Source organism: Rugamonas sp. FW305-51 (genome assembly GCF_058786935.1).
The window spans coordinates 1-55,265 of record NZ_JBYSZG010000037.1; the positions used below are offsets into that span (position 1 = coordinate 1).

Genomic DNA, 55,265 nt, shown 5'->3' on the forward strand with positions numbered 1-55,265 from the left:
CCCTGTGCCACGCCAGCACGGAAGCCTTAATTCGTCCCTTGACAGCGGGCGGCTAATGGGCGTCCCCATTTTCACGAAAAGGGGTACGTCCCCAAAAAAGGGGTACGTCCCCATTTTTGTTCTCGAAGCCGGCTTAGAGGTCCTTTAACTTGACGGCATTACCGTCAGGCCGCCACTTGCACGCGCGGCGCGCCGGCTACCATCTCGCCGATCACGGCCGCCTCGCCGAAGCCTTCGTTGCGGAACAGGGCCAGCACCGCGTCCACGCTGGACGGATCGCACGATACCAGCAGGCCGCCCGACGTTTGCGGGTCCGTCAGCAGCATGTGCTGGGCCTGGGTGATGGACGGCGACAGCTGCACGTCCTTGCCGTAGGCATCCCAGTTGCGGCCCGAGGCGCCCGTGAAGTAACCGTCGTGGGCCAGCTGCTGCACGCCCGGTAGCAGGGGGATCTGCGCCATGTTCAGTTGCGCCGTGAGCTGGGCGCCGCGGCAGATTTCCAGCAGGTGGCCCAGCAGGCCGAAGCCGGTGACGTCCGTCAGCGCGTGCACGCCGGCCAGTTCCGACAGCGCCTTGCCCGGCTTGTTAAGCTTGGTGGTGTTGGCGATCATGGCCGCGTAGCCGGCCGCATCGAGCTTGTCCTTTTTCAGCGCGGCCGACAGCACGCCCACGCCCAGCGGTTTACCCAGGATGAGCACGTCGCCGGCGCGGGCGTCCGCGTTGCGCTTGACCTTGGACGGGTGGACCAGGCCCAGTACCACCAGGCCGTAGATCGGTTCCACCGAATCGATGGTGTGGCCGCCCGCGATGGGAATGCCCGCTTCGGCGCAAATGGCTTCGCCGCCCTTGATGATCTGGCCGATGGTTTCCAGCGGCAGCTTGTTGACCGGCATGCCGACCAGGGCCAGCGCCATGATGGGCGTGCCGCCCATGGCATACACGTCGGAGATGGCGTTGGTGGCGGCGATGCGGCCGAAGTCGAACGGGTCGTCGACGATGGGCATGAAGAAGTCGGTGGTGGCGATCAGGGCCTGCTCGTCATTGAGCTTGTAGACGGCGGCGTCGTCGGCCGTCTCGATGCCCACCATCAGTTCCTTGGGCACAGGGAAGCCGGACGAATTTTTCAGGATCTCCGACAGCACGCCGGGCGCGATCTTGCAGCCGCAGCCGCCGCCGTGCGAAAAGGAGGTGAGTTTGATGGGAGCGTCGCTCATGATGGTTTCCTCAAGGTGATCCGGCCGCCGTCGCTGCGGCCGTGGGTGTATGCGTCTGGAGCAGATTATCCACTAACTTGAGCAGGGCCGCCTGCTCGGCCGCCGGCGCGAACAGGGCGGCGCGCGCCGCGCACTGCCGCTGCAGGTGTGCGTAAAAGGCGGGATCGGCGGCGCAGCGTCCGATCAGGGCCGCCAGCGCGGCGTCGTCGCCGGTCGGGAAATAGCCGGCATAATCTTCGCCCAGCATGCCGCGGTTGCCGCTGATGTCGCTGGCCAGCACCGGCACGCCGCTGGTGACGGCTTCGATGATGACGTTGGCGCCGCCCTCCATGCGCGAGGTGATCGCCATCAGGAAGCTGCGCTTGAGGCGCTGGCGGGTGGCGCCATGAGGCAGGGCGCCCAGCCAGCGGTAGCACGGATGGTCGCGCGCCGTCGCCTCGGCCAGCTGGCCCAGGGCCGGATCGAGCGCGCCGCCGATATGCAGCAGGCGCACCCGCGCGTCCTGCACGCGGGCGGCCGCGCGCATGAAGGTGGCCGGGTCCTTTTCCTCGCGCAGGTGGCCCACCATGCACACGTCCAGCTGGCGGCGCGGGCCGGTGGCGGGGCGCAGCGTGTCGGCCGACTGGTAGATCACGCTGGCCTTGGCGCGCAGGGGCGCCGGCAGTTCGGCCAGGCCGGCCGGCTGCAGCACCACCAGCGCGTCGGCCTGGCGCAGCGACGCCTGGGCGCTGGCGTCGTGGGCGATGTCGCGATACAGGTCGGTGCCCGTCAGCAGCAGGATGGTGGGGCGCCGCGGGCAAGCGTTGACATAGGCGTCCAGCGAGGCGGCCGAACGGCGCGCATGGAGCGCGATGAGCAGGGCCGGCGCCTGCTCCGGCGTGGGGGCGGGGGCGTCCGGATCGGGCCACTGTTGCGCGATCGTCACGCGGTAGCGCGTGCGCAGGAAGCGCGCCCAGCGCCTTGCGCTTTGCCAGTTGCCGTTGTTGGCCTTGGCCGAAGCCGGGCTGATGATCCAGATGTGGGGTCGTTTCACTGCCGCCTGTCGTCGTGGTTGGTTGCCGTGCGCCGCGGCTTGATCGGGGCCCTGTATTTCAGCGCAAAAGCCGTTACAATCGAACGATGAGTGCTATCCATGCTTCGTTCCGCCACGCCCGCCCGATGCAACTGGCCGAGGCGCTCCATTCAGCGCGTGATTATACGCTGCGCCTGTTCGACTGTTTTGCCGCCGCGGGACTGGACGCGCCGGCGCGCGTGCCGCAGCTGGTGACCGTCAATCCGCCGTTGTGGGAGCTGGGCCACACGGCCTGGTTCGCCGAATGGTTCATCCTGCGCGAGGCCGCGTCCAGCCATCCGGCCGACGCCCTGTACAACTCGCTGCTCACGCGCGGCGACGACTGGTTCGATTCCAACACGGTGCCGCACCGCAGCCGCTGGAACCTGGACCTGCCCAGCACGGGCGCGCTCAAGACCTACTGCCACGAAGTGCTGGACCGCGTGCTAGACAAGCTGGCGCGCGAGCCGAATACGGACGCGGCCCTGTATCCGTACCGGCTGGCGCTGGCCCACGAGGACATGCACGGCGAAGCCTTCCTGTACACGCTGCAGACGCTGGGTCTGACGGCGCCGTCGCAGCTCACGCACGACGAACAGACCCTGTTTTCCCCGTCCGAGATCAGCTTCCCCGGCGGCACCATCCAGTTGGGCAGCGCGCAGGAGGGCGGCTTTGTGTTCGATAACGAGCGCGAGGCGCACCCCGTCTTCGTGGCGCCGTTCACCATCGACAGCACGCTGGTGAGCAACGCCCAGTATGCCGACTTCGTGGCCGACGGCGGCTACGACAACCGCCAGTACTGGAGCGCGGCCGGCAGCGCGTGGCTGATGCGCCAGGAACGCTGCGCGCCCCGCTACTGGCAGCGCGACGGCGCGCAGTGGCGCACCATGCGCTTCGGCCAGTTGCACACGCTGGCCGGGGCCGAGCCGGTCCGCCACATCAACCTGTACGAAGCGCAAGCTTATTGCGCCTGGGCCGGGCGGCGGCTGGCCACCGAGGCCGAGTGGGAATATGCGGCCCTGTCGGGCCATCCCGCGTTCCGCTGGGGCCAGCTGTGGGAGTGGACGGCCTCGCCGTTCGAACCGTATCCCGGCTTCCAGGCCGACCGCTACCGCGAGTATTCGGCGCCGTGGTTCGGCACCCACCAGACGCTGCGCGGCGCCTCGTTCGCCACGCCGGAGCGGCTGGGATCGGCCAAGTTCCGCAACTTCTACCGGCCCGAACGGGACGATATCTTCGCCGGCCTGCGTACCTGCGCCTGGCCCGGCTGAACGGCGGGCGGCCGCCGCGCCGCCTGTCGCGTCAACGGCATGGTTTGCCGCAAAGAATGGTATGTTAATATTGCTCAATTGGCATCTTGCTGGCGATGGCTTGATTGATAACCTTTGCGAAAGAAAGCGAAACATGAGTACATTCACCGACCTGTCCCCCATTCTGATCCCCGTAATTGCTCTGCTTATTCCGATCGTCGGCATTATCGCGTCGACCGTGCTGAAAGTGACCCGCCTGAATTTGCTGCATGAGACGGTCCGCACGCTGAGCGCGAATGGCCAGTCGATTCCGCCGGAGTTATTGAGCCAAATCGTGGACAAGGCAAAGTGAGCGGCAACGGCTTTTTCAAAATTGATGATTCGGCAATTGGGAGGGTAAATGAAAAAAATCATTGCGCTGTCATTGGTGCTGCTATCCGGTGCCTTGCATGCGGCACCGGTTCACCCTTGCGCGGCAGCGGCCAGCAAGCAAGCGCAACGCCTGTTGACGTTTCATTTTGGCCCGGATGAGCGTATCGAGATAGACAAGACGGTCAAGGTGTTGGCGCCGATGAAGAATCCTGCGAACAAGAACCAGATGTTCGATGTCCTTGAAGTCTGGGGGAATATTTACAAAGGGCAGTATCGTATGCACTTGATCTATGCCCAGGTGAAGGACGACTGCCTGTTGATGGGGCAGGAGTTGTTGGAGTATGCCAGCCTGTGAGGCAGTGCACGTGAATTGGATGCAAATGCAAGCTATGCTCTTCATCTGCAACGCAGATGGCGGGGCCGTAACCGGCCACAAGCAGTCCTCCCGGAATAGAGTGCTCAACTGCCTATGAATTTGATTCTTGAAAAGACAGACCAGGTTCGTTTCTTCACAGATATGAAGGAAGTATTTGCGGCAGCGGGAATCGCACCTCAGGATTACGACTGGTACGTCAGCGACATCGAAACCAATTTCACACCCGAAGAGCTTGGTGTGGGCGACCAATGGATGCGCGGTGAAGAACTGGCGTCTCTCATCAACAAGCAAGAAATTCAGTTCATTTGGGCCGTCTTTAGCGCAGTTCCTAAAGGTTCTCGTCCCACGGTATCGGAGCCGCCATACGTCGAAGGGAATCCAGACTATTGGAATGGTAAAGACCCTGAACCTCAATTGGAGGGGGCCTTATTTGAAATTGCTTGCTGGGATAGTAGCGCAACAATACTTATCAATCTTCCCGAGTATGCACAGCGTGCATTTATGGCCAATTACTCGGACACGCAGCCTCTTAGTAAAGCTGCGCGGGCGTAGGTCAATGAAGCGAACTTCCGCAATGCGGCGTTAGCCGCCCCTCACAGCCCCCATCAGATCGTTGCGGCCGTGAAAGATATGTCATGCACCTACCTGGTGGCCCGATCCGCTCCTTCCGGCAACGCCTCTCGTTTGCCCTGCCAGAGTTGTCTGGTTCTGTCTCGTTTTGTCTTTTTCGCTAGCGCAATTCAGGCCGAGGCAAAACCAGACAAAACGAGACAAAACGAGACAGGCAAACGAGACACGTTGCCAGAAGGAGCCCTCCGGGCACACCCCACCCTCTATGCGATGGACCAAGGACCATGGACTGCTGCGCGCCGTTTGCCGGTCGCGCCCGCCTCGCGCGCCGGCTCAGTTCCTGGCCGGATCGTACGACAGCACCACCTTGTAGCCTTCCGGCGCGATCGAGGTGTCGAACGGGTAGTTGGCGAAATTGAGCTGGTCGACCAGCCCCAGCTTGATCAGGATGGTGTGCGGCAGTTCCTTGTTACGTCCTTCGAGCGTGTTGACGGCCGCGTTGATGGCCACCCTGGCCTGGCTCACCCCCTTGGTGTCGGCGGCGGCGTAGATTTCCTTGTTGCGGATCAGGTGGGCGATGTCGCCCGTCAGGTCGTAGGCGACGATGCGGATCTTGCCGCCCAACCCGGCATCGCGCACCGGCGCCACGGCAGCGGGCGCGCAGCCGGTGCAGCCGATCAGGTAATCGAGCTTGGCGCCGTATTTGGCCAGCATCTGGGTGGCCAGCTGGGTCTGCCCAGCAAAATCGCTGTCGCCATAGCGGATGTCGATGATGTTGACCTGGATGGGCGCTTCCTGGGCGGCGATGCGGCTGCCATCGACTTCGCCCTTGACCCAGCCCGCGCCCATGGGGCCGGGCAGCAGGCCGATGTTGATCGATTTCAGGCCGCGCTGCTGGGCGTCGCGGATCACCCAGCGCGTCGCTTCCAGCCCCATCGCGCGCAGCGAAGTGGTGACTTTGATGGTCAGGTCGTCGCTGCGGCTGTCGTTGGCCAGTTCGAACACGGGGATGCCGGCCGCGCGCGCCTTGGCGATCGAGGCGTTATTGGCCGTCATGCCGATCGGCGACAGCACGATGGCGTCATATTTGGCGGCGATGGCCTGGTCCATCTGGCGCAGCTGGCCTGGCAGGTCGTCGTAGCCGTCGGCCGCCAGGATGTCGGCCGCCACGCCCAGCCGGTGCGCTTCGCTGATGACGCCGTAGGCGCAGCCGGTCCAGTACGGATCTTTCAGGTGCGGGAACAGGAAGGCAATGCGCCAGTGCTTGCTGGCCCGGGCCGCCATCGGGTAATGGCCGGCCACCACGCGCCCGCTGGCGATGGCGTCGTCGGCCGTGCCGTTGGCCTGCAGCGGACGGAAAATGGACAGCACCGGCACCGGCGCGAACTTTACCGGCGCCGGCACCGGCGGCGTCGGCTGGGCGCCGGCCGTGGCCATGCCCAGCGCCAGTGCGCCCACAGCGGCCAGTTGTCGTACGCGTGTGATCAGCATCCTGTCATTCTTCTTCCATGGCGTCAGTCGCTTGCGCCAGCGCAAGGGTGATGGAGGTTCCTGATTGCAATTCTACCCGGAGCGGGGCGATGCGCGCGCGTACCGTCGCATGGACGGCGGTGCCGGCTGTTGTGACGAGGCGACAGGCGGCCTGCAGGCCGCTTCCCGCTGCGCCGGCGGCGGCCGGGCGTCGCCCGCACCGGGCGGCGGGGTGGCGCGAATGCCGCATCGGCCCCTGGCGATTCTGCTATCCTTGCCGCCGGGGAAGTTTTTCGATCAAAAACCGGCACCCCCGGCCTCATACCAAGAAAGAGCGCATTCATGAAATTCAAGCATCTCGTCGTTACCGCCACGGCCCTGGGCATCCTGGGCGCGGCGGCGCCGTCGTTCGCCGCGGCGGTGCAGGCAAAAGTGCTGGCCATCCGGGCCGGCAAGCTGGTCGATGTGGCGGCGGGCACCGTGCTGGCCGACCAGACCATCATCGTCACGGGCGAGCGCATCACGTCGGTCGGCCCCACGGCCGCCGCCAAGGTGCCGGCCGGCGCCGAAGTGATCGACCTGTCGGGCCAGACGGTGCTGCCCGGCCTGATCGACATGCACACCCACCTGACGGCGGACCCCATGCAAAGCGGCTATGCGGCGCTGGGCGTGTCCGACATCCGCGCCGCCCTGTACGGCGCCCGCGCGGCCCGGCTCACGCTGGAGGCGGGCTTTACCACCGTGCGCAACGTGGGCGCGGGCGGCTTTGGCGACGTGGCCCTGCGCGACGCCATCAACGAGGGCGATGTGGTCGGCCCGCGCATGCGCACGGCCGGCCACGCGATCGGCATCAAGGGCGGCCATTGCGACAACAACCTGCTGCCGGCCGAGATGAACTTCACGGACCGCGGCGTGGCCGACGGCCCGTGGGCAGCCCGCGCCAAGGTGCGCGAGATGGCCAAGTACGGCGCCGACGTGATCAAGATCTGCGCCTCGGGCGGCGTGCTGTCCAAGGGCGACGAGCCGGGCGCCCAGCAGTACACGCTGGAGGAAATGGCCGCCATCGTCGACGAGGCCCACAAGCTGGGGCGCAAGGTGGCGGCCCACGCGCATGGCGCCAGCAGCATCCGCGCCGCCATCACGGCCGGCGTCGATTCGGTCGAACACGCCAGCCTGATCGACGAGCAGGGCATGCGCCTGGCGCGCGAGAAGGGCACCTACCTGGTGATGGACATCTACGACGACGACTTCATCCTGCAGGAAGGGGCCAAGGCCGGCATGCTGCCGGAGTCGATCGAGAAGGAGAGGGCGCTGGGCCAGCAGCAACGCGATAACTTCCGCAAGGCGTGGAAGGCCGGCGACCGGATGGCCTTCGGCACCGACGCCGGCGTCTACCCGCACGGCGACAATGCGCGCCAGTTCGCCTACATGGTGCAGTACGGGATGACGGCCATGCAGGCCATCCAGTCGGCCACGGTGCAGGCGGCCGACCTGCTGGGCTGGCAGGACCGGGTGGGCGCCATCGCGGCCGGCAAGTTCGCCGACATCATCGCCGTGCGCGGCGACCCGCTGGCCGACGTGGCCGAGCTGACCCGGGTGTCGTTCGTGATGAAGGGCGGCGCCGTCATCCGCCGCTGATGGCGCGGGCACGATGGCAAGCTGCCATTCCCGTGGCCTGCCTTCCGCGCTAGAATGGCCTCTTATCGTGCACGGGAAGTGGGGCGACATGGAGCGCATACTCGCATCGCTGGCAAGCACCGACAACATCCTGCGGCTGGGCCTGCCTAGCCGCTCGGCCTTGCTGGTGGCCACGCTGCGCGCGGCCCACCAGCTGCTCGACCATCCTCCCGTGTTTGCCGATCCGCTGGCCCTGCCCATCCTGGGGCCGGAACTGGAGCAGCAGCTGCGCGCCCACCTGGACCGCTATGCCAGCGGGCCGGCGCGCCAGCTGCGCGGCGCCACGGCCGTGCGCAGCCGCCTGGCCGAGGAGGAGCTGGCCTGCGCCATGGCGTGCGGCGTGGCCCAATACGTGGTGCTGGGCGCCGGCCTCGATACTTTTGCCTACCGTTCTGCCGGCGCGCCGCTGCGCGTGTTCGAGGTGGACCATCCGGCCACCCAGCAGTGGAAACGCGCGCAGTTGCGCGACGCCGGCATCGCCGCGCCGTCGTCGCTGACCTTCGTGCCGTTCGACTTTGAGCGCGACGCGCTGGACACGGCGCTGGCCGCGGCCGGCTGCCGGCTCGACCTGCCCGTGTTCCTGTCCTGGCTGGGTGTAACCCTATACCTGAGCGACGACGCCGTGTTCGACACACTGCGCGTGGTGGCGGGGCTGCCGGCCGGCAGCGCCATCGTGTTCGACTACGGCGTGGTGCCGGAACGGCTCGACCTGTTCGACCGCATGGGCATGGCTTATTTCGCCGCCAGGTTCGCGGCGGCCGGCGAGCCGTGGAAGTCGCTGTTCGCGCCCGAGGTGCTGCAAAGCGAGTTGCGCGCGCTGGGCTTCGGCGCCGTGACCGACTATGCGGCCGACGCGCTGCGCACCCATTATCTGGGCGGGCGCGGCGATGGCTGGCACCTGGGCGGCGCCATGCGGCTGGTGGTGGCCCGCACGGGGGCGCGCGCCACCTGAGGCGGCGCGATGCCCGGCCCTGGCCCGGCGTGGACTGCCGGGTCACGGCGATGGCTCCTGAGGCCATGTCGCCGCCGGCTGGCGCAAGTTGTCATCCTCTATACTCATTCCTTCATCACAGAATGCCGGGAATTCGTATGCGCCACCGCTTCAAGATCACATTCGCCGCCTTACTGGCCGCGCTGGCCCTGGCCGGCTGCGGTGGTGGCGGGGGCGGCGGCAGCAGCGCCAGCGTGGCCGGCGGCACGGTGGTCGATACGGGCGGCGACAAGGCCACCGTGGTCATCACCGTGGGCTTGCGGCAGGAAGTGCGGGCGGTGTCGCCCGATCCGGGCCAGACGGCCGGCGTGCCGTTGAGCCGCATGCGCGAAGCGACCGTGGTGGGCGACCACATCATGCTGCGCTCCGATTCGGCCGCCACCATCCAGGTCGACAACAACCTGATCCACCCCGGTACCCGCGTCTCGGTGCTGGACGCGCAAGGCAAGTTCGTGGCCAGCCACGATTACGGCAACACCCTGGCCAAGGATTATCTGGGCGAATGGACGCTGCTGCCCATGGCCGACGGCGTAGCCATGGTGCAGACGGGCGCCGGCTCCAAGCTGTTCCGCCTCGACAGCCAGGGGGCCATGGCCGGCGCGGCCGCCGGCATCGACCTGTACACGGTGCAGCCGTTCGAGTCGCCCCTGCCCACCGTGGTGGCCAGCGCGGCGGTCGTCGACGGCGGCGGCTTCTGGTACGCCACCACGCTGGTCGAACGGCCCATCCCCAACAGTGAAAAGAATGCCATCTACAGCCTGATGCTCGTCAAGCTCGACATCAACGGCAAGGAGCAGACGCCGCCGTTCAAGCTGACCATGTCCACCAAGCCCATACAGCCGCGCATCGTCGCCTCGGGCGGCGCCGTGCTGGTGACGTGGCTCGACAGCGGCACGCCCATGCAAGCCTATTGGCCCTATGGCACGGGCCGGCCGCTGGTGCATTCCGTGGCCGGCACGGGCGGCGGCGTGCCGGACCTGCTGCCGGTGACCATGGCCAGCACGGGCAAGGTGGGGATGCTGTGGAATTTGAAGGTGGGCCTGAGCAGCAAGCTGCTGGGCGTGGCGTTGAATGACAGCGGCTATCCGGTGCTCGAGGCCGGGCGCGCGGACTTGACGCAGGAATCGCTGTCGGACAAATGGAATTACCCCCGCCGCGACCGCGTCAACTTCGACGCACGCACGGCCGCCAACGGTTCGCTGCTGATCGCCGACGTGGTCACGGGGCGGCTCAAGGACAGCGACCCGCTGGGCGACCTGGTGCTGCTGGCCGATTACAGCTACGGCGCGGCACCCCTGTCGTCGGCCACCTTGAACGTGCTGCGCACGCGCGACACGGGTGCGCCGGCGCTGGGGCAGGCGCCCATCGTGCGCCAGATGCTGTTCGCCGACCACGCGGTGCTGCTGATCGGCGACGAAACCCACCTGGAAACGGCCATCGTCACCCGCCACTGAGCCCCGCCGTTACAGCAGCGAGGCGCCCAGTTCTTCCAGGTCGGCTGCGTATTCCGATTCGTCGAGCCGCTTGCGGGCCACGCCGCTGCGCACGGCGGCCGCCGCGATCTTGGGTGTGACGCCGCTCAGCAGGCGCGGATCGAGCAGGCCCGGCACCACATAGTCGTTGCCGAAGCGGGCGTCGGTGCGGGCCATCTCGGCCAGCGCCATCACGCAGGCGCGCTTCATGTCCTGGTTGATGGTCGAGGCGCCGCAGTCGAGCGCCGCGCGGAACAGGTAGGGGAAGCACAGCGCGTTGTTGATCTGGTTCGGATAGTCCGAGCGACCGGTGGCGATGATGGCGTCCGGCGCCACTTCGCGCACCAGTTCGGGCCGCAGCTCCGGTTCCGGATTGGCCAGCGTAAACACGATGGGCGACTTGCCCATCTTTTCCACGTCCAGCGGCGACAGCACGCCGGGACCGGACACGCCCAGGAACACGTCGGCGCCGGCCATCACGTCCGACAGCGTGCGCGCCGTGGTGTCCTGCGCCCACCGGGCCTTTTCGCCGTCCAGCGCGCGCGCCGTGGTCAGCACGCCCTTGCTGTCGCAGACGAAGATGTTCTCGCGCCGCGCGCCCAGGTCCACCAGCAGTTCCAGGCAGGCCATGGCCGCCGCGCCGGCGCCCGAGCACACCACCTTGGCGCTGGCGATATCGCGCCCGGTCAGGGCCAGCGCGTTGAGCATGCCGGCGCCGACCACGATGGCCGTGCCATGCTGGTCGTCGTGGAACACGGGAATGGCCAGCCGCTCGCGCAGCTTGCGCTCGATGTAGAAGCACTCGGGCGCCTTGATGTCTTCCAGGTTGATGCCGCCAAAGGTAGGGTGCAGCGCGGCGATGATCTCGACCAGTTTGTCCGGATCGCTCTCGTCGATCTCGATGTCGAAGGCATCGATGCCGGCGAACTTCTTGAACAGCACCACCTTGCCCTCCATCACGGGCTTGCCGGCCAGGGCGCCGATGTTGCCCAGTCCGAGCACGGCGCTGCCGTTGGTGATCACGCCCACCAGGTTACCCTTGGCCGTGTATTCGTAGGCCTTGGCCGGATCGCGTTCGATTTCCACGCAGGGTGCGGCCACGCCGGGCGAATAGGCCAGCGCCAGGTCTTCCTGGGTGCTTACGCTCTTGGTCACTTCGATGGCGATCTTGCCGGCGCCGCCGGCCTTGTGATAGGCCAGCGCCTTTTGTTCCATCGTGCTCATGCTAGCTCCTTGTCTGTCTCCGTGAATGCAAAAAAACCTGCACAAGCGTCGCTTGTGCAGGCACTTACTTATCGGGCCTGAACCCGTATTATGGGTACAAGCCGCGTACTTCGCGCGCCTGCAGCACGCGGGTGCAGGCCAGGATGAAGGTGGCCGTGCGCAGCGTGACCTTCTTCTCTTGCGCCACGTTCCATACCGCGTTGAACGCTTCCTGCATGATGCGGGTCAGGCGGGCGTTGATCTCGTCCTCGCTCCAGAAGAAGCTCGAGAAGTCCTGCACCCACTCGAAGTAGGACACGGTCACGCCGCCGGCGTTGGCCAGCACGTCCGGCACGATCAGCACATCCTTGTCGGTCAGGATGTCGTCCGCTTCCGGCGTGGTCGGGCCGTTGGCGCCTTCCAGGATGATCTTGGTGCGGATGCGCGGCGCGTTCTGGGCCGTGATCTGCTGTTCCAGCGCGGCCGGAATCAGGATGTCGGACTCGATGTCCCAGAACGCATCGCGCTCCAGGAACGCTTCGGCGCCGGGGAAGCCGGTGACGCTGCCGCATTCAGCCACATGCTGGTGCAGGCGGGCAATATCGAGCCCACCCTGGTGGACCACGGTGCCGGTATGGTCCTGCACCGCGATCACTTTGGAACCGGCTTCTGCGAACATCGTTGCTGCGACGCCGCCTACGTTGCCGAAACCCTGGACGGCGACACGCGCCCCCTCAATCTTGACGCCGCGCTTGACGGCTGCCTCGCGGCCCACCACGAACACGCCGCGGCCGGTCGCTTCGCGGCGGCCCAGCGAGCCACCCAGCGAGATCGGTTTGCCGGTCACCACGCCGGTCGACAGGTTACCTTCGATCATGGCGTAGGAGTCCATCATCCATGCCATCACCTGTTCGTTGGTGTTCACGTCCGGCGCCGGGATATCCTTGGTGGGGCCGATGATCAGGCTGATCTCGCTGGTGTAGCGGCGGGTCAGGCGCTGCAGCTCGCCCTTGGACAGGGTCTTGGGATCGACGCGGATGCCGCCCTTGGCGCCGCCGTACGGCACGTTCACGGCCGCGTTTTTCACCGTCATCCAGGCCGACAGCGCCATCACTTCCGACAGCGTCACGTCCTGGTGGAAGCGCACGCCGCCCTTGCCGGGACCGCGCGACATGTTGTGCTGCACGCGGTAGCCTTCGTAGTGGGCGATCGAGCCGTCGTCACGTTCGATCGGCACGTCCACGGTCAGGATGCGCTTGGGGCGCTTGAGCGTTTCGACCCAGCGCGACAGGTTGCCCAGGTGCGGGGTAACGCGCTCGATCTGTTGCAGGTAGACGCCCCAAGGACCGAGATCATCGGGATTGAGGTAGGAAGGCAGTGCGTGTTGGGTGGTCATGCTCGTAGCTCCTATGGATTCGTAAGTGACGCGGCGGTCGGCTGCGTTCAAGTGGAACGAATCATAGGCCCGGACGAGTTAGCCCGGCCAATGCTGTATGCGCATCCGATTATGCAAAATTTGCATAGTTATGCACTGTAACGGTGCATGGACGAACGTACTTTTCCGGGGTGGGATTTGCGGCGAATCCGCCCCGAAAGCGACGCAAAATCAACGCTCTACCGGCGCCGGGCCGGCGTCGCGTGCGGCCCGCAAGTCAGCGCTCCGAGACGGGGACGCGGCGCTTGCGATTGGCCTTTTTCTGCTGCGTTTCGAGGAACTCCCACAGCCGTTCGACGATCGGTTTGCCGCGCCGCTGCGGCGACGGGCGTTCGCGGTAGAGCCGAATTTCCATCTCGATTTCCCAGCCGCCGCTGCCGCCGTCGGCGCACGCCAGCTGCTTTTGCTTGAGCTCGCGCGTGACGGCCGACTCGGGCAGGAAGGCCATGCCGCGGCCTTCGAGCACCATCATCTTCAAGCCTTCGGCCATGTCGGTCTCGTAGCGCGGATCGAGGTAGGGATGCTGTTTGGCGTCGCCCAGGATCAGGTCCACCATGCGGCCCAGGTAGGCGTTGTTGGTGTAGGACAGGAAGGGCAGCGGCGCATCCGGCGCGCCGGGCAGCGCGTAGGCCGGCGCGCGCGTCTTGTCGCAGCGCGCGTACGGGCGCAGCGCTTCGCGGCCCATCACCAGCATGTCGTAGCGGCCCGGATCGAGCTGCACCGGCTGGCGTGGATGGTGGTAGCACAGCAGCAGGTCGCAACCGCCTTCGACCAGCTGCAGCACGGCGTCGTGCACGTTGAGCGCCATCAGGCGGCTCTTGATCGGCGCGAAGTCATGCTCCAGCGCCGACAGCCATTTCGGCACGAAGGTCAGCGACAGCGTGTGCGGCACGGCCAGGTCGATGCTGGTCATGGCGGCCGCGCGCTTGTTGCGCAACATGTCGCGCGCGCCGTTGATCTGGGCCAGCATTTCCAGCGCCTGCTCGTAGAACACGATGCCGGCCGACGTCAGCCGGGTGGGGTAGGACGTACGGTCGATCAGGTCCGTGCCGAGCCAGTTTTCCAGCGACTGGATGCGGCGCGAGAAGGCCGGCTGCGTCACATGCCGCAGCGCCGCCGAGCGGCTGAAGTTATTGGTTTCCACCAGCGAGATAAAGTCTTCCAGCCATTTGGTTTCCATCGTATTGCTCCTTGATGTTGGTGGGCCGGCGCGGCCACGGTGCTCGCCTCAGGAATTGGATGGCACCATGCCGGCGATCTGGCCCAGCGCGGACGACAGGGCGGCCAGCTGTTCGGGCGGGCAGCTGCGCAGCAGTTCGGCGCTGGTCTGCTGGGCGATGACGGTGGCGTTGGCCAGCAGTTCGCGGCCCGTGGCCGTGATGGCGGCATAGCCCACGCGCGCGTCGCGCGGGTCTTGCTGGCGGTCGATCAGGCCGATTTTTTCCAGCGGCAGCAGGGTGCGGGTGACGCCGGATGCCGTCAGGCCCTGACGCTCGGCCAGGTCGACCCGGCGCAGGCGGCCGCCCGGCGCGCGGCTCAGGTAGAACAGCAGCATGAAGTCGCTGAAACTGATGCCGTGGTGGCCGCCCAGCGTGGTGTCGAGCCGGCGCACCATCATCGCCTGCGCGCGCGCCAGCCGCAGGGCGACGTCCAGCTGTGGACTGATGCGGTCGGAAGTATCGCTGTTGTGTTCACTCATGATGTGCCTCGTCTGTTCTGGATACTTGCGGATTGTTTGATTTATTGTTGAATAATGCTTGAGTGCGCAAGTATATGCGATATGAAACGATTTGCAAGTATTTTTTCGCGTCATGTGCCGGGGCACGGCGGGCCGCATGCGCGCATTGTGAATTGAATCATCTTGATAAAAAAATATTTCGTGCCATCATATCCGTGCCGTCCCATCCGGGCCGGCGCCACCGCCAACCTGAAGGGAAACACGACCATGTCCCAACCCCGACATACCTGGTTCATCACGGGAGCATCGTCCGGCTTTGGCCGGGCATTTGCCGCGCACGCACTGGCGCGCGGCCACAACGTCGTCGCCACCGCGCGCAATGTGTCCAAACTGGCCGACCTGGCGGCGCAGGCGCCCGAGCGCGTCCAGGTGCTGCGGCTCGACGTCGACCAGGCCGGCGACGCGCAGGCGGCCATCGATGCCGCCGTGGCCCGCTTCGGCCGCATCGATGTGCTGGTCAACAACGCCGGCTATGGCATCGTGGGCGCGCTGGAGGAGACGCCCGAGGCGGAATTGCGGGCGCAAATGGAAACCAACTTCTTCGGCGCGATGGCGCTTACGCGGGCCGCCTTGCCCACTTTGCGCGCGCAGCGCAGCGGTGCCATCGTCAACATGTCGAGCATGGGCGGACAGATGTCGTTTGCCGGATTCGGCGCCTATTCGGCCTCCAAGTTCGCGCTCGAGGGGGCGTCCGAAGCGCTGGCGCTGGAGCTGGCTCCGTTCGGGGTGAAGGTGATGATCGTCGAGCCGGGGCAGTTCCGCACCGACTTTGCGGCCGGCGCGCTGCGCCACATGCCCCAGCTGGACGCCTATCGCGACGTGGTGGGGCCGACGCGCGCCTTCGCCGGCGAGATGCATAACACGCAGCAGGGCGACCCGCGCAAGGCGGCCGCCGCCATCGAGCAGGCGCTGCTGGCCGAGCACCCGCCGTTGCGGCTGCAGCTCGGCGCCGATGCTGTCGATGCGGTACGGGCCCACGCGCAGATGCTGCTGGCCGACCTGGCGCAGTGGGAGGCGGCTGCGCGCGCCACGGCGTTCGACGCGCGCGGCTGACGTGGCGACGGCGGGCGTGGCCGGGGCGCCGTAACGGCGACTGGCGCCGGAGTAGCCGGGCCGCGCGCCATCCCCGCCGGGGCCTGCCTTGGCCTAGCCCAGTTGCGCGGCAACAATCTTCGCCGCCGCCGCGAAAGACGTGCCCTGTGGCGGCATTGCGGCCGCGCCGCAAAAGAAATGGGGTACGTCCCCATTTTTGAAAAAGGGGTACGTCCCCATTTCTTGAAATTGGTAAGCATCGGGTTTTTTCGCGCCTTGCACTGCGCCCGATTCGGGCTAGACTGACCATGGGCAGCACATGTGCATATTGGAGCGGGAGTGCATTATGACAACGGTGACGGAACGCATACCTGTGCTGGTGACGAAGCAGGAGAAGGCCCGCATTACCCGGATGGCGCGCGACGCCGGCCTGTCGGTCGGTGAATATTTGCGCCGGGCCGCCGCCGCATTCCGGCCGGACGAGGATGAGCGGGTAGTGTTGGGGATGATAGATCAAGTGGTCAAGACGACGCTGCGGGCCAGTGCCGCCGTGGACGAGGCATTGCAGTTCGTCGAGGCGTCCAACCAGCGCATGGCCGCGCTCGAGGCCCGCCTGGCGCGGGAGCCATGATGGGCGTCACGGACAAAATGTGGGACGCCATTGCCACTGTCATCCGGATGAACGACAAGGTGGAACGCATGGCCGACACCATGAAATCGCAGCAGCAGAAGATAGAGCAATTGAACGAGCGCTTGCTGCGCCTGGAGCTGGCGGTGCAGTTCGGCATTGTCAGGGAAAGTATGCCGGAAGTGCGGGCCATCGCCGGCGCGGACAGTGGGCCGCCGGCGCCATCCGACGGTGCTGGCAGTTGAAGGTCATCCCGGCCCGGCCGGGGCGGCGGGCTCAACGCCAGCATTCATGCGCGAACTGAGCGGGATGTCGGCCGAGTCTGTACATGGATGCCGGCACGCGACCCCGTTGACTGGAAAATAGAAAAAGGGTACGTCCCCATTTTTGGCCCCATTTTCTCGGGACGTAAAAAAACCACCGGTCCGCGAGGACAGGTGGTTTTTTTGTAGTCGCTGCGGCCGTCAGGCCGGGCGATTAACGGTCGCCGTAGCTGCGGCGGGCGCCGTCGGTGCTGCGCGGGTTGCTGCCCTTGTAGCCACCGCCGGTGCCGGCACCGGCGCCGTCACGGCGTGGGTTGGCGTTCGGCTTGCTGAAGGTGCGCTGGCCTGGCTTGGCGCCGCCGCGGTTGTCGCCCGGCTTCCAGCCGCCCGGACGGGAGGTGGAACGGGGTGCGGAACCGGTTTTCTTCGGCTCATAGCCTTCGATCACGTTGACCGGGATCAGCTGCTTGGTGAAACGCTCGATGCGCTTGACGTTCATGCCTTCGGCGTGGTTCACCAGCGAGATCGCCAGACCGTTGCGGCCGGCGCGGCCGGTACGGCCGATGCGGTGCACGTAGTCCTCGGGGAACTTGGGCAGGTCGTAGTTGAACACGTGGGTGATGGTGGGCACGTCAATGCCGCGCGCTGCCACGTCGGTGGCGATCAGGATCTTCACCTGGCCGCGGCGCAGGCTGTCCAGGGTGCGGTTGCGCGCGCCCTGGTGCATGTCGCCGTGCAGGGCGGCAGCGGAGAAACCGGCGATGTTCAGGCGGTCGGCGATGGTGTCGGCGTCGCGCTTGGTGGCGGTAAACACCACGGCCTGGTCCAGCGAGTCGTCGCGCAGCAGGTGGTCCAGCAGGCGGTTCTTGTGCGACAGGTCGTCCACGAAGTGTACGCGCTGGGTGATGTTCTCGTGCTTGTTGGCGGCGCTGACGATCTGGATCACTTGCGGGTTCTTGGTGATGCGGCGGGCCATGTTGCCCACCACGCCGTCCAGCGTGGCCGAGAACAGCATGGTCTGGCGGCTGTCAGGGGTGGCGGCGACGATTTTTTCGATGTCGTCGATGAAGCCCATGTCCAGCATGCGGTCCGCTTCGTCCAGCACCAGGATTTCCAGCTGCGAGAAGTCGATCTTGCCCGACTCCATGTGGTCGATCAGGCGGCCGGGGGTGGCGACCAGGATCTCGGGATTCTTGGCCAGCAGTTGCATCTGCTTGGGGTAAGGCATACCGCCCAGGATCGACACGGCCTTGATGCGGCGCAGGTTGACGCTGTACTTGTCGGTATTGGTGGTCACTTGCAGGGCCAGTTCGCGGGTCGGGGTCAACACCAGCATCTTCGGCTGTGCAGCTTTGAAACGTGGGCGCTCGCCGCGGGCACGGGCGGCTTGCATTTCTTGATTGGGCGTCTTGCCGGCGGCGGCCGGGTCGATCGCGGACAAACGGTGCAGCGAAGGCAGCATGAATGCTGCCGTCTTGCCGGAACCGGTTTGCGAGGAAACCAACAGGTCCTTGCCTTCGATGGCGGCAGGGATGGCCTGCTGCTGGACCGGGGTCGGCGCGGTATAGCCGGCGTCGGTCAGGGCTTTGATGATGGACGTGTTGAGACCAAGTGCTTCAAATGTCATTCTTTTCTTTCGTAAAAATCAGCGTTCGTGCAAAAAAGCAGAACGCAAAATAGCAACGCCAACCAAAACGAAATGACTCAATCTAAATCGAAAGAAATTTCGGCACAAAAGCTTTGCGCCGGGACGGTGTCAGGTGCGACACACAAGGCGGGAGGGCTTTATAAGCGACATCAGTTTGATGCGCTAAGGCTTGCGAAGCTGCTAATTATTTTTCAGGCGACTGCTATGGTGCAGCGCAGAAGCAGAACTATACCTTATTTTCACTGATCCTGCACGTTTAAATATGAATCCGATTATGGATGTGCGCTTCTAATTTTCAAAAAGATAAGCCTGGCATTTCATAGTAAGATGCAATCTTACCAATTATTGCATTTTCACCATGGCAACTTATCGCGTACTTCTCGGTAGTGTGGCAATGCTGGTGCTGGCCGCTTGCGGCGGCGGCGCGGGCGTGCCCAGCGGGCCCATCGTCGTGGCGCCCGTCGTCACGGCGCCCGAAACCAGCCAGGGCGGGGTGCAGGTCATCCCGGCCGGCGGCAGTCACACCATGACGGCCGGCGAAAAAGTGCTGGTGCCGGCCGGCACCAGCGTCGTCTCCAACGGCAGCAGTGTTATCCTCAACGGCTCGGGCAACACGGTCAATGTGGCGCCGGGCGCGGTGGTGCGGGTACCCAGCTCGGCCACCGGCAAGGCTGACAATACCGTCGTGGCCAGCGCGGCGGCGCCCGGCCTGACCCTGAACGCCCAGGCCATCGCCGGCCCGTCCGCCATGGGTGCCTACGACCCCGTGGACGGCACGGGTGACCAGGCCCGTTTCGGCGCCATTTATCAGCTGGCGCTGGACGGCACCGGCAACCTGCTCGCTGCCGACCGGGGCCGGGTGCGCAGCATCACGCCCGATGGTGTCGTCAGCACGCTGGCGGCGTCGGTGACGCTGACGTTCGCCGGACTGGCTGCTGATGGCCAGGCCAATATCTACGGCAGCGACAGCGTGAGCAACGTGCTGTATCGCCGCAGCCCCGACGGCACCGTCCAGCCCTGGGGGCCGGACTGGAGCAAGCAGGTGGTGAGCAAGGGCGGCAAGCTGGTCGTTGATGGCGCGGGCACCGTGTACCGTGCCGACTTCGAGAACCGGCGCATCCTGAAGATCACGGCGGCCGGTGTGCTGAGCGTGCTGGCCGGCGGCGGTTCCGGCGACGGCAACGATGGCGTGGGCGTCAACGCCGCTTTCCACGGCCCGTGCGCGCTGGCGCTCGACCCCAGCGGCGCGCTGCTGGTCAACGACAGCGATGCCGTCCGCAAGATCTTGCCCGATGGGACGGTGACGACGCTGGCCAAGATCCCCAAGCGCATCATCCCCGTCGACGGTTCGATCGCCGTCGACCATGACTACATCTATGTGGCCACCGACAGCGCCATCGTGCGGGTGGCGCCCGATCACTCCACCGCGAACATGTATTTCGCCAATGGTTCCGTGCCTTACATCCTGGCGCTGGTGGCCGATGGTCGCGGCACCCTGTATGCCGGCACGGGCTGGGCCTCGCCGGCCCAGGTATGGAAGATTGCGCTGTGATGCGGCCCCGCGTGTAGATTGGAGAGAAACAAACCCGCCCGCCTCGCTATACTTTATAAAAAGGATAAGGTTTGTAACTTTACAAATGCTAGCCAGATCGGACTGGCGCGAGGGGGCATCATGCTTGGTAGACAATTACCGCATTTGATGATCGTAGGCGGGCTGGCGTTGGGCGCCGCCCTGGGCGCGATGCAGGTGATGCGCGATATGGCGGCGCCCAGGCCGGCGCTGGAGCAGGTCAGCGAAGTCCAGCCGGCAGTGCGCCAGGCCGTCGTCAAGAAGCGCGCCAAAGTCAGGCAGGTGATCGCGGAAGCGTCGCAAACGGACAAGATCACCCGCGCGCTGGGCGGCTCGGACTAGGCGGCTGGTGCGGTTGGCCGGCGGCGGGGCCGCAGGCGGGCCGTGGCCGTCCCGGGCCGGGCCGGCGCGGGCACGGGATCAGGCATCGGCCCCGCAGCATTTCTTGTATTTCTTGCCGCTGCCGCAAGGGCAGGGGTCGTTGCGCCCGACCTTGGGCGTGGCGCGCTGGACGGGACGGGAGGCACCAGTCCCGCTGGCGCCCTGTTGCTGCAGGCGCACTGCGTTGATCGCGATCACGGCCGGCGCCACGGCATCCATCCACCGTTGTGTTTCCTCGTCCGTCATGGCGGGCTGGCGCTGTTCCGACGCGGCCAGTTGCTGCATGGGCGCGAACCAGTCCGCTTGCGTGGCCAGCAGCGGTGCCCAGCCGCCGGCGTCCAGTTCCATCGCCGCCAGGAAGCCCTGGCACCAGGCCGCGATGCCCCATTCCGGGCCGCAGTGGAAGATGGGCTCGAAACTGGCGGCGTCTTCCATCAGCCATTGCGCCAGGTGGTTGTAGTGGCGCAGGATCAGTCCCAGGGCCCGCTCCGTGTCGGCCGCGCCGGCCGCGTCGTCCCACATGCGCGGCAGCCAGGTGCTGGGCGGGGTCAGGCCGGGGGCGACGACAAGCGCCGTCAGGAAGCCTTCCAGGGTGGACACGTCGGGCACGCGGGCGCCGGCCGTGGCCAGCAGCGCGCCGAGCGCCTCGTATTCATCGTCGGACAGTGGGGTGGCGAACGGGGGAGTGGTCATGGCAGTGAGGGGCGGTGAGCCGGGATCAGGTGGGCCGGCCGCAGCCGGGCCCGGATGTAAAAAAGCCGCCCGGCAGGGGCGGCCCGTGGGATGCGCCGCGCCGGCGATCAGGTGTAGTCTTCGGCGTTCAGGCCCATGACGTGCGAGAAGCCGCCGTCCACATAGGTGATCTCGCCGGTGATGCCGGAGGCCAGGTCCGACAGCATGAAGGCGGCCGTGTTGCCCACTTCTTCGATGGTGACGTTGCGGCGCAGCGGCGCGTGCGACGAGGCAAAGCCCAGCAGCTTGCCGAAGTCCTTGATGCCGGACGCGGCCAGGGTCTTGATGGGGCCGGCCGAAATGCCGTTGGCGCGGATGCCCAGCTTGCCCAGGTTTTCTGCCAGGTAGCGTACCGACGCTTCCAGCGACGCCTTGGCCAGGCCCATGGTGTTGTAGTAGGGGATGGCGCGGATGGCGCCCAGGTACGACAGGGTCAGCAGGGCCGAACCTTCCTTGAGCAGGGGCAGGGCGGCCTTGGCCATGGCCGGGAAGCTGTAGGCGGAAATGTCGTGGGCGATGCGGAAGTTCTCGCGGGTCAGGCCGTCCAGGAAGTCGCCGGCGATCGCTTCGCGCGGCGCGAAGCCGATCGCGTGCACCAGGCCGTCCAGCTGCGACCAGCTCTTGGCCAGGTCGGTGAACAGGGCGGCGATCTGCTCGTCGCTCGAGACGTCGCAATCGTAGACCAGCGAGCTGCCGAATTCGGCGGCGAACTCGGTGATGCGGTCCTTGAAGCGCTCGCCGACGTAGGTGAAGGCCAGCTCGGCGCCTTCGCGGTGGCAAGCCTTGGCGATGCCGTAAGCGATGGAGCGGTTCGACAGCAAACCGGTGATGAGGATTTTTTTGCCTTGCAAGAACGCCATATAGACTCCGATTGCTACTGCTGCGCCGCTACGCCGCCCCGTAGGCGGCGACGACGACAGTATGGGTTGTTTGGTAGTGGTGGCCAGGCCGGCGTAGATACAGGCGCCGTCCTGGAACGCAACTTTGCGCGCTCCCGGTCTGGCTGCCGCAAGACCGAGATTGTAGGGCGTGTGGGCCGTGCTGGCAACTTTTCATCATTGCCATCGCGGTGTTCAGTCCTCGCTGCGGTGCCGGGATTTGTGCTGGTAGCGGGTCACGTGGGCCTTGACCAGCTTGACGGGCGCGTCGTCCTCGTCCGCGTCGTGGCGGCGGGCCGCCTTGTAGCCGCGGGCCCGCTTGTTGCCGCGGTCCGCTTCCAGCGCGACGACGGCGTTGTCGGCCACTTCCGGCGCGATATCGACGTTGGCCGAGGTGGCCAGCTTGGGCACCAGGATGGTGGAGCCGGCCTTGAGCACCGTCTTTTGCGGGATGTTGTTGGCCTGGCGTATCACTTCCGGCGTGGTGTGGAACCTGGAAGCCAGCGTTTCGATCCGTTCGCGGGCGGTGGTGATCTTGTGCGTGGTCCAGGTCGACAGGGCGCGGCCCCACTGGGCCAGGTTCAGGTGGAACTTTTCCGCGTTCTCCTGCGGCAGCAATATCTTGGTGTGCTCGCCGCCCGTGATGACGGGGCGGTTGAACTGCGGGTTCAGGGCCTTGAATTCATCGACCGACAGTTCGGCCAGGTGGGCGGCGATGGTCAGGTCGATGTCGCTGGTCTTGTCGACGGCCGTGAAATAGGGCTGGTTGTCGATCAGCGGCAGGGTCAGCCCGTACTGGCCTGGATTGGCGATGATGTTCTTGACGGCCTGCAGCTTGGGCACGTAGTTGCGGGTCTCGGCCGGCATCAGCTCGGCCAGGCTTTCGAAGTCGGTCGGCTTGCCCAGCGCGCGGTTGCGCTGGATCGCCTTCTGCACCGAGCCTTCGCCCCAGTTGTAGGCGGCCAGCGCCAGTTGCCAGTCGCCGAACATGTCATACAGGCGCTGCAGGTAGGTCAGGGCGGCGTCGGTCGAGGCTACGATGCCGCGCCGCTCGTCCTTGAACACGTTCTGTTTCAGGTTGAAGTCGCGCCCCGTGCCGGGCACGAACTGCCACATGCCGGCCGCGTTGGCGCTCGACAGTGCTTGCGGGTTGAAGGCCGATTCGATAAACGGCAGCAGCGCCAGTTCGGTCGGCATGCCCCGTTTTTCCAGTTCCGTGACGACGTGGAACAGGTAGCGCGAGGCGCGCGCCGTGGTGCGCGCCATGTAGTCGGGCCGGCTGCTGTACCACGTGATGTGCTTGGCCACCAGCGGGTTGTCCAGGTCGGGAATGGCGTAACCGGAGCGGATGCGGCCCCACACGTCCGTCTCGCGCAGCGCGTCTTCGCTGGCGGGCCTGGCCTGCTTGCTGTCGACTTTGGCGGTGAAGAACGGGTCGGGGACGGTGGCCTTGGTGGCGGCCGGCGCGGTGGCCGGGGCGGCCGGCAGGCCCGCGTCGGCGGCCTGGCTGAGCGCGGGCGCCAGCATCAGTGCCAGCGCCGTCAGTGCCGCGGAAGTGTTATTGCGTGCTTGCATAGTATTCCAGTGTTGTCGGCAGGTAACGCCGAACGGACATGAATAAACGTGGAGTGTACGAAGGTCGACTAGCTGAGTCAAGAAATATGTCAGCCGCGTGACGGCCCGGCATTTTAATGCAATTTGGCAATAATTGCTGGTGAGTACAATACAGTTGTCATGCCATTCACGGCAGATGCCGGCGCAGGCGGCCAGCGCCACGGCGTCAGCATGGTACGGCGCGGGGCGCGGCGCAAGCGGCGCGCGGCCAAAGTATGAGATGGCGCAAAGAGTGCGTACAATTCGGGTTTTGAAATTGGAAATCGAACCTATGAGCACCTCTGCCGCGGACCACGCCGCCATCATCGCCGCGACCGAACAATGGCTGGAAAAGGCCGTCATCGGCCTCAACCTGTGCCCCTTCGCCAAGGCGGTCCACGTCAAGAAGCAGGTGCGTTACGTCGTGTGCGACGCCGCCACGCCGGAGGAATTGCTGACGACTTTGATGGATGAATTGCAATACCTGTCCGATGTCGACCCGGAAGCGGTCGACACCACGCTGTTGATCCACCCCAATGTGCTGACCGATTTCCAGGACTACAACGAATTCCTGGACGTGGCCGACGCCGCGCTGGAAGACATGGACCTGGTGGGCGAGCTGCAGGTGGCCAGTTTCCATCCGCAATACCAGTTTGCCGACACGGAGGCGGACGATATCGAGAACTATACCAACCGTTCGCCGTGGCCCACGCTGCATTTGCTGCGTGAAGAAAGCGTGGAGCGGGCCGTGGACGCCTTCCCCGAGGCGAGCGACATCTTCGAGAAGAACATCGAGACCCTGCGGGCCCTGGGCCATGACGGCTGGGCCAAGCTGGGTGTGCAGGTGAAATAAGATGAAGAACGATCTGCCCCTGCGGCCCGACACCCCGTGCGTGGCCGTGTGCTCCACCACCTTCGACGAGATTTGCCGCGGCTGCGGCCGCACCGTGGTGGAAGTGGCGCACTGGGTGGCCATGACGGCCGACCAGAAGGAACTGGTGTGGCAGCGCATCCTGGCCCAGGGCTATCCGCGCCGCAACACCTGACTTAAAGGCCGGCGCCGCGGGCGGGCGCCGGCCGGGCGCTATTAATATGTGCCGATGAAGTTCTTCTTGCCGATGTCCAGGCCATTGTGGCGCAGGATGTCGTAGGCCGTGGTGGCGTGGAAGAAGAAGTGGGGCAGGGCGTAGTGGAACAGATAGGTCTGGCCCGTGAAGTGCTTGGTCTTCTCGCCGCTGCCGGTGGTGATGGCGCGCTCTTCGCTGCCGGCGATCTGGTCCTGCGGCACGGTGTCGATGAAGGCCAGCGTCTTGAGGATGCGCGCCTTCAGTTCGGCGAAGCTGCGCTCGTCGTCCTCGTAGGCGGGCACGTCCACCCCGCCCAGGCGGGCGCTGCAGCCCTTGGCGAAGTCGCAGGCGATCTGGATCTGGCGGGTAAAGGGCAGCATGTCCGGATACAGACGGAACTGCAGCAGCGCTTGCGGGTCGATTTTTTTCTCTTCGGCGTGGGTTTCGGCCTTGTCGAGGATGGCCAGCAAACTGTTCAGGATCTGTTTGAACACTGGCACGGATGCGGAGTACATGGATAGGGTCATGGCGGTTCCTCAGGTTAAGAGCGCAGATCATAGCCTGCCTGCGGCTTTTTTGCTGGCGCCGCCCCGTCCGGGGCCGGCCGGATGACGGGCAGATGACGGGCAGATGACTTTTCCCGCTCTTTCCGTGCATAATTCCGTGTAGGACAAAGTTTGCGTTTTATACGATACCGGCGCACCGCCCAGGCGCGCGCCGGCATGAATCCAACCAACCCAGCTTGACGATGCAAACTTATCAGACAGGCCGCAGCGGTGCGGCACGTGCATGACTAGTGCCCTGTACCAGCAATGGCGCTCCCGGCTTACCGCGCTGTACGGCCTGTCGATCTATGGCGCGCTGCTGCTGGTGGTATTCGGCGGCCTGGTGATCCCGGCCATGATAGGCAGTTACCTGCTGATCGGCGTGCACGAGCAGCAGTCGGCCAAGGTCGCCCTCAACGAGGCGCTGCAGCGCAACGCCGACATCCTGGCGCTGGGCATGCAGGAATCGCTGTGGAACATGAACGCCGAATCGGCCCATTCGCTGGTCGAATCGGTGATGCGCGACCGGTCCGTGCTGCGGGTGGAAGTGACGGGCCAGGCCGACACCCAGTTCATCAGCGTGCAGTCGCCGCGCCGCGCCACCGGCAACGTGTTCCGCGCCGAGCGCGAAATCCTGGTGCGGGGCGAGCATATCGGCCGCATCGTGGTCGAAATGGACGACGCACGCAGCCAGCAGGACCTGCGCGAGAAGCAGCTGTCCTACGTGTTCGTGCTGGCGGCCCAGCTCACCGTGTCGCTGCTGCTGATCGTGCTGTTCCTGAACAAGCGCCTGCTCAAGCCCCTGCGCAAGCTGATGCGCTTTTCCGACCGCCTGTCGCATGGCGACTTCGAAACCCGGCTCGACCTGACCGGCAGCGACGAGCTGGGACGGCTGGCCGGCCAGCTGGAGCAGATGCGGGTGGCCATCAAGCACCTGTTCGAGGATATCGGCCAGCGCGAGGAACGCTTCCGCACCATCGTCACCCAGGTGCCGGGCGCCGTGTTCCGTTTCCGCCCGGACGGCCCGATCGACTTCGTGTCGGACGCCATCGAGGACATTTCCGGCTATTCGGCCGCCCAGTTCATGCGCAGCACCACCCACTCCTGGGCCAACCTGATCTGCCCGGAAGACCGCAAGCTGCAGCGCCGCTGCGTGGCCCAGGCCGTGCGCGACTGCCAGCCCTACGAGATCGAATACCGCATCATCGACGCCGCCGGCACCGAGCGCTGGGTGGCCGAGAACGGCCAGCCGCAGGCGGCCGACGGCGACGGCGGTTCGCCCTGGGTGGACGGCATCATCTCCGACATCAGCGAGCGCAAGCACAACGAAATGCGCATCGAAGCGCTGCTGGCCGAGCAGAGCGCCATCCTGGACAACGTGATGTTCGGCGTGATGTTCGTGCGTAACCGCGCCATCGTCTCCGTCAACCGCCGCTGCGAAGAGCTGTTCGGCTACGAACCGGGCGCCATGGCGGGCAGTTCCACCGCCATCGTGTTCCCCAACGCCTTCGATTTCGAGGCGGCCGGCGCGCGCCAGTATCCGTCGCTGGCCTCGGGCGACTATTTCAGCGAGGAGCGCCACTACCGGCGCAAGGACGGCACCCTGTTCTGGTGCATGGTGAGCGGCTGCGCGATCGACCAGAACCGCCCCAACGAGGGCAGCATCTGGGTCTATGCCGACATTTCGGCACGCAAGGAGGCAGAGGAAAAACTGCGCCTGTCGGCCACGGTGCTCGAGCATATCGCTGACGGCGTGATGGTGGTGGACGCGGACGGCAAGATCGTCGCCGTCAACCCGGCCTTCACCCAGATCACCGGCTACAGCGAGCAGGAGGCGGTGGGCAAGGATCGCACGCTGACGCGCTCGGGCCGCCACGATGAAGCGTTCTACCAGGACCTGTGGACCGAGCTGGTGACGACGGGCTTCTGGCGCGGCGAGATCTGGAACCTGCGCAAGAGCGGCGAACTGTATCTGGAATGGCTGACCGTGAGCGCCGTGCGCGACAACCGGGGCCAGACCACGCACTATGTGGGCGTGTTCAGCGACATCACGCTGGTCAAGGAGTCGCAGGAAAAGCTGGACCACCTGGCCCACCACGACCCGCTGACGGCCCTGCCCAACCGCTTGCTGTTCAACGACCGCCTGCAGCACGCGCTGCAGCGGGCCACGCGCGACAACGAGCAGCTGGCGCTGCTGTTCATCGACCTGGACCGCTTCAAGAACGTCAACGACACGCTGGGCCACCACATCGGCGACGAGCTGCTCAAGCAGGTGGCCAAGGCGTTGCAGGAAAAGCTGCGCGAGGGCGACACCCTGGCGCGTCTGGGCGGCGACGAATTCATCGTGCTGCTGGAGGATGTGGACGGCCAGTACAGCGCCAGCCTGGTGGCCGAGAAGCTGGTGGCCATGTTCGAGCAGCCCTTCATGGTGGCCGGACACGAACTGTTCGTCACCTGCAGCGTGGGCATCAGCCTGTTCCCGACCGACGCCACCGACCTCAATATGCTGATCCGCAATGCCGACGTGGCCATGTACCAGGCCAAGGCGCGTGGGCGCAACGGCTACAGCTTCTACGCGCCGTCCATGACGGGCGAGGGGGTCGAGCGGCTGCGGCTGGAAACCTTCCTGCGCCGCTCGATCGAGAAGGAGGAGGTGTTCCTCAATTACCAGCCGCAGGTGGAGATCGACACCGGCCGCCTGGTGGGCGTCGAGGCGCTGGTGCGCTGGAACCATCCGGAATTGGGCTTGGTGCCGCCGGTGCGCTTCATCCCGCTGGCCGAGGACACGGGCTTCATCAACCAGCTGGGCAAGTGGGTGTTGTACGAAGCCTGCCGCCAGATGGTGCGCTGGCAGGAGGCCGGGCTGCACGTGCCCAAGATCGCCGTCAACCTGTCGGTTAAGCAGTTCGAGCGGGGCAGCATCGTCAACATGGTGGCCGACATCCTGCACGAGACGGGGCTGGAGCCGGAGCGGCTGCAGCTGGAGGTGACGGAGTCCGTCATCATGAACACGGGCGACGCGCTCAATTTCATCAACGACCTGCACTCGATCGGGGTGGGGCTGGCGATCGACGATTTCGGCACCGGCTACTCCTCGCTGGCCTACCTCAAGCAGCTGCCGGTGCAGACGCTCAAGATCGACCGCTCCTTCATCAAGGACATTTCGACCGACGTCAACGACGAAGCCATCGCCATCGCCATCATCCAGCTGGGCAAGAGCATGAACCTGTCGGTGATCGCGGAAGGGGTGGAGACGGAGGAGCAGGCCGCCTTCCTGCTGCGCCACGGCTGCCACCTGGCGCAAGGGTATTTCTACAGCAAGCCGATGCTGGCCGAGGAAATGCTGATTCGCTGGCACGTGCCTGCCGAAGGGACGGTTCCAGGCACGGTCTAAGGGGCTGCTGTAAGGCGGGCTGCTGTAAGGGCCGCCGTCACCACGCTGCCGCTTGCTTCAAACGGACGGCCGCGGAGTCGTTGGCTGCGGCGGATTTGGCGTTCAGGCTTGCGCGGCCCGCAGCAGCGTGCGCAGGTTGCAGTCGCGCTGCCATAGTCGGCGTTCTTCGCTGGCGGACGTCAGCGTTGCCAGTTCCGCGTCACTGTGGGCCGACTGGGCTTGCACCAGGCGGTGCGCCAGGCCGGCGTCGGGCAGCATGGTGCCGAAGAAGGCCACCTGTTCGCCATGCTGGATCAGCAGGGTAGGGAAGTTCTCCACGTCCAGGTCGCCCACCACGTCCGCATTGTCCTCGATGTCTATCCACAGGAAGAACTTGTCCGGGTGGCGCGCCGCCACCTCGTCGAAGGCCGCGCGATAGCTGGCGCAGGTGCCGCACCAGGCGGCGCACAGGCAGGCCACGACCCAGCGTTCGCCGGCCAGGGCGGCCGCCGCTTCGGCGCGATTTTCGGTACTGAGGGTCAGACTGTGCATGGCATGTCACTGCAAAAACGGGGCGCCAGGCGCCGATCGCGCATATTCTACATGCCCCGGCCCGGCTGCGCATGGGAAACGGCCGGCGCGCCGCGCACAAAAGGCAGGTTGGCTAGACCGCACCCGGGGGACGCGGGTTAAAATACGGGATGCTTACCATACTTGCCATTGAAACCTCGTCCGAACTGGCCTCCTGCGCATTGCTGCGCGGCGGCGTCGTGACCGAGCGCGCCTCGTCGGGCGTGCGCACCCATTCCCAGTCCATCCTGCCCATGATCCAGGAGCTGCTGGCCGAAACCGGCATCGCCCTCAAGGATTGCGACGCCATCGCCTTCGGTTCCGGCCCCGGTTCGTTTACCGGTGTGCGCACTGCCTGCGGCATCGCCCAGGGCCTGGCGTTTGGCGCCGGCCTGCCCGTGGTGCCGGTGGTGACGCTGGACGCCATGGCGCTGGCCTGCCGCCAGCAGTTCGGCGCCGGCGACGTGCTGACCGTGCTCGATGCGCGCATGGGGGAGGTCTATTGGGCTCAATATCATTTCGACGACAACGCCGTGGCGCCGGCCGTGGTGCTGGCGCCGGCGCTGGCCGCGCCGGAACTGGTGCAGCCGCAGGGCCAGCCCGCTGCCTGCGGCAACGGCTTTGCCGCCTATGGCGAGGCGCTGGCGCCGCTGCCTTGCGCCGCCGGCGCGCACCAGCAGGTGATGCCGCACGCGGCCCAGATCGCGCAGCTGGCCGCCGTGGCCTTTGGGGCTGGGCACGCGGTCCCGGCGGCCGAAGCGCAGCCGCTGTACCTGCGTAACAAGATCGCTTTCACCAGCGCCGAACGGCGCGACATGCAGGCGGCCAAGCTGGCCAAGGTGGACGGAGGGGGCGCATGAAGCCAGTGTGGGATCTGGCCCGGCTCCACTACGAGCCGATGCAGCTTGCCGACCTGGATGACGTGGTGGCGCTCGAGCAGACTGTGTACCCGCATCCGTGGAGCCGCGCCAATTTCGACGATTCGCTGGCCAGCGGCTACCAGGCCTGGGTGCTGCGCGACACGGGCGGCGAACTGCTGGGCTATTTCCTGCTGATGGCCATCGTCGATGAAGCCCACCTGCTCAACGTGGCCGTGTCGGCCGCGCGCCAGGGACAGGGGCTGGGACGCTTCCTGCTGAACCAGGCTGTGGCCTGCGCGCGCGGGCTGGGCATGGAGTCGGTGCTGCTGGAAGTGCGGCCTTCGAACACGCGGGCGCTGGAAATCTACCAGCGCTATGGATTCCAACAGATCGGCCGGCGCAAGGCTTACTACCCGGCCGCCAATCAGCAACGCGAGGACGCAATCGTCATGCGGTTCGGATTATGAGTCAGCAATCAGCCCGCAGTACCGTATTCCTCGACGAGATGGGCATCGGGGCCCAGTGGAAGCTGCGCCATCCGGCAGCGTCGCCGGCCGACGCCAACCCGGTCGAGGCGATGGATGTGCCGCCGGCGCTGGTCGTCTCTACTACGCCAGCAGCAACTGTTCCCGTGCCTGTAGCCGAGGATGCCTATGCGCGTGCGATGACGCCAGCGCCCGAGGCCGCGCCAGCGCATGCAGATGCCGAGCCGGCACCCGCGTCGCCAGCGGCACCTGCACCCGTACCCGTACCCGTACCCGCGTCGGCATCCGCAGCCGCATCCGCTGCCGCCACCTCAGGCGCATCCGCATCCGCACCTGCCCCTGCGTCCGCGCCCGCGCGCGAGGCCGCCGCAGCCGCGCCTGAGGTGCCGCATGTCGCCGCACCGCCGGCCGCTGCCGCCGCCAGTGAAATCGGCGCTGCCACCGCCGCGATCGACGCCGCCAACGCCTCGCTTGCCGATGTCGTTGACGACGCCTCGGCCAACGCATCGGCCGCCGACCTTGATGACGAAAATTCCACGGCCTGGTTCGACGAGGCCCCGGCGCCGGCCCGTCCGGCGCCCGTCAGCGAGGAAGCCATCGCCGCCATGGACTGGCCGGCGTTGAAGACCGCCATCGCCGGCTGCACCCGCTGCGAGCTGTGCGCCACGCGCCGCGCCACCGTGCAGGGCCGCGGCCACACGGGCGCGCAATGGATGGCGATCACCGCCGCACCGACCCGCCTCGACGAAAAGGAAGGCCGCGCCGTGGCCGGCGAAGCGGGCCAGCTGCTCGACAACATGCTGAAGGCGATCGGCCTGACGACGGACAAGGAGGTCTACCTGACTGGCCTTGTCAAATGCCGCCCGGCCGGCGCCGACGGCGCCGAACGGGCCCCCACGCCGGACGAAGTGGCGGCCTGCCGCCCCTTCCTGGAACGGGAGCTGGCACTGACGGGCGCCGGCATGGTGCTCACCTTCGGCCAGGCAGCCGCCAAGGGCCTGCTGGGCGTGGCCTCGCGCGGCAAGGTGCACCGCTACGGCGAATTGCCCGTGGTGGCCACCTACCATCCGGCCGACCTGCTGCGCCGGCCGGAAGACAAGGCCAAGGCGTGGGCCGACCTGTGCCTGGCCAGGGCCACGCGTGACCACGCCGCCTGACGCCAGCGCCGCCGACACCTTCCAGGCGCAATTCGAGCGCCGCTGGGGGCGGCTGACCCGCCCCCACGTGCGCGCCCTGGCCTGGTTGCTGGACGCGCCCGACCTGCTGGACCCGGCTTCGCCGCACTGGCAGGGCCGCATCGCCACACTGGGCCCGGTGACGCCGGCCGTGGCCGATTGGCTGGCCGCGCTGGAAGCCGATCCGGCGCCGCTCGATGCGGCGCTGGGACAGCGTTTCTATTCCCGTCTGGGCCTGTATGCGGAAAAGCTGATGGCCTTCTATTTCCAGCAGCACGGCATGCTGGCCGCACACGGCCTGCAGGTGCGCGCCAACCGCAACGACACGGTGGGCGAGTTCGACTTCCTGCTGCGCGCCGGCAGCCGCCTGCTGCACTGGGAGTTCGCCACCAAGTTCTACCTGCTCGACTGTGAGTCGCCACGGGACGCCGATGACGGTAGCTTCAATTGCCTGATCGGCCCCAATCTGGCCGACACGCTGGGCGCCAAGATGCGCAAGATCCTCGACAAGCAGCTGGCGCTGGCCGGCCATCCGGCCGCGCAGGCGCTGCTGCCGCAGCCGGTCGATAGCGCCCAGGCGCTGGTCAAGGGCTGGCTGTTCTATCCGGGTGGTGCGTGGCGTGCGCTGGACGGCATCTCGCAACCCCATTGCCACGGCTTCTGGCTGACGTCAGCTGAGTCGGTGGCGCTGCAAGGGGAGTACTTCATGCTGATGCCGCGCCTGGAATGGCTGGCGCCCATGAAGGCGCCGCTGGCGACGGCGCCGGTGCTGGACCGGCTGGAATTGCAGGCCGCCTTGCAGCGCCACATGGCTACCGTGGCCGCGCCGCAGATGGTGGCGGTGGTGACGCCGCGCGATGGCTGGTGGGTGGAATGCCGGCGCGGCTTCGTGGTGCCGGACGACTGGCGCGGCCAGGCGGCGGCGCGCCGGCTGGCCGGCACGCTGCCGTGCTGAGGGCCTGGCGAGGCCCAGGCGCTTAGTGTTTGGCCTCGCCGATCAGGGCCAGCGAATCGTGCTCGCGCTGATTGGCCGCATGCTTGCGCATGATGAGGAACATGACGCCGGCCACGAACAGGCCGAACAGGATGATGATGGCGTCCAGCTCCAGGTGCACGCGCAGCATCAGCGAGTAGACGGCCAGCATGGTGAGGATGGACAGGTTTTCATTAAAGTTCTGCACCGCGATCGAGTGGCCCGCGCTCATCAGCACGTGGCCGCGGTGCTGCAGCAGCGCGTTCATCGGCACCAGGAAGAAGCCCGACAGCACGCCCACCAGGATCAGCAGCGGATAGGCCAGCCAGACGGAATGGACCAGCGTCATGCCCATCACGATGCCGCCCATGGCGATGCCGAGCGGGATCACGGAGAGCGATTTGCGCAGCGAGATGAAGCAGGCCGACAGCACGGCGCCGGCCGCCACGCCGATGGCGACCACGCCTACCAGGCTGGTGGCCTTGTCGTAGGGCAGGTGCAGCGACTTCTTGGCCCATTCGAGCACGATGAACTGCAAGGTGGCCGCCGCGCCCCAGAACAGCGTGGTGACGGCCAGCGAGATCTGTCCCAGCTTGTCCTTCCACAGCAGGCCGTAGCAGTTGGCGAAGTCGGTCACCAGCTTGATCGGGTTGTGTTCCTGGTGCGGGTATTTGCAGCCGGTGTCGGGAATTTTCAGGTTGAACAGGGTCGCCAGCACGTAGATGCCGGCCACCACGCACAATGCCGCTTCGGTCGGGGTGTCGATGCCGGTGTCGATGAAGGGCACGTCAAAGCCAAGCAGGAAGGCCGAGGTGCGTCCGCTCACCAGCGCGCCGCCCATGACGGTACCGAAGATGATGGAGGCGACCGTCAGGCCTTCGATCCAGCCATTGGCCGCCACCAGCTTTTCCGGCGGCAGCAGCTCCGTCAGGATGCCGTATTTGGCGGGCGAATAGACGGCCGCGCCAAAGCCCACCACGGCATAGGCCAGCAGCGGATGGACCTGGAAGAAGATCAGGGCGCAGCCGGCGATCTTGATCAGGTTGGCGATGAACATGACCCGGCCCTTGGGCAGCGAGTCGGCGAAAGCGCCCACGAATGCGGCCAGCAGCACGTAAAACAGCACGAACGATAACTTCAGCAGTGGCGTGATCCATGCCGGCGACTTCATACTGATCAACAGGTCGATCGCAACAAACAGCAGCGCATTGTCCGCCAGGGACGAAAAGAACTGCGCTGCCATGATGGTATAAAAACCACGATTCATACAGGGGCCTGAAAGCTTATCTGGTCTGCTTTATACCATAAATGGCCTGCGATCCGAAGCAAACCGGCGGCGGGCCTGATATGGCCGGCGGGCAGCCGGGGCATGCGGCGCGCGCACGGTGGTCCCAGCGCGGCGCGCAAAGTGGACCCGCGCAGAACGGGCAGGCTCCGGTAAAATACGGCTTCCTTCATCCAGCCCAGATTTCCTATGCCACGGCCGATAGTTGCAACCATCCACCTCGAATCCATGCAGCACAACCTGGCCCGCGCCCGCCAGTGCACGCCGCACGCCAAGACCTGGGCCGTGGTCAAGGCCAACGGCTATGGCCATGGGCTGGAACGGGCCATGCGCGGCTTTGCGGCGGCCGACGGCCTGGCCCTGATCGAATTCGACAATGCGGTGCGCCTGCGCGAAATGGGCTGGACCCGGCCGATCATGATGCTGGAGGGATTTTTCGATCCGTCCGACCTGGAGACGATGGCCAAGTACGACCTCAATGGCGCCGTCCACTGCGAACAGCAGATCGCCTGGCTGGAGGCGGCCACGCTGCCCGCCAGGCTGAACCTGCACCTGAAGATGAACACCGGCATGAACCGCCTCGGCTTCAAGCCCGAGGCGTTCGCCGCCGCCCATGCGCGCCTGCGCGCGCTGGCCTGCGTGGGCGAGATCACCATGATGACCCACTTTGCCAACGCCGACGAAATCGCCCACCCGCGCCTGCCGCTGCGCGAGCAGATCCGCCGCTTCGAGCTTGGTGCGGCCGGCCTGCCGGGCCCGCGCAGCCTGTCCAATTCGGCCGGCGTGCTGCAGCAGGGCGAACTGGCCGACGTGCTGGCCAACGACTGGGTGCGCCCCGGCATCATGCTGTACGGCGGCACGCCGGGCGGCAAGAGCGCGGCCGACTTCGGCCTGCAGCCGACCATGACGCTGGCCAGCGAGATCATCGGCATCCAGGACATCGCCGCGGGCGACATGGTCGGCTACGGCAGCCGCTTCCAGGCCGACGGCCCGATGCGGGTGGGTGTGGTGGCTTGCGGCTACGCGGACGGTTATCCGCGCCACGCGCCGCTGGGCACCCCGGTGCTGGTGGACGGCGTGCGCACGCGCCTGGTGGGCCGGGTCTCGATGGACATGCTGACGGTGGACCTGACGCCCATCCCCCAGGCCCGCGTGGGCAGCGCCGTGACCCTGTGGGGCCGCGGCATGCCGATCGACGAGGTGGCCGAGGCGGCCGGCACCATCGGCTATGAACTCATGTGCGCGCTGGCGCCGCGCGTGCGCGTGGTCGAAGGTTGATATGGCCAAGGTCAAGACCAACTACACCTGCAGCGACTGCGGCGCCATCAGCAACAAGTGGACCGGCCAGTGCGCCGCCTGCCAGCAGTGGAACACGATGGTGGAAACGGTCGTCGAGGCGCCCGGCGTCAACCGCTACTCCAATACCGGGCACCAGGCGCTGGCGCAGACGGCGCCCGTGCTGTCGCTGGCCGACATCGACGCCATCGACGTGCCGCGCTTTGGCACCGGCATCGAGGAATTCGACCGCGTGCTGGGCGGCGGCCTGGTGGCTGGCGGCGTGGTGCTGATCGGCGGCGATCCCGGCATCGGCAAGTCGACCCTGCTGCTGCAGGCGCTGGCCAACCTGTCGCATGTGAAAAGCGTGCTGTATGTGTCGGGCGAGGAGTCGGGCGCCCAGATCGCGCTGCGCGCCAAGCGCCTGGCCATCGACGCGCGCGAACTGAAACTGCAGGCCGAGATCCAGCTCGAGAAGATCCTCGGCACGCTGGCCGAGCTGCGGCCCCAGGTGGCCGTGATCGACTCGATCCAGACCATGTATTCGGACGCGCTCAGTTCCGCGCCCGGTTCCGTGGCCCAGGTACGCGAATGCGCGGCCCAGCTCACGCGCGTGGCCAAGACCACCGGCATCACCATCATCCTGGTGGGCCACGTGACCAAGGAGGGCGCGCTGGCCGGCCCCCGCGTGCTCGAGCACATTGTCGATACGGTGCTGTACTTCGAGGGCGACAGCCATTCCAGCTTCCGCCTGGTGCGGGCCATCAAGAATCGCTTCGGCGCCGTCAACGAGCTGGGCGTGTTCGCCATGACGGACAAGGGCTTGAAGGGCGTGTCCAACCCGTCGGCCCTGTTCCTGTCCCAGCACGACAACCAGGTGCCCGGTTCCTGCGTGATGGTGACGCAGGAGGGCACCCGGCCGCTGCTGGTGGAAATCCAGGCCCTGGTCGACGCCAGCCACCAGCCCAACGCGCGCCGCCTGTCCGTGGGCCTGGAGCAGAACCGGCTGGCCATGCTGCTGGCCGTGCTGCACCGCCACGCCGGCATCGCCGCCTTCGACCAGGACGTGTTCATCAACGCCGTGGGCGGGGTCAAGATCACGGAGCCGGCGGCCGACCTGGCCGTGCTGCTGGCCATCAATTCGTCGATGCGCAACAAGCCGCTGCCGCGCGGCTTCGTCGTGTTCGGCGAGGTGGGCCTGGCCGGCGAGATCCGGCCGGCGCCGCGGGGCCAGGAGCGGCTGCGCGAGGCGGCCAAGCTGGGCTTCTCGCTGGCCATGATTCCGAAGGCCAACGCCCCCAAGCAAGCCATCGAAGGCATGACCATTATTGCCGTGGAGCGCATCGACGATGCCTTTACCCGCATGCGCGAGCATCAATGACGGCCGGCCGCCGAACATTTGACGCAGTCGTAGCGCCCCGGGACACGCCGATGCCGTTTGACCTGTAAAATGTGGTCTTGGCCGGGCTGTGCCGTGACGCAGCTGGCCGGGCAGGCATGCGGCGCGGTGCGCCGTTTTCTTTTGTACATGGACTTACAGTAACGGGGCGGCAAGTGTCAGTAGATCAGAGATCAGCCGCGCGCAAGATCATGCGCGCCAAAGCGGTGGTGGCCATGGACGGCATGCCGCCCCAGCCGGCACGCACGCTGGACATCGGCGCCAGCGGCATGTCGCTCACATTCGAGCACAAGCTGGCGGTCGGCCATCTGGGCAACGTCACGTTTGAATTGTTTTTGGATGGCAAGGCGCAAATCGTGAGCTGCCGTTCCAAGGTCAGCTACTGCATCTTCAGCGGCGACCATTTCAAGATCGGCTACCAGTTCATCAACCTGGACCCGGCCGCCCTGACCGCCATCACAAAGTTCCTGCGCTAGGCTGTCCGTGCCGCGCCTGCCTGGCGGCCAAAGCGCCTGAAGACGGCAAAATACCGCGCTGTTCCGCGTTTTAATTATTCGGCAATAATGGATAATTAGGCAACTCGGGGCCGGCGCCCATTCCGTGCCGGCCGCATCCGCCGCCATCACCGTGGCGGCCACACTTCGGGACAGCCATGGCCACCTCCAGTATCAATACCAACCATCAGGGCGCGACGCCGTCGACCGACGTCTACAACCGCGTGCAGCAGACGCTGGCCTCGCAGAACACGGGCGTGGCCAAGCTCAACGCCACGCTGGTGCGCGACCAGACCCGCTTATCGGGCCTGGGCCAGCTGCACAGCGCGCTGGCCGCCTTCCAGACCAAGGCCGCCGGCCTGGCCGGCAACGGCAAGGCGCCGGCGCCGGACGCGGCCCAGACGGGCAAGAACGTGCGCGCCTTCGTGGCCGCCTACAACGAACTGAACCAGAAACTGCAAGCCTTGCAGGGCGGCGAGCTGAAGGGCGACGTGGCGCTGGGGCAGGTGAGCCGCCAGCTGTCGCAACTGCTCAAGACGGGCGGCGACGGGGTGTCGGTCAAGGCCCTGGCCAAGGCCGGCGTGACCCAGGATGCCGGCGGCAACCTGCAAGTGGACGACAAGAAGCTGGCCGCCGCGCTGGCCGCCGACGCGGGCGCGGTGGCCAAGCTGCTGAGCAACGGCGGCAAGGGCATGGCCGACCAGCTGGCCGCCAAGGCCGGCGCCTTCACGGCCGACAACAGCGTGATCCGGCGCGAGGCGGCCACGCTGAACAAGGAAATCACCACCATCAACGGCAAGCGGGCCTTGCTGTCCAAGGCCCTCACGGCCCAGGGCAATGCCCTGGCCGCGCTGTACAGCCAGCAGGCGCAGACGGGCGGCGCCAGCGCCAGCGCCAGCGCCAGCGCCAGCGCCGGCAGCGCCTTCGACTTTCTTGCCTGAAGGACAGTGCTTGCAATCGTGACCACTATGCCCGATCATTTCGGCTTCACACGCAATTCCATCTTCAGGAGGCAGGCATGGCAGGCAAAGGGTTGGGCAAGCTGTTCGGTTTGGGACTGGCCGCAGCGGCGGTGATGGCGGCGCTGGCCGCGCCCGCGGCGCGCGCGCAGCAGGAAGAGAAAGTCCTCAACATCTACAACTGGTCGGACTACATTGCCGACGATACGGTCAAGAATTTTGAAAAAGAGACCGGCATCAAGGTCCGCTATGACCTGTTCGACAACAACGAGATCCTCAATTCCAAGCTGGTGGCCGGCAAGTCGGGCTACGACATCGTGGTGCCCACGGCCCAGTGGGCAAAGCTGCAGATCGACGCCCACCTGCTGCGCAAGCTCGACAAGTCCAAGCTGAGCAACCTGGGCAACCTGGACCCGGCCATCCAGGGCAAGCTGTCCAGGATCGACCCCAACAACGACTACCTGGTGGACTGGCTGTGGGGCTACACGACGGTAGGCATCAACGTCAACAAGGTCAAGGCGGCCCTGGGCACCATGCCGATGCCGGACAACGCGTGGGAGCTGATCTTCAACCCCAAGTACGCCTCCAAGCTCAAGTCGTGCGGCGTGTCCTTCCTCGATTCGCCGTCCGAAGTGCTGCCGGCGGCGCTGATCTACCTGGGCAAGCCGGCCTATTCGGCCGCCGTGGCCGATTATGATGCGGCCGGCAAGATGTTGCAGGCGATCCGGCCCTACGTGACGCTGTTCAGCTCGTCCGGCTACATCAACGACATGGCCAACGGCGCCGTCTGCGTGGCGCTGGGCTGGTCGGGCGACATCAACATCGCCCGCCAGCGCGCCATCGACGCCAAGAACGGTAACGTGATCGAAGTGCTGGTGCCCAAGACGTCGGCTGCCCTCGTGTTCGACACCATGGCCATCCCGGCCGACGCGCCGCACCCGAACAATGCCCACCTGTGGATCAACTACATCCTGCGCGGCCAGGTGCATGCCAGCTTGACCAACAAGGTGTTCTACGCCAACCCGAACACGGCCGGCATGAAGTTCGTGCGCAAGGATATCGCCAACAACAAGACCGTGTTCCTGTCGGACGCGGACAAGCAGCGCATGGCCGCGCCGGAGGCGGTGCCGGCCGACATCCGCCGCCACATCACGCGCATCTTCACCAAGTTCAAGTCGGGCATGTAAGCTGGCATGGGCCCGGGCCGGGCGGCCAGGGAGGCCGCCACTGCGATGGGGGAGGGAGAAATGATGACGGCGCGAGAGGCAAAATCCGCAAGGACCTTGCCGCTGGCGCCAGGGCTTCAAAGAAGCGGTATGCTATTCGTGATAGCGGTCGATCAGTTTGTGCTTACTCCCCCGCATTTCTTCCACGAGTTCGTAAATTACCAGGGCAATCATTCCACCAAATATGCCCATGGTGAACCAGGTAATCATAGTCATATCAGTCGACTTACGACGGCTGCTCCCTAGAGTTGGTACACTTAAACTGTAGCAGATAGTTACCGCTTTGCAAGCCCAACCCAGCTAATTGCTATCATTTTACAACCAGGTCTGACGCCATCACCGCTTTCAGGTAAACGCTGAGCGGTTCGCTCGGATCGCGCTGGGCCAGCCACCAGGCGCCGGCCTTGCGGATATCCCATTCCTGCACCTCGCCCGTCATCAGCAGCGCGGCCGCCTGGCCCAGCGTGGGTTGGTGGCCGACGATCAGCACGGCTTCGCGCCCGGCCGGCCAGTTGGCCGCCTTCAGGATGTCTTCCGGATCGGCGCCCGGCGCCAGGTCGGCGTGGATTTTATACTTGCGCCCCAGCGCTTCGGCTGTCTGCAGCGCGCGCACGGCCGGACTGACCAGCACGCGGCAGCTTTCGGGCAGCTGGGAATCGAGCCACTGGCCCATGCGGCGGGCCTGCTTCTGGCCCTTGGCCGTCAAGGCCCGTTCCAGGTCGGACAGGCCGGGGCCGGCTTCTTCCGCCTCGGCGTGCCGCCACAATATCAGGTCCATGCTTTTCTCCCGTCATACGAAAACAGCACGTCACGGCACGACGGCCGGCGGGCAGGGCGCCCGCCGTCCTTGTGCTCAGTCACCCGCTTCGCTGGCCGGCGTGCCCAGCGACTGCATCAGGAACTGCTGGGCGCCGAACGGTGGCTGCTTGCCGCGTGGCTTGCGGCGCTGATAGTGGCCGTCCGGTTCCAGGTCCCAGGCGTTGGTGTTGTCCTTCAAATAGGGGTTCAAGCCTTCCGCAATCACGCGCCGCTTGAGGGCCCGGTCCAGCACGGGGAAGGCCACTTCGATGCGGCGGAACAGGTTGCGGCTCATCCAGTCCGCGCTGGCCAGCAGCACGTCGTGCGCCAGGTCGTTGCGGAAGTAATAGATCCTGCTGTGTTCGAGGAAGCGGCCGATGATGGAGCGCACCTTGATGTTCTCCGACAGCCCCGGCACGCCCGGCTTGAGCGTGCAGGCGCCGCGCACGATCAGGTCGATCTTGACGCCGTCTTTCGAGGCGGCGTACAGGGCCCGTATCACCGATTCGTCTACCAATGCATTGATTTTAACAATAATCCGGCCCGGCCGTCCCGCGCGCGCGATGCGCGCCTCGTTGCGGATGGCCTTGATGATCTCGTTTTGCAACGCGAACGGGGCCAGCCACAAATGGGTCAGCTTGTGGGGCTTGGTCAGGCTGGTCAGGTGGATGAAGACTTCGTTGACCTCCTGGCTCAACTGCGGATGGCAGGTGAGCAGGCCGAAGTCCGTGTACAGCTTGGTGGTGGTGGGGTGGTAGTTGCCCGTACCCAGGTGGGCGTAGTAGCGCAGCTCGCCTTCCTCGCGCCGGATCACCAGCGCCACCTTGGCGTGGGTCTTCAGGCCCACCACGCCGTACACCACCTGGGCGCCGGCCTGTTCCAGCTTGTCGGCCCAGTTGATGTTGGCTTCCTCGTCGAAACGGGCCTTCAGTTCCACGATCACCGTCACTTCCTTGCCTTCGCGGGCGGCCGTCAGCAGCGACTCCATCAGGTCCGAGTTCATGCCGGTGCGGTAGATGGTCTGCTTGATGGCCACCACGGCCGGGTCATGGGCGGCGCTGCGGATGAAGTCGATGACGGTCTGGAAGGTCTGGAACGGGTGGTGCAGCAGGATGTCGTGCTGGCGCAGCTCGCTGAAGATGTCGGTGCCGGGCGCCTTGCGGCCCATGCCCGGATAGAACGGCGGGAAGCGCAGGGCAGGGTGGTTGACGTGGTCTATCATTTCCGTCAGCCGTACCAGGTTGACGGGGCCGTTGACGGCGTACAGCCGGCTCTGGTGCAGGTTGAACTGGTCGAGCAGGAACTGGGACAGCTCGGGCGGGCAATTCTTGGCCACTTCCAGCCGCACCGAGGTGCCGAACTGGCGCCCCTGCAGCTCGCCCTTGAGGGCCTGGCGCAGGTTCTTCACTTCATCCTCGTCCACCCACAGGTCGCTGTCGCGGGTGACGCGGAACTGGGAATAGGCGATCACTTCGCGCCCGGCGAACAGGTCGGAGATATGGGCGTGGATGATGGACGAGAGCAGGCAGAACGACACGCCGCCGCTTTTCGACAGGTGGTCGGGCAGGCGGATCACGCGCGGCAGCACGCGCGGCGCCTTGACGATGGCGATGGCCGTGCCGCGGCCGAAGGCGTCCTTGCCCGACAGCGAGACGATGAAATTGAGACTCTTGTTGACCACCTGGGGGAAGGGGTGGGCCGGATCCAGGCCGATCGGGGTCAGCAGGGGACGCACTTCGCGCTCGAAATAATCCTTGACCCAGGCCCGCTGGGCCTCGTTGCGCTCGTTGTGTCGCACCAGGTGCACGCCTTTTGCTTGCAGTTGGGGCAACACTTCCTGGTTCAGGATTTCATATTGGTGGGCCACCAGGTCGTGGCATTCCTGGCTGATGCGGCTCAGCGTGGCTATCAGGGCCGGGTGCTCGGACAGGGCGCCGTCCACGCTGGCGGCCGCCAGCAGGCTGGCCACCCGCACTTCGAAGAATTCGTCCAGGTTGCTGCTGGCGATGCACAGGTAGCGCAGCCGCTCCAGCAGGGGAATGGCGCGGTCCTCGGCCTGGGCCAGCACGCGCCGGTTGAAGGCGAGCTGGGACAGTTCCCGGTCAAGGAAAATGTTGGGAGTGTTTGTTTCCGCACGCAAATCAGGCTTCATAGTCTTCTTGTTCACTTTGCAGATAGTAGATTCTAGCCTGTCATCAGAGCGTCTGTATTACAGCGCGCCAGTGTAGATGTTAATTATGACAACTGCATGACATGGGCTGTCATAATTGCCCGTTCGGGCCGTCCGATTGTGACAAGAAGGGGGTAAGATGCTGGGCAAAACGCCCCTCTGCCACTGTAAGCGCACTGTTTCCGGATAATTAAGGCGATGTCATAAACCTGTCATATTTGGCCGGTAGACTGCGCAGCATTCCAACCCCTTGTCATACTCTTGAAGGACTTGATATGCGAATGAAACAGTTGTTTACCTCCATGGTCGTGGGCGCTGCCGCCGTGATGGCATTCTCGTCCGCCGCCGTGGCCGCCGACATGACCGGCGCCGGTGCTACCTTCCCCTATCCGATCTACGCCAAGTGGGCGGAATCGTACAAGGCCGCCACCGGCAATGGCCTGAACTACCAGTCCGTCGGCTCCGGTGCCGGCATCAAGCAGATCAAGGCCAAGACCGTCGATTTCGGCGCCTCCGACATGCCCCTCAAGGCCGAGGACCTGGACGCCGAAGGCCTGATGCAGTTCCCCGCCATCATGGGCGGCGTGGTCACCGTGGTGAACCTGGACGGCATCGCCCCGGGCCAGCTGAAACTGACCGGCGCCGTGGTGGCCGACATCTACCTGGGCAAGGTCAAGCAGTGGAACGACGCGGAAATCGCGGCCCTGAACCCGGGCGCCAAGCTGCCGGCAACGGAAATCACGGTGGTGCACCGCGCCGACGGCTCCGGCACCTCCTTCCTGTTCACCGACTACCTGTCCAAGACCAACGCCGAATTCAAGACCAAGATCGGCGCCGGCACGGCCGTCAAGTGGGTGGTGGGCGTGGGCGGCAAGGGCAACGAAGGCGTGGCCGCCAACGTGCAGCGCATCAAGGGCTCGATCGGCTACGTGGAATGGGCTTACGCCAAGAAGAACAAGATGGCGCACACCCAGCTGAAGAACAAGGATGGCAACTTCATGCAGCCGGACGACGACTTCTTCAAGGCCGCCGCCGCCAACGCGGAATGGACCAAGACCCCTGGCTTCGGCGTGGTGCTGACCGACCAGGCTGGCAAGAACTCGTGGCCGATCACGGGCGTGTCCTTCATCCTGATGCACAAGCAGCAGGCTGACGCCGCCAAGGGCAAGGAAGTGGTCAAGTTCTTCGACTGGGCCTTCAAGAACGGCGGCGCCGCTGCCACCGAGCTGGACTACGTGCCGCTGCCGGCCTCCGTCGTCAAGCTGGTGCAGGATGCCTGGAAAGCCAACCTGAAGGACACTTCCGGCAAGGCCATCTACTAAATGGAGCGCCCCTGGGACGCCGCCGCGGCGGCGGCCCAGGGGGTTAGCCTGCGTTGCTCGGCCCGGGCGGCGCAGGCTAGCTGTCCTCCAAGAGATAAAAACCACTATATGAGCGCTGAACTTACTTCCCCGCCCGTCATCCTGTCGGAGCCCACCATGAGCGTCACCGACCATACTCCCCCGGCCGCCGTCCCGCGTGCCGCGCCCACGGCCCGCGAACTGGCGGCCGCCGAGGCAGGACAGGCCGCCAGCCTGGCCGCCATGCATTCGACCATGCGCAAGCAGCGCATCCAGGACTTCATCTTCCACAAGATTACGATGACGTTCGCGCTGTCCGTGCTGGCGGTGCTGGTCGGCATCATCATTTCACTGATGATAGGCGCCTGGCCCGCGTTCAAGGAATTCGGCCCGGCCTTCATCACCACCGTCGAGTGGGACCCCGTCAACGACAAGTACGGCGCCCTGATCGCCATCGTCGGCACCCTGGCCACCTCCGGCATCGCGCTGCTGATCGCGTTCCCCGTCAGCTTCGGCATCGCCCTGTTCCTGACCGAGATCTGCCCCGTCTGGCTGCGCCGCCCCATGGGCACGGCCGTCGAACTGCTGGCCGGCGTGCCGTCCATCATCTACGGCATGTGGGGCCTGTTCGTGTTCGCGCCCCTGTTCGCCGACTACGTGCAGCCGCTGCTCAAGAACACCATCGGCCACCTGCCGCTGGTGGGCCAGCTGTTCAGCGGCCCCACCATGGGCATCGGCATCCTGACGGCCGGCCTGATCCTGGCCGTCATGATCATCCCCTTCATTTCCTCCGTGATGCGCGACGTGTTCGAGATCGTGCCGGCCGTGCTCAAGGAATCGGCCTACGGCCTGGGCTGCACCAAGTGGGAAGTGGTGCGCAAGATCGTGCTGCCGTACACCAAGACCGGTGTGGTGGGCGGCGTCATGCTGGGCCTGGGGCGCGCCCTGGGCGAGACCATGGCCGTCACCTTCGTGATCGGCAACGCCAACGAACTGTCGCTGTCGCTGTTCGCGGCCGGCAACAGCATCGCCTCCACCCTGGCCAATGAATTCGCGGAAGCGGAATCGCCACTGCACGTGTCGTCGCTGTACGCGCTGGCCCTGATCCTGTTTGCCATCACCTTTATCGTCCTGTCGGCCGCCAAGATCATGCTGGCCGGAATGTCTCGCAAGGAAGGCGTGAAATAATGAGCCAAGCAATCAACCCCGTCTACCGCAAGCGCCTGTTCGTGCACCGGGCCGGCATTGCCCTGTCCGTGGCCGCCATGTCGCTGGGCCTGGCCTTCCTGGTGTGGATCCTGGCCACCTTGCTGTTCAAGGGCTTCGGCGCCCTGAGCGTGATGATGTTCACCCAGACCACGCCGGCCCCCGGCAGCGAAGGGGGCGGCCTGCTCAACGCCATCGTCGGCAGCCTGATGCTGGTGGGCCTGTCGACCCTGATCAGCACCCCGATCGGCATCCTGGCCGGCATCTACCTGGCCGAATACGGCGACGAAAACAAGGTGGCGCACGTGACCCGCTTCGTGACCGACATCATGCTGTCGGCGCCGTCGATCGTGATCGGCCTGTTCGTGTATGCCCTGTACGTGGCCAACGTCAAGCACTTCTCCGGCTACGCCGGCACCATCGCGCTGGCCCTGATCGCCGTGCCGGTGGTGGTGCGCACCACCGACAACATGCTGCGCCTGGTGCCCAACAGCCTGCTGGAAGCGGCCTTCGCGCTGGGCGCGCCGCGCTGGAAGGTGGCCCTGCTGGTGCGCCTGCGCGCCGTCAAGGCCGGCGTGGTGACGGGCGTGCTGCTGGCGCTGGCCCGCATTTCCGGCGAAACGGCGCCGCTGCTGTTCACGGCCCTGAACAACCAGTTCTTCAGCGCCGACATGAACCGCCCGCTGGCCAACTTGCCGGTGGTGATCTACCAGTTCGCCATGAGCCCGTACGACAACTGGCGCAACCTGGCCTGGGGCGGCGCGCTGCTGGTGACCTTCAGCGTGCTGGCACTGAACATCCTGTCGCGCACCGTGTTCCACCAGCGCACCCCGAATTGAACGACGCCCAGAACCCAAGAGCTTAACTATGAATACGCAACTGATCCAAGAGCCCGTAGCCGCCATGACGCCCAAGCGCAAGACCATCGAGATTTCCGGCCTCAATTTTTTCTACGGCAAGACCCAGAGCCTGACCAACGTCAACCTCGACATCCACGAACGCCAGGTGACGGCCTTCATCGGCCCGTCCGGCTGCGGCAAGTCGACCCTGCTGCGCACGCTCAACCGCATGTATGACCTGTACCCGGGCCAGCGCGCGGAAGGCTCCATCATCTACCGCGGCAAGAACATCCTGGAAGCGGACCAGGACGTCAACATGCTGCGCGCCAAGGTGGGCATGGTGTTCCAGAAGCCGACCCCATTCCCCATGTCGGTGTACGATAATATTGCCTTCGGCGTGCGCCTGTACGAAGACCTGTCCAAGGGCGAGATGGACGAGCGCGTGGAATGGGCGCTGAAGAAGGCGGCCCTGTGGGGCGAAGTGAAGGACAAGCTGGGCAAGAGCGGCCTGTCGCTGTCGGGCGGCCAGCAGCAGCGCCTGTGCATCGCGCGCGGCGTGGCCGTCAAGCCGGACGTGCTGTTGCTGGACGAGCCGACGTCGGCGCTGGACCCCATCTCCACCTCCAAGGTGGAAGAACTGATTTCCGAGCTCAAGCAGGATTACACGATCGCCATCGTCACCCACAACATGCAGCAGGCGGCCCGCTGCTCCGACTACACGGCCTATATGTACCTGGGCGAGCTGGTCGAGTTTGGCGAGACGGACCAGATCTTCATGAATCCGGCCCGCAAGGAAACCCAGGATTACATTACCGGCCGCTTCGGCTAACCCTACAATATCAAGAACATCGTTACGGAGAGACCAGCATGTTAGGCGAGCATTCATCCAAGCAGTACGACCAAGAACTTGAAGCCATCCGCTCCAAGGTGTTGCTGATGGGCGGCATCGTCGAGACCCAGTTCCTCGACGCCATGACCTGCTTCCGCATCGGCAACGCCGACCGCGCCGACCGCGTGATCCGCGAGGACGACACCGTCAACCAGCTTGAAGTGTCGCTGGACGACGCCTGCAGCCACCTGATCGTGCGCCGCCAGCCGGCCGCCAACGACCTGCGCACCATCATGGCCACCATCAAGGTGATCACGGACCTCGAGCGCATCGGCGACGAGGCGACCAAGATCGCCCGCACGGCCAAGTCGCTGCACAGCCGCGGCGCCGTCACCGTCAACCATTACGAAATGGTGCGCGGCATCGCCAACAACACCAGCGACATGCTGCACGACGCGCTCGACGCCTTCGCCCGCAACGACGGCAAGCAGGCCTTGCAGCTGATCGCCCAGGACGCCGTGATCGACCACGAATTCCGCTCCATCATGCGCAACCTGATCACCTTCATGATGGAAGATCCACGCACCATCTCGGCCGCGCTCGACACGCTGTGGGTGGCCAAGGCCATCGAGCGCATCGGCGACCATGCCAAGAACATCGCCGAATACGTGATCTACGTGGTTGAAGGGCGCGACATCCGCCACACCAAGACCGCACCGCCGGCCGACGACATCGCCGAGTAACAGGCAACACTGAGAAAAATGGCAACCGACAAAACCACCGTATTGATCGTTGAAGATGAGCCGGCCATCGTCGAGCTGGTGACGTTCTCGCTGCGCGAGGCGGGTTGGAACTGCTGTGCCGTGGCCAGCGTGGCCGAGGCGTGGGACTTCATCCAGCACCGCACGCCACAGCTGATCCTGCTGGACTGGATGCTGCCCGACCAGACCGGCCTGCGCCTGCTGGCGCGCATCCGGGCCGACCGCCAGTTCAATGAAATCCCCGTCATCATGCTGACGGCCAAGAGCATGGAAGAGGACAAGCTGGCCGGCCTCAACAGCGGTGCCGACGACTACGTCACCAAGCCGTTCTCGCCGCGCGAACTGCTGGCCCGCGCCAAGGCCCTGCTGCGCCGCAAGAGCCCGGAGCACGCCCAGTCCACCATGCGGGCCGGCAACGTGCTGCTGGACCCCGTCAGCTGCACCGTCATGCTGGACCAGCAGAAGATCGACATCGGCCACGCCGAGTACAAGCTGCTCAAGTTCCTGCTGGCCCATCCCGAGCGCGTGTTCTCGCGCAGCCAGCTGCTCGACAAGGTGTGGGGCGACCACGTGGTGATCGAGGAGCGCACGGTGGACGTGCACGTGCTGCGCCTGCGCAAGGCGCTCAAGGAAGCGGAACACCTGATCCGCACGGTGCGCAGCGTCGGCTACATGCTGTCTGAAAAATAATCATGAATCCAAAACTGCTGTTCTGGGTGCCCGCTGCGCTGCGCATGGGCCTGATCCTGGCGGGCGTGGGTGTGCTGTGGTTCATGTTCGGCGCCATGCCGGCCCTGATCGTGGCCTGCATCGCCATGGCCGTGCTGGTGTTCGTGCAGCTCGGTTATCTGTACCAGCTGAGCGACTGGCTGGACGACCCGCAAAGCGCCAAGCTGCCCGATGGCTGGGGCGCGTGGACCAACATCTTCTCGCGCCTGTACCGGCTGCGCCGCGACGACGAGAAGAACCAGGCCGAGCTGACGGAATGGCTGGCCCGCTTCCGCCAGGCCATGCACCTGCTGCCGGACGGCGTGGTCATCATGGATGACGTACTGTTCCTCGAATGGTGCAACCCAGCCGCCGAGCAGCACCTGGGCCTGACCCACGAGCGCGACAAGGGCATGCGGGTGACCAACCTGGTGCGCAGTCCCGACTTCATGGACTACATCATCCTGGGCCGCTACGACCAGCCGCTGACGCTGAGCTTCCGCGAGCGCAAGCTGATCGTCCACATCATCCCGTTCGAGAACCGGCGCCAGATCCTCGTCACGCACGACGCCACGGAAACGGAGCGCATCGAGGAAATGCGGCGCGACTTCATCGCCAACGCCTCGCACGAACTGCGCACGCCGCTGACGGTGATCGTGGGCTTCCTGGAAATCGCCGCCTCGGAAGACCTGGACGCGGCCACCCGCATGGCGCACCTGAAGCTGATGACGGAGCAGGGCCACCGCATGCAGCACCTGATCGAAGACATGTTGACCCTGTCGCGGCTGGAATCGGTGGACTACCCGATGCGCCCGGAGCGGGTCGACATCGTCAAACTGATGGGGCAGGTGCAGCGCGACGCGCGGGCCCTGTCGGCCGGCAAGCACGAGATCACGATGGACGTGGCGGGGCCGGACGTAATGGGCAGCATGGAAGAGCTGCACTCGGCCTTCGGCAACCTCGCTTCGAACGCCGTGCGCTACACGCCGGCCGGCGGCAAGATCCACCTGTCGTGGCTGGAAGGGCCGACTGGCATCAAGTTCAAGGTAGAAGACACGGGCATCGGCATCAGCCCCGAGCACATTTCGCGCTTGACGGAGCGTTTCTACCGGGTCGACAAGAGCCGCTCGCGCGAGACGCAGGGCACGGGGCTGGGGCTGGCCATCGTCAAGCACGTGCTGCTGCGCCATGGCGGCACGCTGCAGATCAAGTCCGAAGCGGGCAAGGGCAGCAGCTTCATCGTCTGCCTGCCCAAGACGGCCATCGTCCCCAAGCAGCCCGAACTGCAGCTCAGCTGACCCGCCGCCCCGCCAAACAAAAAAATGGGGACGTACCCCATTTCCCATGGCAGCTCCGCAGTCTGATTGATGCGGAGCTCTTTTGTTTTCTTGATCCAGGTTGTGGTGCCTTTTGCCCTTGAGCACCTAGACTGGTCACCGTTGCGCTTACTGGCGCACCGCTGTTGACAACACTATATAAAATAATATATTGTGTCTTTGTAGAGTGTTGAGTAACCCAATCCGCTTCTTATTAGCAAAGGAATAGACATGAGCACCCCATTGACCGGTTTTCGCGAGCTGACCCAGGCCGTATCCACCCAGTTGGCCACGCTGCGCGCGGACATGCCGGAGGTGATGAAGGGATTTAACGACATGGCGCGCGCCGCCACCAAGGATGGCGCACTGGACAAGAAGGCCAAGGAGCTGATCGCGCTGGCGCTGGGCGTGGCTGTGCGCTGCGACGCCTGCATCGGTTTCCACGTGCAGGCGCTGGTCAAGCTGGGTGTGACCAAGGCTGAGCTGGAGGAGGCGCTGGCCATGGCCGTCTACATGGGCGGCGGCCCGTCGCTGATGTACTCGGCCAATGCGATGGCGGCCTTCGCGGAGTTCTCCGAGGCGCAGTAACGCTCAACGCAGCCCGGTGAGGCGGGGCAGGGGGGGGCTTAAGTCGGTTCTCAGGGGGCAAGGCAGCTAATTGCGATACAATCGCGGCGCTGACTTTGCCCACCACCACCACATGCACCCTAGACGCCTATTTGCCTTCGCGCTCGCCGCCTTCGCCCTTGCCGCTTGCAGCACCACGCCCCACGTCGATACCACCCCAATCGCCGCGCCCCAGCCGGCACCGCCGCGCAAGGTCAAGATCGGCCTGGCGCTCGGTGGCGGCGCCGCCCGCGGCTTTGCCCACATCGGCGTGATCAAGGCCCTGGAAGCGCAGGGCATCTATCCTGACATCGTGGTCGGCACCAGCGCCGGCAGCGTGGTCGGCGCCCTGTACGCGGCCGGCAATACGGGCTTCCAGCTGCAGAAGCTGGCCTTTGATATGGATGAGGCCGCCATTTCCGACTGGGCCTTGCCCCTGTTCGGCAAGAGTTCGGGCGTGCTCAAGGGCGAAGCCTTGCAAGCCTACGTCAACAAGGCCGTCAACAACCAGCCGCTGGAAAAGCTCAAGATTCCGTTCGGCGCCGTCGCCTCCGACCTGAAGACGGGGCAGCCCATCCTGTTCCAGCGCGGTAATACGGGCATGGCCGTGCGGGCTTCGTCGTCCGTGCCGGGCGTGTTCCAGCCGGTCAGCATCAACGGCCACACCTATGTCGATGGCGGCCTGGTGGCGCCGGTGCCCGTGCGTTTCGCGCGCGACATGGGGGCCGACTTTATCATTGCTGTCAACATTTCCACCCAGGCCGATGCGCAAGCGACCGTCAGTTCGCTGGAAGTGATCATGCAGACCTTCAGCATCATGGGTCAGCGCATCAACCAGTTCGAACTCAAGGATGCCGACGTGGTCATCCAGCCCGCCCTGGGCAAGATGGGCGGCAGCGATTTCAACAGCCGCAACCAGGCCATCCTGGCCGGCGAGCAGGCCGCGGCAGCGTTAATGCCACAAATCAAACAAAAGCTTGAAGCCAAGCGCAGACCGTAACGGCGTACAATCGTCGTTCATTTTTTTTAGGGAAGTAACATGCAAACCAAACCAGTCCTGACGCTCGAAGACGTCAAAAAGATCGCCGCCGCCGCGGAAGCCGAAGCCGTGGCCAACAACTGGGCCGTCGTGATCTCCATCGTCGACGACGGCGGCCACCCGCTGTGGCTGCAGCGCATGGACGGCGCCGCGCCCCTGTCGGCCCACATCGCCCCGGCCAAGGCCAAGACGGCCGCCCTGGGCCGCCGCGAATCGCGCATCTATGAAGAAATGATCAACAACGGCCGCATGTCGTTCCTGAGCGCGCCGGAAATCGAAGGCATGCTGGAAGGCGGCGTGCCCATCGTCGTCGATGGCCACTATGTGGGCGCCGTTGGCGTGTCGGGCGTGAAATCGGCGGAAGACGCCCAGATCGCCAAGGCCGGCATCGCCGCCGTCGCCTAAGCCCCGGTCGCTGAAAAAGCAGGGGCAGTTCCGGCAATCTGACGCGAACCGAGCTATTCCGGTCGCGCCTGTGAGCTAGTGTCCGTTTGCCGGAACCGACCCCGCCCGGAGGGTGTGGCAATCGCGCCGTGGTCTTGCCAAAGGGTAGGGATTTGGTTATAATTCAAAGGTTTAGCCAATCTCACATCTACCGTAGCGACTACCACCATTCCATCATCAATCTGACCCTCGACCCAGGCTTCGGCCGGGGATGCTTGACGGTCGTCTGACGTGGCGCAGCTACGGTAACTTTATCAGGAGTTGCCCTTGCCGCCATTTTTTTCTGGCCCCGCTGTTCCAGCCATCCTAGCCCTTGCTGACGGAACCATTTTCAAAGGTTTTTCCATCGGCGCTGCCGGTCACACGACCGGCGAGGTGGTATTTAACACTTCCATGACCGGTTATCAGGAAATCCTGACCGATCCCAGCTACTGCCGCCAGATCGTCACGCTGACGTATCCGCACATCGGCAACACCGGCGTCAATCCTGAAGACGTCGAGTCGACCAAAGTCCACGCCGCAGGCCTGATCATCCGCGACCTGCCGCTGATGGCGTCCAATTTCCGCTCCACCCAGTCGCTGTCGGACTACCTGAAGGCCGAGAACGTGGTGGCCATCGCCGGTATCGATACCCGCAAGCTGACCCGCATCCTGCGCGAAAAGGGCGCCCAGGCCGGCGCCATCCTGGTCGGTACCCAGGGTAACGAGCCATCCGTCGCCCAGGCGCTGGAACTGGCCCGTTCCTTCCCCGGCCTGGCCGGCATGGACCTGGCCAAGGTGGTCTCGACCACCGCCGCCTACGAATTCACGGAAACGGAATGGACGCTGGGCGAAGGCTACGGCCAGCAGACCGCTCCTAAATTCCACGTGGTCGCGTTCGACTTCGGCGTCAAGCGCAACATCCTGCGCATGCTGGCCGCGCGCGGCTGCAAGGTGACGGTGCTGCCGGCCCAGGCCTCGGCCGCCGACGCGCTGGCCCTGAACCCGGACGGCGTGTTCCTGTCCAACGGCCCCGGCGACCCGGAGCCATGCGACTACGCGATCGCCGCCACCCGTGAGCTGATCGAGAAGGGCATCCCCGTGTTCGGCATCTGCCTCGGCCACCAGATCATGGCCCTGGCCTCCGGCGCCAAGACGCTGAAGATGAAATTCGGCCACCACGGCGCCAACCACCCGGTGCAGGACCTCGACAGCAAGCAAGTGCTGATCACGTCGCAGAACCACGGCTTTGCGGTCGATGCCGACACGCTGCCGGCTAACTGCCGCGTTACCCACCGCTCGCTGTTTGACGGTTCGCTGCAGGGCTTCGCCCGCACCGACAAGCCGGCCTTCTGCTTCCAGGGTCACCCTGAAGCATCGCCCGGCCCGACTGACGTCGCTTACCTGTTTGACCGCTTCATCGGCATGATGGAAGCTACGGAGAAAAAATAAATGCCTAAACGTACTGACATTAAAAGTATTCTGATTATCGGCGCTGGCCCCATCATCATCGGCCAGGCTTGCGAGTTCGATTATTCCGGCGCCCAGGCCTGCAAGGCCCTGCGCGAGGAAGGCTACAAAGTCATCCTGGTCAACAGCAACCCGGCCACCATCATGACCGACCCCGAGATGGCCGACGTGACCTACGTCGAACCCATCACGTGGCAAGTGGTCGAGCGTATCATCGCCAAGGAACGTCCGGACGCGATCCTGCCGACCATGGGCGGCCAGACGGCGCTCAACTGCGCGCTGGACCTGTTCCACAACGGCGTGCTGGACAAGTACAAGGTCGAGCTGATCGGCGCCACGCCGGAAGCGATCGACAAGGCCGAGGACCGTTCCAAGTTCAAGGATGCGATGACCAAGATCGGCCTCGGTTCGGCCAAGTCGGGCGTGTCGCACACGATGGAAGAGTCGTGGGCCGTGCAGCGCGAGCTGGGCTTCCCCGTCATCATCCGTCCTTCGTTCACCATGGGCGGCACCGGCGGCGGCATCGCCTACAACGAGGAAGAGTTCGAGACCATCTGCAAGCGCGGCCTGGAAGCGTCGCCGACCTCGGAACTGCTGATCGAAGAATCGCTGATCGGCTGGAAAGAGTACGAGATGGAAGTGGTGCGCGACAAGGCGGACAACTGCATCATCATCTGCTCGATCGAAAACCTCGATCCGATGGGCGTGCATACGGGCGACTCGATCACCGTGGCGCCGGCGCAGACGCTGACCGACAAGGAATACCAGATCATGCGCAACGCCTCGCTGGCCGTGCTGCGCGAGATCGGCGTGGACACGGGCGGCTCCAACGTGCAGTTCTCGATCAACCCGGCCGACGGCCGCATGATCGTGATCGAAATGAACCCGCGCGTGTCGCGTTCGTCGGCGCTGGCCTCCAAGGCCACCGGCTTCCCGATCGCGAAAGTGGCGGCCAAGCTGGCTGTCGGCTTCACGCTCGACGAGCTGCGCAACGAGATCACCGGCGGCGCCACCCCGGCCTCGTTCGAACCGTCGATCGACTACGTCGTGACCAAGATCCCCCGTTTCACGTTCGAAAAGTTCCCGACCGCCGACCACCACCTGACCACCCAGATGAAATCCGTCGGTGAAGTGATGGCCATCGGCCGCACCTTCCAGGAATCGTTCCAGAAAGCCCTGCGCGGCCTGGAAGTGGGCGTCGATGGCCTGAACGAGAAGACCAAGGACCGCGAGAAGATCGAAGAGGAACTGGGCGAGCCAGGTCCTGAGCGCATCTGGTACGTGGGCGACGCGTTCGCCCAGGGCTTCACGCTGGAAGAAGTGCACACGCTGACCCACATCGACCCGTGGTTCCTGGTGCAGATCAAGGAGATCGTGGACCTGGAACTGTGGCTCGATACCCAGAAGCTGGACGCGCTCGACAAGCCCACGCTGTACAAGCTGAAGCAGAAGGGCTTCTCGGACCGCCGCCTGGCCTTCCTGCTGCAGACCACGGCCGCCGCCGTGCGCGCCAAGCGCCACGAGCTGGCCATCCGTCCGGTCTACAAGCGGGTCGACACCTGCGCCGCGGAATTTGCCACCAACACGGCTTACATGTACTCGACCTACGACGAGGAATGCGAGTCCAACCCGACCGACAAGAAGAAGATCATGGTGCTGGGCGGCGGTCCTAACCGCATCGGCCAGGGTATCGAATTCGACTACTGCTGCGTGCACGCCGCGCTGGCCATGCGCGAAGACGGCTACGAGACCATCATGGTCAACTGCAACCCCGAGACCGTGTCGACCGACTACGACACCTCCGACCGCCTGTACTTCGAGTCGCTGACGCTGGAAGACGTGCTCGAAATCGTGGAACTGGAAAAGCCGGTGGGCGTGATCGTCCAGTACGGCGGCCAGACCCCGTTGAAGCTGGCGCTGGACCTGGAAGCGAACGGCGTGCCCATCATCGGCACCTCGCCCGACATGATCGACGCGGCCGAAGACCGCGAGCGTTTCCAGCAGCTGCTGCACAAGCTGGAACTGCGCCAGCCGCCTAACCGCACCGCGCGCACCGAGGAAGACGCACTGCGCCTGGCGCAGGAAATCGGCTACCCGCTGGTGGTGCGCCCATCCTACGTGCTGGGCGGCCGCGCGATGGAAATCGTGCACGAGCAGCGCGACCTGGAGCGCTACATGCGCGAAGCGGTCAAGGTATCGCACGATTCGCCAGTGCTGCTGGACCGCTTCCTGAACGACGCCATCGAGTGCGACGTGGACTGCATCTCCGACGGCGAGACCACCTTCATCGGCGGCGTGATGGAGCACATCGAACAGGCTGGCGTGCACTCGGGCGACTCGGCCTGCTCGCTGCCGCCGTACTCGCTGGCGCAGGAAACCATCGATGAACTCAAGCGCCAGACTTCGCTGATGGCCAAGGGCCTGAACGTGGTGGGCCTGATGAACGTGCAGTTCGCGATCCAGAAGCAGGAGATCGACGGCCAGCTGCAGGACGTGGTCTACGTGCTGGAAGTGAACCCGCGCGCCTCGC

The 55,265-nt window shown here is 65.4% G+C and carries 52 protein-coding genes (1 of these 52 running past the window's edge); 36 read left to right on the forward strand and 16 right to left on the reverse strand.

The annotated features are described in order from the left end of the window. Positions 1-164: 164 nt before the first annotated feature. Positions 165-1,214, reverse strand: coding sequence for a selenide, water dikinase SelD (selD, locus tag AC3WOS_RS21290; RefSeq protein WP_492718313.1), 1,050 nt, complete (start codon positions 1,212-1,214; stop codon positions 165-167). A gap of 10 nt (positions 1,215-1,224) precedes the next feature. Next, the gene (gene senB / locus AC3WOS_RS21295) at positions 1,225-2,247 is read right to left on the reverse strand and encodes a selenoneine biosynthesis selenosugar synthase SenB (protein ID WP_492718315.1); all 1,023 of its coding nucleotides are present in this window, start codon (positions 2,245-2,247) and stop codon (positions 1,225-1,227) included. Positions 2,248-2,333: 86 nt separating this feature from the next. Between senB and senA the strand changes: the two genes are divergently transcribed. The 4 genes from senA (at position 2,334) to AC3WOS_RS21315 (ending at position 4,815) form a co-directional block, all read left to right on the forward strand. Continuing rightward, positions 2,334-3,536, forward strand: coding sequence for a selenoneine synthase SenA (gene senA / locus AC3WOS_RS21300; RefSeq protein WP_492718316.1), 1,203 nt, complete (start codon positions 2,334-2,336; stop codon positions 3,534-3,536). Positions 3,537-3,669: 133 nt separating this feature from the next. Next, on the forward strand, positions 3,670-3,867 hold the full coding sequence (locus AC3WOS_RS21305) for a hypothetical protein (protein WP_492718317.1): 198 nt from the start codon (positions 3,670-3,672) through the stop codon (positions 3,865-3,867). 48 nt (positions 3,868-3,915) lie between these two features. Then, positions 3,916-4,242: a hypothetical protein gene (locus AC3WOS_RS21310; RefSeq protein WP_492718318.1), complete on the forward strand. Its 327-nt coding sequence runs from the start codon at positions 3,916-3,918 to the stop codon at positions 4,240-4,242. A gap of 114 nt (positions 4,243-4,356) precedes the next feature. Next, on the forward strand, positions 4,357-4,815 hold the full coding sequence (locus tag AC3WOS_RS21315) for a hypothetical protein (RefSeq protein WP_492718320.1): 459 nt from the start codon (positions 4,357-4,359) through the stop codon (positions 4,813-4,815). 351 nt (positions 4,816-5,166) lie between these two features. On the opposite strand, the gene torT is transcribed toward AC3WOS_RS21315, so the two are convergent. Beyond that, on the reverse strand, positions 5,167-6,324 hold the full coding sequence (gene torT, locus AC3WOS_RS21320) for a TMAO reductase system periplasmic protein TorT (RefSeq protein ID WP_492718321.1): 1,158 nt from the start codon (positions 6,322-6,324) through the stop codon (positions 5,167-5,169). Between the two features lie 321 nt (positions 6,325-6,645). Between torT and AC3WOS_RS21325 the strand changes: the two genes are divergently transcribed. From AC3WOS_RS21325 to AC3WOS_RS21335, 3 genes are all read left to right on the forward strand, one after another. Then, entirely contained in the window at positions 6,646-7,941 is a 1,296-nt protein-coding gene (locus AC3WOS_RS21325; RefSeq protein WP_492718322.1) for a Xaa-Pro dipeptidase, read from the forward strand. 88 nt (positions 7,942-8,029) lie between these two features. Continuing rightward, entirely contained in the window at positions 8,030-8,932 is a 903-nt protein-coding gene (locus tag AC3WOS_RS21330) for a class I SAM-dependent methyltransferase (protein WP_492718324.1), read from the forward strand. A gap of 137 nt (positions 8,933-9,069) precedes the next feature. After that, the gene (locus AC3WOS_RS21335; protein WP_492718326.1) at positions 9,070-10,425 is read left to right on the forward strand and encodes a hypothetical protein; all 1,356 of its coding nucleotides are present in this window, start codon (positions 9,070-9,072) and stop codon (positions 10,423-10,425) included. A gap of 9 nt (positions 10,426-10,434) precedes the next feature. On the opposite strand, the gene AC3WOS_RS21340 is transcribed toward AC3WOS_RS21335, so the two are convergent. From AC3WOS_RS21340 to AC3WOS_RS21355, 4 genes are all read right to left on the reverse strand, one after another. Next, positions 10,435-11,667: a malic enzyme-like NAD(P)-binding protein gene (locus AC3WOS_RS21340; protein WP_492718327.1), complete on the reverse strand. Its 1,233-nt coding sequence runs from the start codon at positions 11,665-11,667 to the stop codon at positions 10,435-10,437. A gap of 88 nt (positions 11,668-11,755) precedes the next feature. Continuing rightward, complete coding sequence (locus tag AC3WOS_RS21345) at positions 11,756-13,042, reverse strand: Glu/Leu/Phe/Val family dehydrogenase (protein ID WP_492718328.1); 1,287 nt, start codon at positions 13,040-13,042, stop codon at positions 11,756-11,758. Between the two features lie 256 nt (positions 13,043-13,298). Beyond that, positions 13,299-14,261 (reverse strand): LysR substrate-binding domain-containing protein, encoded by a 963-nt coding sequence (locus AC3WOS_RS21350; protein WP_492718330.1) that lies wholly within the window; start codon positions 14,259-14,261, stop codon positions 13,299-13,301. Between the two features lie 48 nt (positions 14,262-14,309). Continuing rightward, positions 14,310-14,780: a MarR family winged helix-turn-helix transcriptional regulator gene (locus AC3WOS_RS21355; protein ID WP_492718331.1), complete on the reverse strand. Its 471-nt coding sequence runs from the start codon at positions 14,778-14,780 to the stop codon at positions 14,310-14,312. A 246-nt stretch (positions 14,781-15,026) separates the two neighbouring features. On the opposite strand from AC3WOS_RS21355, the gene AC3WOS_RS21360 reads away from it, so the two are divergent. The 3 genes from AC3WOS_RS21360 to AC3WOS_RS21370 all read left to right on the forward strand — a co-directional run bounded on the left by AC3WOS_RS21360 (position 15,027) and on the right by AC3WOS_RS21370 (position 16,724). Further along, positions 15,027-15,872: an oxidoreductase gene (locus AC3WOS_RS21360; protein ID WP_492718333.1), complete on the forward strand. Its 846-nt coding sequence runs from the start codon at positions 15,027-15,029 to the stop codon at positions 15,870-15,872. A 325-nt stretch (positions 15,873-16,197) separates the two neighbouring features. Further along, entirely contained in the window at positions 16,198-16,482 is a 285-nt protein-coding gene (locus AC3WOS_RS21365; RefSeq protein WP_492718335.1) for a plasmid mobilization protein, read from the forward strand. Then, complete coding sequence (locus AC3WOS_RS21370) at positions 16,479-16,724, forward strand: hypothetical protein (RefSeq protein ID WP_492718337.1); 246 nt, start codon at positions 16,479-16,481, stop codon at positions 16,722-16,724. Before AC3WOS_RS21365 ends, AC3WOS_RS21370 begins: the two co-directional genes overlap by 4 nt. A 232-nt stretch (positions 16,725-16,956) precedes the next feature. On the opposite strand, the gene AC3WOS_RS21375 is transcribed toward AC3WOS_RS21370, so the two are convergent. Next, complete coding sequence (locus AC3WOS_RS21375; RefSeq protein WP_492718339.1) at positions 16,957-18,369, reverse strand: DEAD/DEAH box helicase; 1,413 nt, start codon at positions 18,367-18,369, stop codon at positions 16,957-16,959. A 379-nt stretch (positions 18,370-18,748) separates the two neighbouring features. Here AC3WOS_RS21375 and AC3WOS_RS21380 point away from each other — a divergent pair, with 379 nt between their 5' ends. Both AC3WOS_RS21380 and AC3WOS_RS21385 read left to right on the forward strand, forming a co-directional pair. After that, positions 18,749-19,942, forward strand: coding sequence for an NHL repeat-containing protein (locus tag AC3WOS_RS21380; protein WP_492718341.1), 1,194 nt, complete (start codon positions 18,749-18,751; stop codon positions 19,940-19,942). A gap of 144 nt (positions 19,943-20,086) precedes the next feature. Next, entirely contained in the window at positions 20,087-20,302 is a 216-nt protein-coding gene (locus AC3WOS_RS21385; RefSeq protein ID WP_492718343.1) for a hypothetical protein, read from the forward strand. Positions 20,303-20,380: 78 nt separating this feature from the next. Here the strand turns inward: AC3WOS_RS21385 and AC3WOS_RS21390 are convergent, their stop codons facing one another. The 3 genes from AC3WOS_RS21390 to AC3WOS_RS21400 form a co-directional block, all read right to left on the reverse strand. Then, positions 20,381-21,034 carry a UPF0149 family protein gene (locus tag AC3WOS_RS21390; RefSeq protein WP_492718345.1) on the reverse strand — a complete coding sequence of 218 codons (654 nt, stop codon included), beginning with the start codon at positions 21,032-21,034 and terminating at the stop codon, positions 20,381-20,383. A gap of 107 nt (positions 21,035-21,141) precedes the next feature. Beyond that, positions 21,142-21,933, reverse strand: a complete 792-nt coding sequence (fabI, locus tag AC3WOS_RS21395; RefSeq protein ID WP_492718347.1) for an enoyl-ACP reductase FabI — start codon at positions 21,931-21,933, stop codon at positions 21,142-21,144. A gap of 213 nt (positions 21,934-22,146) precedes the next feature. Continuing rightward, positions 22,147-23,526, reverse strand: a complete 1,380-nt coding sequence (locus AC3WOS_RS21400; protein WP_492718349.1) for a transglycosylase SLT domain-containing protein — start codon at positions 23,524-23,526, stop codon at positions 22,147-22,149. A gap of 310 nt (positions 23,527-23,836) precedes the next feature. Here AC3WOS_RS21400 and AC3WOS_RS21405 point away from each other — a divergent pair, with 310 nt between their 5' ends. After that, a complete protein-coding gene (locus AC3WOS_RS21405; RefSeq protein ID WP_492718351.1) occupies positions 23,837-24,397 on the forward strand; it encodes a DUF1415 domain-containing protein in 561 nt (186 codons plus the stop codon). A 1-nt stretch (position 24,398) separates the two neighbouring features. After that, entirely contained in the window at positions 24,399-24,590 is a 192-nt protein-coding gene (locus tag AC3WOS_RS21410; protein ID WP_492718353.1) for a DUF1289 domain-containing protein, read from the forward strand. Positions 24,591-24,631: 41 nt separating this feature from the next. Here the strand turns inward: AC3WOS_RS21410 and AC3WOS_RS21415 are convergent, their stop codons facing one another. Next, positions 24,632-25,138, reverse strand: a complete 507-nt coding sequence (locus tag AC3WOS_RS21415) for a DUF1993 domain-containing protein (protein WP_492718355.1) — start codon at positions 25,136-25,138, stop codon at positions 24,632-24,634. Positions 25,139-25,400: 262 nt separating this feature from the next. Between AC3WOS_RS21415 and AC3WOS_RS21420 the strand changes: the two genes are divergently transcribed. Then, positions 25,401-28,550 carry an EAL domain-containing protein gene (locus AC3WOS_RS21420; protein WP_492718357.1) on the forward strand — a complete coding sequence of 1,050 codons (3,150 nt, stop codon included), beginning with the start codon at positions 25,401-25,403 and terminating at the stop codon, positions 28,548-28,550. Between the two features lie 102 nt (positions 28,551-28,652). On the opposite strand, the gene AC3WOS_RS21425 is transcribed toward AC3WOS_RS21420, so the two are convergent. After that, the gene (locus AC3WOS_RS21425) at positions 28,653-29,081 is read right to left on the reverse strand and encodes a thioredoxin family protein (RefSeq protein WP_492718359.1); all 429 of its coding nucleotides are present in this window, start codon (positions 29,079-29,081) and stop codon (positions 28,653-28,655) included. A 149-nt stretch (positions 29,082-29,230) separates the two neighbouring features. On the opposite strand from AC3WOS_RS21425, the gene tsaB reads away from it, so the two are divergent. The 4 genes from tsaB to AC3WOS_RS21445 are packed head-to-tail and all read left to right on the forward strand — an operon-like array spanning position 29,231 to position 32,574. Next, entirely contained in the window at positions 29,231-29,959 is a 729-nt protein-coding gene (gene tsaB / locus AC3WOS_RS21430; protein WP_492718361.1) for a tRNA (adenosine(37)-N6)-threonylcarbamoyltransferase complex dimerization subunit type 1 TsaB, read from the forward strand. Then, positions 29,956-30,426 carry a ribosomal protein S18-alanine N-acetyltransferase gene (rimI, locus tag AC3WOS_RS21435; protein WP_492718363.1) on the forward strand — a complete coding sequence of 157 codons (471 nt, stop codon included), beginning with the start codon at positions 29,956-29,958 and terminating at the stop codon, positions 30,424-30,426. The genes tsaB and rimI overlap by 4 nt, the downstream gene beginning before the upstream one ends. Beyond that, positions 30,423-31,601, forward strand: a complete 1,179-nt coding sequence (locus tag AC3WOS_RS21440) for a uracil-DNA glycosylase (protein WP_492718365.1) — start codon at positions 30,423-30,425, stop codon at positions 31,599-31,601. The genes rimI and AC3WOS_RS21440 overlap by 4 nt, the downstream gene beginning before the upstream one ends. Then, entirely contained in the window at positions 31,585-32,574 is a 990-nt protein-coding gene (locus tag AC3WOS_RS21445) for a DUF1853 family protein (protein ID WP_492718367.1), read from the forward strand. The genes AC3WOS_RS21440 and AC3WOS_RS21445 overlap by 17 nt, the downstream gene beginning before the upstream one ends. A 22-nt stretch (positions 32,575-32,596) precedes the next feature. Here the strand turns inward: AC3WOS_RS21445 and lplT are convergent, their stop codons facing one another. Further along, a complete protein-coding gene (lplT, locus tag AC3WOS_RS21450) occupies positions 32,597-33,859 on the reverse strand; it encodes a lysophospholipid transporter LplT (RefSeq protein ID WP_492718369.1) in 1,263 nt (420 codons plus the stop codon). Between the two features lie 207 nt (positions 33,860-34,066). On the opposite strand from lplT, the gene alr reads away from it, so the two are divergent. The 5 genes from alr (at position 34,067) to AC3WOS_RS21475 (ending at position 39,191) form a co-directional block, all read left to right on the forward strand. Further along, a complete protein-coding gene (alr, locus tag AC3WOS_RS21455; protein WP_492718371.1) occupies positions 34,067-35,155 on the forward strand; it encodes an alanine racemase in 1,089 nt (362 codons plus the stop codon). Position 35,156: 1 nt separating this feature from the next. Beyond that, positions 35,157-36,533 (forward strand): DNA repair protein RadA, encoded by a 1,377-nt coding sequence (gene radA / locus AC3WOS_RS21460; RefSeq protein WP_492718373.1) that lies wholly within the window; start codon positions 35,157-35,159, stop codon positions 36,531-36,533. Between the two features lie 116 nt (positions 36,534-36,649). Beyond that, a complete protein-coding gene (locus tag AC3WOS_RS21465; protein WP_492718405.1) occupies positions 36,650-37,027 on the forward strand; it encodes a PilZ domain-containing protein in 378 nt (125 codons plus the stop codon). Positions 37,028-37,203: 176 nt separating this feature from the next. Beyond that, complete coding sequence (gene fliD / locus AC3WOS_RS21470) at positions 37,204-37,986, forward strand: flagellar filament capping protein FliD (protein WP_492718375.1); 783 nt, start codon at positions 37,204-37,206, stop codon at positions 37,984-37,986. 77 nt (positions 37,987-38,063) lie between these two features. After that, on the forward strand, positions 38,064-39,191 hold the full coding sequence (locus AC3WOS_RS21475) for an extracellular solute-binding protein (protein ID WP_492718377.1): 1,128 nt from the start codon (positions 38,064-38,066) through the stop codon (positions 39,189-39,191). 349 nt (positions 39,192-39,540) lie between these two features. On the opposite strand, the gene sixA is transcribed toward AC3WOS_RS21475, so the two are convergent. Then, complete coding sequence (sixA, locus tag AC3WOS_RS21480; RefSeq protein WP_492718379.1) at positions 39,541-40,008, reverse strand: phosphohistidine phosphatase SixA; 468 nt, start codon at positions 40,006-40,008, stop codon at positions 39,541-39,543. A 75-nt stretch (positions 40,009-40,083) separates the two neighbouring features. Further along, the gene (gene ppk1, locus AC3WOS_RS21485) at positions 40,084-42,180 is read right to left on the reverse strand and encodes a polyphosphate kinase 1 (RefSeq protein WP_492718381.1); all 2,097 of its coding nucleotides are present in this window, start codon (positions 42,178-42,180) and stop codon (positions 40,084-40,086) included. 293 nt (positions 42,181-42,473) lie between these two features. On the opposite strand from ppk1, the gene pstS reads away from it, so the two are divergent. From pstS to carB, 12 genes are all read left to right on the forward strand, one after another. Continuing rightward, entirely contained in the window at positions 42,474-43,520 is a 1,047-nt protein-coding gene (gene pstS / locus AC3WOS_RS21490; protein ID WP_492718383.1) for a phosphate ABC transporter substrate-binding protein PstS, read from the forward strand. Between the two features lie 261 nt (positions 43,521-43,781). After that, positions 43,782-44,726, forward strand: coding sequence for a phosphate ABC transporter permease subunit PstC (gene pstC, locus AC3WOS_RS21495; protein WP_492718406.1), 945 nt, complete (start codon positions 43,782-43,784; stop codon positions 44,724-44,726). Next, a complete protein-coding gene (pstA, locus tag AC3WOS_RS21500; RefSeq protein ID WP_492718385.1) occupies positions 44,726-45,583 on the forward strand; it encodes a phosphate ABC transporter permease PstA in 858 nt (285 codons plus the stop codon). The genes pstC and pstA overlap by 1 nt, the downstream gene beginning before the upstream one ends. 28 nt (positions 45,584-45,611) lie before the next feature. Further along, positions 45,612-46,412, forward strand: a complete 801-nt coding sequence (gene pstB / locus AC3WOS_RS21505) for a phosphate ABC transporter ATP-binding protein PstB (protein ID WP_492718387.1) — start codon at positions 45,612-45,614, stop codon at positions 46,410-46,412. Between the two features lie 38 nt (positions 46,413-46,450). Then, entirely contained in the window at positions 46,451-47,155 is a 705-nt protein-coding gene (phoU, locus tag AC3WOS_RS21510; protein WP_492718388.1) for a phosphate signaling complex protein PhoU, read from the forward strand. 18 nt (positions 47,156-47,173) lie between these two features. After that, positions 47,174-47,863, forward strand: coding sequence for a response regulator (locus AC3WOS_RS21515; RefSeq protein ID WP_492718389.1), 690 nt, complete (start codon positions 47,174-47,176; stop codon positions 47,861-47,863). Positions 47,864-47,865: 2 nt separating this feature from the next. After that, positions 47,866-49,179 carry a phosphate regulon sensor histidine kinase PhoR gene (gene phoR, locus AC3WOS_RS21520; RefSeq protein ID WP_492718391.1) on the forward strand — a complete coding sequence of 438 codons (1,314 nt, stop codon included), beginning with the start codon at positions 47,866-47,868 and terminating at the stop codon, positions 49,177-49,179. A 249-nt stretch (positions 49,180-49,428) separates the two neighbouring features. Beyond that, positions 49,429-49,785, forward strand: a complete 357-nt coding sequence (locus tag AC3WOS_RS21525) for a carboxymuconolactone decarboxylase family protein (protein ID WP_492718393.1) — start codon at positions 49,429-49,431, stop codon at positions 49,783-49,785. 112 nt (positions 49,786-49,897) lie between these two features. After that, positions 49,898-50,803 (forward strand): patatin-like phospholipase family protein, encoded by a 906-nt coding sequence (locus tag AC3WOS_RS21530; protein WP_492718394.1) that lies wholly within the window; start codon positions 49,898-49,900, stop codon positions 50,801-50,803. A gap of 39 nt (positions 50,804-50,842) precedes the next feature. Beyond that, a complete protein-coding gene (locus AC3WOS_RS21535) occupies positions 50,843-51,247 on the forward strand; it encodes a GlcG/HbpS family heme-binding protein (RefSeq protein WP_492718395.1) in 405 nt (134 codons plus the stop codon). 306 nt (positions 51,248-51,553) lie between these two features. After that, the gene (gene carA / locus AC3WOS_RS21540; protein WP_492718397.1) at positions 51,554-52,717 is read left to right on the forward strand and encodes a glutamine-hydrolyzing carbamoyl-phosphate synthase small subunit; all 1,164 of its coding nucleotides are present in this window, start codon (positions 51,554-51,556) and stop codon (positions 52,715-52,717) included. Further along, a protein-coding gene (carB, locus tag AC3WOS_RS21545; RefSeq protein WP_492718398.1) for a carbamoyl-phosphate synthase large subunit crosses the window boundary here: on the forward strand, positions 52,718-55,265 show its 5' portion. It continues 683 nt past the right edge of the window; the window shows 2,548 of its 3,231 coding nt (coding positions 1-2,548); it begins with the start codon at positions 52,718-52,720; the stop codon falls past the right edge of the window.

What these genes read in the sequence shown, in the direction of transcription:
- AC3WOS_RS21335 (WP_492718326.1), top strand. Translation starts at nt 9,070, where the DNA reads ATGCGCCACCGCTTCAAGATCACATTCGCCGCCTTACTGGCCGCGCTG.
- phoR (WP_492718391.1), top strand. Translation starts at nt 47,866, where the DNA reads ATGAATCCAAAACTGCTGTTCTGGGTGCCCGCTGCGCTGCGCATGGGC.
- radA (WP_492718373.1), top strand. Translation starts at nt 35,157, where the DNA reads ATGGCCAAGGTCAAGACCAACTACACCTGCAGCGACTGCGGCGCCATC.
- AC3WOS_RS21475 (WP_492718377.1), top strand. Translation starts at nt 38,064, where the DNA reads ATGGCAGGCAAAGGGTTGGGCAAGCTGTTCGGTTTGGGACTGGCCGCA.
- AC3WOS_RS21535 (WP_492718395.1), top strand. Translation starts at nt 50,843, where the DNA reads ATGCAAACCAAACCAGTCCTGACGCTCGAAGACGTCAAAAAGATCGCC.
- AC3WOS_RS21355 (WP_492718331.1), bottom strand. Translation starts at nt 14,780, where the DNA reads ATGAGTGAACACAACAGCGATACTTCCGACCGCATCAGTCCACAGCTG.
- lplT (WP_492718369.1), bottom strand. Translation starts at nt 33,859, where the DNA reads ATGAATCGTGGTTTTTATACCATCATGGCAGCGCAGTTCTTTTCGTCC.
- AC3WOS_RS21325 (WP_492718322.1), top strand. Translation starts at nt 6,646, where the DNA reads ATGAAATTCAAGCATCTCGTCGTTACCGCCACGGCCCTGGGCATCCTG.
- AC3WOS_RS21465 (WP_492718405.1), top strand. Translation starts at nt 36,650, where the DNA reads ATGCGGCGCGGTGCGCCGTTTTCTTTTGTACATGGACTTACAGTAACG.
- AC3WOS_RS21515 (WP_492718389.1), top strand. Translation starts at nt 47,174, where the DNA reads ATGGCAACCGACAAAACCACCGTATTGATCGTTGAAGATGAGCCGGCC.
- AC3WOS_RS21415 (WP_492718355.1), bottom strand. Translation starts at nt 25,138, where the DNA reads ATGACCCTATCCATGTACTCCGCATCCGTGCCAGTGTTCAAACAGATC.
- AC3WOS_RS21375 (WP_492718339.1), bottom strand. Translation starts at nt 18,369, where the DNA reads ATGACATTTGAAGCACTTGGTCTCAACACGTCCATCATCAAAGCCCTG.
- AC3WOS_RS21370 (WP_492718337.1), top strand. Translation starts at nt 16,479, where the DNA reads ATGATGGGCGTCACGGACAAAATGTGGGACGCCATTGCCACTGTCATC.
- AC3WOS_RS21525 (WP_492718393.1), top strand. Translation starts at nt 49,429, where the DNA reads ATGAGCACCCCATTGACCGGTTTTCGCGAGCTGACCCAGGCCGTATCC.
- AC3WOS_RS21310 (WP_492718318.1), top strand. Translation starts at nt 3,916, where the DNA reads ATGAAAAAAATCATTGCGCTGTCATTGGTGCTGCTATCCGGTGCCTTG.
- AC3WOS_RS21390 (WP_492718345.1), bottom strand. Translation starts at nt 21,034, where the DNA reads ATGACCACTCCCCCGTTCGCCACCCCACTGTCCGACGATGAATACGAG.
- tsaB (WP_492718361.1), top strand. Translation starts at nt 29,231, where the DNA reads ATGCTTACCATACTTGCCATTGAAACCTCGTCCGAACTGGCCTCCTGC.
- AC3WOS_RS21440 (WP_492718365.1), top strand. Translation starts at nt 30,423, where the DNA reads ATGAGTCAGCAATCAGCCCGCAGTACCGTATTCCTCGACGAGATGGGC.
- rimI (WP_492718363.1), top strand. Translation starts at nt 29,956, where the DNA reads ATGAAGCCAGTGTGGGATCTGGCCCGGCTCCACTACGAGCCGATGCAG.
- alr (WP_492718371.1), top strand. Translation starts at nt 34,067, where the DNA reads ATGCCACGGCCGATAGTTGCAACCATCCACCTCGAATCCATGCAGCAC.
- AC3WOS_RS21405 (WP_492718351.1), top strand. Translation starts at nt 23,837, where the DNA reads ATGAGCACCTCTGCCGCGGACCACGCCGCCATCATCGCCGCGACCGAA.
- AC3WOS_RS21350 (WP_492718330.1), bottom strand. Translation starts at nt 14,261, where the DNA reads ATGGAAACCAAATGGCTGGAAGACTTTATCTCGCTGGTGGAAACCAAT.
- AC3WOS_RS21340 (WP_492718327.1), bottom strand. Translation starts at nt 11,667, where the DNA reads ATGAGCACGATGGAACAAAAGGCGCTGGCCTATCACAAGGCCGGCGGC.
- AC3WOS_RS21360 (WP_492718333.1), top strand. Translation starts at nt 15,027, where the DNA reads ATGTCCCAACCCCGACATACCTGGTTCATCACGGGAGCATCGTCCGGC.
- AC3WOS_RS21420 (WP_492718357.1), top strand. Translation starts at nt 25,401, where the DNA reads ATGACTAGTGCCCTGTACCAGCAATGGCGCTCCCGGCTTACCGCGCTG.
- AC3WOS_RS21400 (WP_492718349.1), bottom strand. Translation starts at nt 23,526, where the DNA reads ATGCAAGCACGCAATAACACTTCCGCGGCACTGACGGCGCTGGCACTG.
- senA (WP_492718316.1), top strand. Translation starts at nt 2,334, where the DNA reads ATGAGTGCTATCCATGCTTCGTTCCGCCACGCCCGCCCGATGCAACTG.
- AC3WOS_RS21305 (WP_492718317.1), top strand. Translation starts at nt 3,670, where the DNA reads ATGAGTACATTCACCGACCTGTCCCCCATTCTGATCCCCGTAATTGCT.
- AC3WOS_RS21345 (WP_492718328.1), bottom strand. Translation starts at nt 13,042, where the DNA reads ATGACCACCCAACACGCACTGCCTTCCTACCTCAATCCCGATGATCTC.
- fabI (WP_492718347.1), bottom strand. Translation starts at nt 21,933, where the DNA reads ATGGCGTTCTTGCAAGGCAAAAAAATCCTCATCACCGGTTTGCTGTCG.
- pstS (WP_492718383.1), top strand. Translation starts at nt 42,474, where the DNA reads ATGCGAATGAAACAGTTGTTTACCTCCATGGTCGTGGGCGCTGCCGCC.
- AC3WOS_RS21380 (WP_492718341.1), top strand. Translation starts at nt 18,749, where the DNA reads ATGGCAACTTATCGCGTACTTCTCGGTAGTGTGGCAATGCTGGTGCTG.
- pstC (WP_492718406.1), top strand. Translation starts at nt 43,782, where the DNA reads ATGCATTCGACCATGCGCAAGCAGCGCATCCAGGACTTCATCTTCCAC.
- AC3WOS_RS21315 (WP_492718320.1), top strand. Translation starts at nt 4,357, where the DNA reads ATGAATTTGATTCTTGAAAAGACAGACCAGGTTCGTTTCTTCACAGAT.
- ppk1 (WP_492718381.1), bottom strand. Translation starts at nt 42,180, where the DNA reads ATGAAGCCTGATTTGCGTGCGGAAACAAACACTCCCAACATTTTCCTT.
- pstB (WP_492718387.1), top strand. Translation starts at nt 45,612, where the DNA reads ATGAATACGCAACTGATCCAAGAGCCCGTAGCCGCCATGACGCCCAAG.
- pstA (WP_492718385.1), top strand. Translation starts at nt 44,726, where the DNA reads ATGAGCCAAGCAATCAACCCCGTCTACCGCAAGCGCCTGTTCGTGCAC.
- AC3WOS_RS21410 (WP_492718353.1), top strand. Translation starts at nt 24,399, where the DNA reads ATGAAGAACGATCTGCCCCTGCGGCCCGACACCCCGTGCGTGGCCGTG.
- AC3WOS_RS21365 (WP_492718335.1), top strand. Translation starts at nt 16,198, where the DNA reads ATGACAACGGTGACGGAACGCATACCTGTGCTGGTGACGAAGCAGGAG.
- torT (WP_492718321.1), bottom strand. Translation starts at nt 6,324, where the DNA reads ATGCTGATCACACGCGTACGACAACTGGCCGCTGTGGGCGCACTGGCG.
- AC3WOS_RS21330 (WP_492718324.1), top strand. Translation starts at nt 8,030, where the DNA reads ATGGAGCGCATACTCGCATCGCTGGCAAGCACCGACAACATCCTGCGG.
- fliD (WP_492718375.1), top strand. Translation starts at nt 37,204, where the DNA reads ATGGCCACCTCCAGTATCAATACCAACCATCAGGGCGCGACGCCGTCG.
- AC3WOS_RS21425 (WP_492718359.1), bottom strand. Translation starts at nt 29,081, where the DNA reads ATGCACAGTCTGACCCTCAGTACCGAAAATCGCGCCGAAGCGGCGGCC.
- AC3WOS_RS21530 (WP_492718394.1), top strand. Translation starts at nt 49,898, where the DNA reads ATGCACCCTAGACGCCTATTTGCCTTCGCGCTCGCCGCCTTCGCCCTT.
- selD (WP_492718313.1), bottom strand. Translation starts at nt 1,214, where the DNA reads ATGAGCGACGCTCCCATCAAACTCACCTCCTTTTCGCACGGCGGCGGC.
- phoU (WP_492718388.1), top strand. Translation starts at nt 46,451, where the DNA reads ATGTTAGGCGAGCATTCATCCAAGCAGTACGACCAAGAACTTGAAGCC.
- sixA (WP_492718379.1), bottom strand. Translation starts at nt 40,008, where the DNA reads ATGGACCTGATATTGTGGCGGCACGCCGAGGCGGAAGAAGCCGGCCCC.